Source organism: Burkholderia sp. SIMBA_062 (assembly GCF_046534765.1).
In the GTDB taxonomy this organism is placed as follows: Bacteria; Pseudomonadota; Gammaproteobacteria; order Burkholderiales; family Burkholderiaceae; genus Burkholderia; species Burkholderia ambifaria.
In genome coordinates, this window is sequence record NZ_JAWRYD010000030.1 from 1 (window position 1) to 57671 (window position 57671).

Genomic DNA, 57671 nt, shown 5'->3' on the forward strand with positions numbered 1-57671 from the left:
GCTGGTACCGCTCCCAACGTCTGCGTCCGTTTCATCCCTCGGGGTCGGGCAACGCCCGATGGACAACTTATTCGCAGCGCATTCGCCGAGAGCCGCATGGACAACTTGCCGCACGCTACCGATCCGGACGGGCTCGATCCCGTCGTCGGCCCTTCCAAACCGCGTCTGCTCGGCGTGCTCGGCCCGGGGCTGATCGCGGGCGCCTCGGACGACGATCCAAGCGGCATCGCCACCTATAGCCAGGCGGGGGCCGCATTCGGCTACGGCCTGGCGTGGACCCTGCTCTTCAGCTATCCGCTCATGGTTGCGATCCAGATGATCAGCGCCAGAATCGGCCGCACCACCGGTCACGGCATCGCCGGCGTGTTGCGTTTGCATTATCCGAACTGGCTGCTGCAATGGGTGGTCGTGCTGCTGCTGATCGCCAATATCATCAATCTGGGCGCGGACCTCGGCGCGATGGCCGACGCAACGGCGCTATTGCTGCCGGGCCCGAAGTGGCTGTATGTGCTGTTCTTTTCCGCGGTGTGCATTTGCATGCAGCTATTGCTGCAGTACACGCGCTACGTCGCCGTGCTGAAATGGTTCACGCTGTCGCTGTTTGCGTATTTCGCGGTGCTGGCCGTGGCGCACGTGAACTGGAGCCAGCTCGCCAGCCACCTCTTCGTTCCGCGCATCAGCTGGACGTCCAGCTATTTGACCGCGGTGGTCGCGGTATTCGGCACGACGATCAGCCCGTATCTGTTCTTCTGGCAATCCGAAGAAGAAGTCGAGGATATGCGCGCGCATCCGCGCCAGCAGGATCTGATCGCAGCGCCCGAGCAAGGGCCCGCCGCCTTGCATCGCATCGAGATCGATACGGTGACCGGCATGGGGCTCTCCAATCTGGCCGCATTGGCGATTCTGGCGACGACCGCCGCCACGCTCAATGCGCACGGCACGCTGGACATTCAAACCTCGTCGCAAGCCGCGCAGGCATTGCGGCCGATCGCCGGCTCGTTCGCCGCGCTCTTTTTCACGACCGGCATCGTCGGCACCGGGCTGCTGTCCGTGCCGGTGCTGGCGGGGTCCGCCGCGTATGCGATCGGCGAAGCGCGCGACTGGCCGGTCGGCTTCACGCGCAAGGTTCAGGAAGCCAAAGCTTTTTATGCAACGATCGCGCTCGCCACGCTGATCGGCATGATCGTCAACTTCGTGTCCATCAATGCGATCAAGGCGCTGTACTGGAGCGCGGTCATCAATGGCGTCGTCGCGGTTCCCGTCATGGCCGTCATGATGCTGATCGTTTCGAGGGCCGACATCATGGGGCGGTCCGCCGCGCGAGGATGGTTGCGCGGGCTCGGCTGGGTCGCCACAGGCGTAATGCTGGCGATTGCGCTGGCCATGCTGGCCACGTCGTTCTAGGTCGTTCGACGCGCGCGTTGCGCCTGCATCGCAGCGGGTGGATCTTCTTCCACCGTCGGCACGTCGCAGCTGATCGACGTGCCTGCCGTGCCGGCAACCAGCCGTTCGATGTCCGCTAACGCACCGATCGCGGCGCGGCGTCCGGTGAGCCGCGCGAATTCACAGGCGGCTTCGACCTTCGGCCCCATCGAGCCGGCGGCAAACCCCATACCTTCAAGCGCCTGCGGACTCGCGCGGCGTATCGTCCTTGCAAGCGGCGTGCCCCAGCCGAGATAGACGCCGCTCACGTCGGTCGCGATCACGAACAGATCGGCGCCGATTTCGCGTGCCAGCAACGCCGCACTGCGGTCCTTGTCGACCACCGCCTCGACGCCGCGATAGCCGCCGCCCTCCGCGGCCACGACGGGAATGCCGCCGCCGCCCGCGCAAATCACAATCGTGTGGTCGGCCAGCAGCGCGCGCACCGGCTGGATCTCCAGAACGCGTAACGGTTTGGGGCTGGGCACGACGCGCCGCCACCCGGCGCCGTCGGGCGCGACCGTCCAGCCGGTCTCGCGCGCGGCTGCCGCCGCATCGCTTTCGGTGAGTACCGAGCCGATCGGTTTGTCCGGGTGCCCGAAAGCCGGATCCGCGGCGCTCACTTCCACCATGGTCAACAGTGTCGCGCAAGCGCGCCCGGCGGGTAGACGGTTGCGCAATTCCAGCTCGATCAGATAGCCGATCATGCCCTCGGTTTCGGCATCCAGCACGTCGAGCGGAAAGCGCGCGGCGCGCGGCGCCTGCTCGCTCTGCACCGCCAGCAGGCCCACCTGCGGCCCGTTGCCGTGCACGATCGCGAGCTCGTGGCCCGCGGCGAGCGCCGCGAGCTGCGCCGCCGCGGTTCGGACGTTGCGCTGTTGCTCGCCCGCACTGACCGCTTCACCGCGTTTAAGCAGTGCGTTCCCGCCGAGAGCGACGACGATGCGCATGAGCCCTCCTTTATGCGGTCAACGTGGCGACCAGGATCGCCTTGATGGTATGCAGCCGGTTTTCGGCCTGGTCGAAAACAATGGACGCTTCGGATTCGAACACTTCGTCCGTGACCTCGACACCGTCGGTCAGCCCGTATTGGTCCGCGATCTGTTTGCCGACGTGGGTCCGTGCATCGTGAAATGCCGGCAGGCAGTGCATGAACCTGACTCTCGGGTTGCCGCTCGCGGCCAGCAGCGCCGCATTGACCTGATACGGCAGCAGTTCGTTGATCCGCTCGCCCCATTTCTCGAACGGCTCGCCCATCGACACCCACACGTCGGTATAGATGAAGTCCGCGCCCTGCACCGCCTCGGCGGGTTTGTCGGTCAGCGTCAGACGCGCGCCGGTGGTCGCCGCGATCGCCCGGCACTGCTCGATCAGTTCGTCGTGCGGCCACAGGCGGCGCGGCGCGCACAAACGCACATCCATGCCGAGTTTCGCGCCGACGATCATCAGCGAATTGCCGGTGTTGTTGTGCGCGTCGCCAATATAGCAATAGCTGATCTCATGCAAAGGCTTGTCGCTGTGTTCGTGCATCGTCAGCACGTCGGCGAGCATCTGGGTCGGATGGAACTCGTCGGTCAGACCGTTGTAGACGGGCACGCCCGCATACCTGGCGAGTTCCTCGACGACCGCCTGGCCATAGCCGCGGTATTCGATCGCGTCGTACATGCGGCCGAGCACGCGGGCCGTATCCTTCATCGATTCCTTATGTCCGATCTGCGAGCCGGTCGGATCGATGTAGGTGACATGAGCGCCCTGATCGTGCGCGGCAACTTCGAACGCGCAGCGCGTGCGCGTCGAGGTTTTCTCGAAGATCAGCGCGATATTCTTGCCGTTCAGACGCGGCGTTTCCGTGCCGGCATATTTCGCCCGTTTCAGATCTCTGGACATATCGAGCAGGTAACGAATCTGGCTCGGCGTGTATTCAATCAGCGTGAGGTAGCTGCGATTATGTACGTTGAACATGAGAATTTCCGTTAGTCGGCAATGGCGCGAACGCCTCAGATGTGGATGGGGTCGCGCTGGATCGGGCAGCTCAGGCAGTGGGCGCCGCCGCGGCCTCTTCCAAGCTCGCCGCCCGGGATTTCGATGACTTCGACGCCCGCCTGGCGCATCTTCCGGTTGGTGTAGGTGTTGCGGTCGTACGCGAGCACGACGCGGCGATCGAGCGCCAGCACGTTGTTGCCGTCATCCCATTGCTCGCGTTCGATTTCATAGCTGTCCCCGCCGGTGGTCAACACCCGCAGCGAACCGACGCCCAGCGCCCTCGCCACGACTTCGAGGAATTTTTCGTCATGACGTTCGTAGCGGATCTGGCCGAGTTCATCCGCGGGATAGAGGCTCGTGCAACGGATGCCGTCCGCGACATCCGGATAGATGCTGACGAAGTCGATGTCGATGAACGAAAACACGGTGTCCAGATGCATCGACGCGCGCGCTTTCGGCAGTTGGCACGCAATCACCCGTTTCGCGCCATGGCCGGCAAACAACGCTCGCGCAACCTGCGTGACCGCTTGCGGGCTCGAGCGCTCGCCCATGCCGATCAGCACGACGCCGCCGCCGATCGGCATCACGTCGCCGCCTTCGAGCGTCTGCACGCCATAACTCTGCTCGGCGCCGCCCCACCATGTCTTGACCTTGCCGGCGAAGCGCGGGTGGAACGCGTACACGGCGGCGAGCAGCAACGTCTCCTTGCGGCGTGCCGGCCAGAACATGGGGTGCAGCGTGACGCCGCCATACACCCACGCGCTAGGATCGCGTTGGAACATCAGATTGACGAGCGGCTGGATCACGAAGTCCGAGCGTTCGAGATAACCGCCGAACAGCCCGCGCGCGTCGAACGGCAACTCGGCCTTCGCCACGCCGCCAATCAGCGCGTCGGCCAATTGCCGCGCGGGCATCTCCTCGAGCCACATCCGCAGTTCGCGCAGCATGCCCGTGCCGACCTCCTCCTCGACAATGCGCCGGTCGAGAATCCAGTCGCGCGCCGCCGTGTTCAGACACGTCTCGGCGAGCAGATGATGGAACTCCAGCACTTCGACGCCCCGTTCGCGCAGCGCCGCGGTGAATGCCTTGTGATCTTCGATGGCACGGTCGACCCAGATCACGTCGTCGAACAGCAAGGTTTCGCAGTTCGCGGGCGTCAAACGCCGCTGCGCGAGGCCGGGACTGCAAACCATGACCGTGCGCAGCTTGCCGGCCTCCGAATGAACGCCTGAATTCATCGTTACCTCTTGAAAATCGATTACTCGATCACGACGTACGTATAAAGCCGTGTGGTGCCGTCGCGTTCCGTCTTACGGTAGATGCCCTGAATCTCATTCTCGAAGCCGGGAAACCGGTTGCCGCCTTCCTCGATCATGCGGAAATAGGCGAGCATCGGCGCGGCACGTTCGTCGTATCGCTCTCCCGGCACGATCACGCCGATGCCGGGCGGATAGACGAGCGCGAGCGTCGCTGCGACCCGGCCGCCGATCTGCTCGATCGGCAGCAGCTCGACGTTGTTGCGCACCAGTTCGTGCATGGCTTCCTGCGGCAGCATCGCGGCCGCGGGAAAGTGCGCGGCGCGAAACTGCTCGCGTTGCAAGCGGCTCACGTCATGTTCGCGATAGAAGCGGTGCATCCGCGCGCACAGATCCCGCAACCCCACGCCCGCGTACCGCTCGCGATGCGCCGCGACAAAAGACGGAATCACGTCGTCGAGCGGCGCATTGTCGTCGTGCAGTTGCTTGAAACGCACCAGCGCGGAGAGCAGCGTGCCCGCCTTCGACGCTTCGAGCCCCGGTGTCAACAAAAACAGAATGCTGTTCAAGTCGTTTTTCTCGGGCACGATCCGCGCTTCGCGCAGAAACGCCGCGAGCACCGCGGCCGGGATGCCGTGCTCCGCGTATTCGCCCGTGCTGCGATCGATGCCGGGCGTGAGCAGCGTCAGCTTGTTGGGGTCGGTCATCGCATAGCCCGCGGCAAGCGCGCCGAAACCATGCCATTTCTGCTCGGGCGCCAGTTCCCAGCATTGCGCGCTGGCGGCAAGGCGCTCCGTGGGCAGGTCTTCCCAGCGCTCGGCACGGCCTTCGAACCGGACCACGTCCGGGACGAACGGATCGAAGAACCATTGCCGCGCCGGATCGGTTTCGTTCGCCTCGTAGTCGCGGCGCAGTGCGCGAATCTTCTTGCGCATCTCGATGCCGAGGCGAATGGTGTCGTCCCACAGCACTTCGCCGGAACGGCCCCGCATCATCTGCGCGCCGACGTCGAGCGACGCGAACAGCGGATAGAACGGCGAAGTCGACGCGTGCTGCATGAACATCTCATTGAAACGCCGGTGGCTCACCTGCCTGCGCTGCCCGTCCAGGTGCGCATCCTTGACGTGGATCTGCGAGGCCTGCGAAAACCCCGCGAGCTGCTTGTGCGTCGATTGCGTCGCGATAATGCCGGGCGCGGACGCATCCAGCCCCTCCAGCCCCATCGCAAAGTGGCCTTTGAACAGCGGGTGGAATTTCATGAAGCCGGCCCACGCTTCGTCGAACAGAATGTATTCGCACAGCGGTCCGATCTTGTCGACGAGCATTTGCGCGTCGTAGATCGTGCCGTCGTACGTGCATTGTTCGATGATCGCCACGCGGAACGGCCGTTCGCGCTGCCAGACCCGCGAATCGCCGATCAGCGGATTGCGCCGGAGGCTGTCGCGAATGCGTGCTTCGTCGAGCGCTTCGAAGTCGATCGGCCCGATCATGCCGTGCGCGTTGCGCGTGGTGGGAAGATAGACCGGAATGCCGCCGCCCAGCAGCAGGGCGCCATGATGCGCCGCTTTGTGATTATTGCGGTCGAACAGCACGAGGTCGCCCGGCGCCACCAGCGCGGTCAAGGCGATCTTGTTCGAGGTCGACGTGCCGTTCAGCACGAAATACGTGCGCTCCGCGCCGAAGATTCGCGCGGCGGCCTTTTGCGCCGCCAGCGCCGGCCCTTCATGCACGAGAAGATCGCCCAGCTCGACAACCGAATTGTCCAGGTCGTTGCGGAATACGGCTTCGCCCAGGTGCTTGACGAATGCGCGGCCGATCGGGCTCTTCTGATAAAACACGCCGCCGTTGTGGCCCGGACACGTCCACATCTGGTTGGCCTGTTCCGCATAGTCCACCATTGCGCCGAAGAACGGCGTCTTGAGCGAATCGGCGTAGCTGCGCAAATGGCTCACCAGGTTGCGCGCGATGAATTCCGGCGTGTCTTCCTCGATGAAGATATAGCCCGTCACCTGCCCGAGCACGGACACGGGAATCTCCTCCAGCAAATGACGCTGCACCAGAATGAAGACCGGCACGTCCAGGCCGCGTTCGCGCACGAATCGCACGAACGCCTCGACCTCGCTCTCCGGTTCGGTCAACGACCATTCGACGACGATGCACCCCACCGACGCGTCGCTGCGAATCGCGGAACTGGCCTCGGCGGGCTCGGCGGTGATCGTGGTGCCGTAGCCGAGCCGGCCCAGCTCATCGACAATGCGCCGCAGCCGCGAAGACGGCAAGGTCGGCGGCAAGGGCATCGCACAGCAAAACAGGAAACCAAACATCTGGTCGTATCGCATGATGATTCCGGGTCGAATTCTGCAAATGGAAGGCGATGACGTTCATGCCGAACGGTTCAACTCAGCTTGACCGTACCGCGCGCGAACAGCACCAGCGCAACAATCGCCACCGCCACCAGAATGACCGCGATAGTGGTTTCGCGACGCGTGAACGGCGGCTCGCCGGCGGCATGCTCGCGCCGTGCCCACCAGAACACCGGAAGGCCGATCGCAAAGAGAATGGTCGACATCAGAATGAACTGCGGCCCGGCTGCGTAGAGTAGCCAGATTGCGTATACCGTTCCGAACACCCCTGTCCAGATCGATTCGCGGGCGGTCTCGCCCGCGCTCGACACGTACTTCGACTGCTTCGCGTAACGCCACAAGAACGCGGTGCTGGCGAGATACGGCGGCAGAATCATCACGCCGGTGATCGAAATCAGCCACGTCCATGCGTCATGGGCGAACAGCACCACGAACACGGCGAGCTGCATGGTCGCGCTCGAAATCCAGAGCGACGGCGCGGCGGCGTGATGACGGTTTTCGCGCGCGAGAAACTTCGGGAATACGCCGTCCTTCGCCCCTTCGTACGGCAACTCGGCCACGAGGATCGTCCACGCCAGCCAGCAGCTCAGCAGCGACAACATCAGCGCGACGGCAATGAACACCGCCCCCCAATCGCCGACCGTCGCTTTCAGCACGTAGGCCGCCGAGGGCGATGCGAGTCCAGCCAACTGTGCCTGATGCATGACGCCGAACGGCAACGCGGACAACAGGAAGTACAGCACCGTGCAGACCAGGAGCCCGAGGAAAGTCGCGACGCCGACCTGCGAAGTCTTGCTCGCGCGATCGGATACGACCACAGCCCCCTCGATGCCGATGAATACCCATAGCGTGACGAGCATCGTGCTTTTTATTTGGCCCAGCATGCTGCCCAGATGCTGTTGCTGTCCCCAGAGGTCGTACGAGAACATGCCACCCTTGATCGCCACGGCCATCGCGCCGAGCGCGACTGCAATGGTGCCGATATTCAGTACGCTCGAAATCACGTTCAGGATCGCCGCACGCTTCACGCCGGACAACACCAGAAAGTTCATCGCCCAGATCAGCACCGACGCGCCGATGATGGACTGCCAGTTGTTGCCGCTCTTGAAGACCGGAAAGAAATAGCCCATGGTCTGCATGAACAGGACCGCGAACGCGACATTGCCGAACGCGGCGGACAGCCAGTAACCCCATGCCATTTCGAAACCGGCCAACGACCCGAAGCCCTCCTTTGCATACGAGTAGATGCCGGCTTTCAGGTCCGGCCGTTTGTCGGCCAGCGTGCGAAACGTGTTCGACAGAAAGAACATGCCGACCAGCGTGATGACCCACGCAATGACGACGGCGGCAAGCCCCGCGCCTTGTGCCATGTTCTGCGGCAAATTGAAGGCGCCGCCGCCGATCATCGAGGCGATCACAACCCCCGTGAGGAGCGGCAGCCCCAGCTTGCGGCTACTGGCTTGCGAGACGTCGGAAGGCTTCGCTCGAGCGGCTGTCAGCGCGCTGTCCGGCTGATTCATTGTTTCTCTCCTTGTGCCGTGCGGGTCGGCCACCGGGCGGCATGGTGAATATTCGGTTCGCGTGGAAGTGATGGCCTGTGAAATGCACCCTCGAGCACCCCAGACCGACGTCGAAGCTGAAGATAGGAGAGTTCGCGGCGATCCCGTTGATCTGTATCAACGGGCATTCGAACCCGGCTACGCGGAGTCGGGCCGGCCGGCGCGCCGGCAAACCCACAGCATTGCCGACGCGACGTTCCTTGCGCGCTTCCGATCGGCACGTCATCACGACAACGCCCGACGCACGCTCCGGCATGCGCGTCAAGCGAGGGGCCGCTCGAAACGTATGCCCGCGCGAGTGACGCAGATCAAGGGGAAACCCGGTAATCGTCGGATATAAGTGAATCCGAAGCGGCGACGCATTGAATGCGGCGCCATCCAGTATTCCGTATTCGACGAGGCACTCCATGCGCGCTGCCGCGCTTCCCGTTCGCTTTCATCCAGCCGTCGTGCGGCACATGCGTGCCATCGCGCTGGCGGCGGGCGTCGCGCTGTTGTCGGGATGCCTGTCGCTTGCGCCACCGGACGAGCGTCCCGCCGCACCGATTCCCGCATCCTTTCCGGATCCGTCGGCCGCCGCGACAACCGCGGCGCCAGTGCCCGAGTGGCAGGCTTACTTCGTCGACGCGCGCCTTCGCGCGCTGATCGGGCAGGCGCTCGCCAACAATCGGGATCTGCGCGCGGCGATTGCGCGCGTCGAGCAGGCGCGTGCGGTTTACGGGATCCGCCGTGCCGATCAATGGCCGACTATCGGTGCGGGCGCGGCCTATGCGCGGTTTCGCGCACCGGGCGGCTTTCTCTCGCCGGCGCCCGTCATTGGCCAGATCTACGAAGTCCAGCTGGCCGAAACGCAGTGGGAGCTCGATTTCTGGGGCCGCGTGCGCAGCATGAAGGAAGCGGCGCTCCAACGCTATCTCGCGAGCGACGCGGCCCGCCAGGCAGTGACGCTGAGCGTCGTCACCGGGGTAGCGGACGCCTATCTGACTCTGTGCGAGTTCGACGAGCGCATCGCGCTGACCCGCGCGACGATCGACACGCGGCGCGAATCGCTGCGGATTTTCCGGCTTCGTCATGCGTCCGGCGCGATCTCGCGACTCGACCTGACGCAATCGGAAATCCTGCTGCAGCAGGCGGAATCCCTCGGCACCCAGTTTCAGCAGGCACGCGCGTCGGCTGCCGATGCACTGGCGTTACTGGTCGGCGCGCCACCGGATCTGCCCGACACGCCGCTTGCGCTCGACGACGACGCCGTGATGCCGTCGCTCGCTCCTGGCCTGCCTTCCTCGCTGCTCGCCCGTCGTCCGGACGTGATTGCCGCGGAGCACGAACTGCAGGCAACGCGCGCGAACATCGGCGCGGCGCGGGCCGCATTCTTTCCCCGCATCGCATTGACGAGCTCGATCGGCTCGGGCAGCAGCGCATTGCGCGATCTGCTGTCGTCGAGCACCGGCGCCTGGTCGCTCATCCCCAACGTGACGCTGCCGCTTGTCGACGGCGGCCGAAATCGCTCGAATCTCGCGCTCGCGCACGCGCAGCGCGACGAGGCGCTGGCGAAGTACGAAAAGACGCTGCAGGGCGCATTCCGCGACGTGTCGGACGCGCTGGCGTCCCGCTACTGGCTGGCTGACCAGGTACGCATCGAGCGCGCCACGCTGGCCTCGCAGGCCGAGCGGGCACGCCTCGCGAAGCTGCGTTACGACAGCGGCGCCACCCGCTTCCTCGAAGTGCTCGATGCGCAACGGGATCTGATGAACGCTGAGCAGCAATGGGTCATGACGCGTCGTGCGCTGTTGTCGAGCCGCGTCGCGTTGTACGGCGCGCTTGGCGGCGGGACGACAGATACCGGCACGACTGCCGCGGCATCCGCCACCCTTTCGACCCATTCGGAACACACACCATGAAAACCATCCCGCGCCCTCTTCTGATCGGTGTCGGCGCAGCCGTGCTCGCGATCGGTTTCGCGTACTACGGATGGACGCGCTGGCGCGACGGCCAGACGGATGCGGGGCTCGTCAGCGGCAACGGGCGCATCGAGGCGACCGAAATCGATGTCGCCACCAAGCTGCCGGGGCGCGTCACCGCGATGCTCGTCGACGAAGGCGACTTCGTGAGCGCCGGCCAGCCGCTCGCGCGCATGGACGTCGTCGTCCTGCAGGCGCAGCTCGACGAAGCGCGGGCGAGAGAGCAACAGGCGGTGAACAACGCGGCGAGCATCGACGCGCAGGTTGCGCAGCGCCGCAGCGACAAGACCGCGGCGGCGGCTGTCGTCGTCCAGCGGGTAAGCGAGCTGGACGCGGCCACGCGGCGGCTCGCGCGGTCCGAGACGCTGTCGCGAGACGGTGCATCGTCGATGCAGGAACTGGACGACGATCGCGCACGTGCCGGCAGCCTGCGCGCAACCGTGAATGCCGCGCGCGCGCAGGTGGAAGCAGCCCAGGCCGCCGTCGACGCGACGCGGGCCCAGCTCGTCGCGGCGCGCTCGGCCGTGACGGCCGCGCAGGCGACCGTGGCGCGCGTGCGGGCCGACATCTCGGATAGCGAATTGACGTCGCCGCGCGACGGGCGCGTCCAGTACCGGATTGCCGAGTCGGGCGAAGTGCTGCCGGCGGGCGGCAAGGTGCTCAATGTCGTCGACCTGTCCGACGTCTACATGACGTTCTTTTTGCCGGAAGCGGTCGTCGGCCGGGTTCCGCTCGGCGCCGACGTGCGGATCGTGCTCGATGCCGCGCCGGAATACGTGATTCCGGCACGCGTGTCGTATGTGTCGAGCACTGCGCAATTCACGCCGAAGACGGTGGAGACGGCCACCGAGCGGCAGAAGCTGATGTTTCGCGTCAAGGCACGCATCGACCGCGATCTGTTGCAGCGCCACTTGAAACTCGTCAAGACCGGCTTGCCGGGCGTCGCGTGGCTGAAGACCGACCCGCATGCCGGCTGGCCGGATCGTCTCGCGATCCGGGTGCCGCAATGAATTCGACGACGGCTGCCGATACGGATGCCGGCTCGATCGACGTTCCGCCGATGCCGGTCGATCCGGACATGGTCGCCCGGCTGTCCGGCGTCACGCTGCGCTACGGCGACAAATACGCGCTCGCCGACGTGACGCTCGATATCCCGGCCGGCCGCATGATCGGGCTGATCGGGCCGGACGGCGTCGGCAAGTCGAGCCTGCTCGCGCTCGTGTCCGGCGCGCGGGCGATCCAGCAGGGCCAGGTGTGGACGCTCGGCTGCGACCTGTCGTTGCGCGGCGATCGCGCGCGCGTCTGCCGGCGCATCGCGTACATGCCGCAAGGCCTTGGCCGGAACCTGTACGCGACACTGTCGGTCGAGGAAAACCTGCAGTTCTTCGCAAGACTGTTCGGCCACGATGCGGCGGAACGGCGCCGCCGGATCGACGCACTCACGCACAGCACCGGTCTTCATCCGTTCCTGACTCGCCCCGCCGGCAAGCTGTCCGGCGGCATGAAGCAGAAGCTCGGCCTGTGCTGCGCGTTGATCCACGATCCCGACCTGCTGATCCTGGACGAGCCCACGACCGGCGTCGATCCGTTGTCGCGCGCGCAGTTCTGGGAACTGATCGGGCGCATTCGCGCCGCGCGCCCGGCAATGAGCGTGCTCGTTGCCACCGCGTACATGGACGAGGCCCGCCGTTTCGACTGGCTGATCGCGATGGACGCCGGCCGGGTGCTGGCAACGGGCCGCACCGGCGACCTGCTCGAGCGCACCGGATGCGACACGCTGGAAGCCGCGTTCATCGCATTGCTGCCGGAAGCTCGGCGGCACGGACACCGGCCGATCCGGATCGCGCCGTTCCAGCCCGATGCGGCCGCCTGCTACGCCATCGAAGCCGACGCGCTGACGATGCGGTTCGGCGATTTCGTCGCGGTCGATCACGTGAGCCTGCAGATCCGCCGCGGGGAAATCTTCGGCTTTCTCGGCTCCAACGGCTGCGGCAAGTCGACGACCATGAAGATGCTCACGGGTCTGCTGCCCGCGTCGGAAGGCACCGCGACGCTGTTCGGCCGGCCGGTCGCCGCGGACGACATCGACACGCGCCGTCGCGTGGGCTACATGTCGCAAGGGTTTTCGCTCTACGGAGAGCTGACCGTCCGGCAGAACCTCGTGCTGCACGCGCGCCTGTTCGGCGTAGCGGAAGCCGACGTACCCGCACGGGTGACCGAAATGGTCGAGCGCTTCGGGCTCGCCGATGCACTCGACTCGCTGCCGGAGCGCCTGCCGCTCGGCATGCGGCAGCGGCTGTCGCTCGGCGTGGCGATGGTGCACAAGCCTGAACTGCTCATTCTCGACGAGCCGACGTCGGGCGTGGATCCCGTTGCACGGGACGAGTTCTGGCGACTGATGATTGAGCTCGCGCGCAACGATCGCGTCACGATTTTCATTTCGACGCATTTCATGAACGAGGCCGCCCGTTGCGATCGCATCTCGCTGATGCACGCGGGCCGTGTGCTCGCGAGCGCCGCGCCCGAGGAACTGGTTCGAGCGCGCGGCGCCGCCACGCTCGAGGAAGCGTTCATCGGGTATCTGACCGACGCGCAACGCGCGGACGGCGCAACGACGGACACGTCCGCCGACGCCGGCTGGTTTGCCGCGCCGCCCGATGCCGGCTCCGGCCGCGGGGCCGAGTGGTTCAGCCCGGCGCGCGCGGGCAGCTATTTGTGGCGCGAAGTGCTGGAACTGCGGCGCGACCCATTGCGCGCGACGCTGGCGCTGTTCGGTTCGCTCGTGCTGATGTGCGTGATCAGCATCGGCATCAGTCTCGACGTGGACAACCTGACATTCTCCGTGCTCGATCAAGATCAGTCGATGTTGAGCCAGGACTACGCGCAGAACCTCGCCGGTTCCCGCTACTTCGTGCCGCGCGCACCGCTCGCGGATGACCGCGACATCGATCACCGCATGCGCAACGGCCAGCTTTCGCTCGCGATCGAAATCCCGCCCGGTTTCGCGCGCGACGTCGCGCGCGGCCGGCACGTGGAGATCGGCGCATGGGTCGACGGCGCGATGCCGATGCGCGCGGAGACGATCCGCGGCTATGTCGCAGGCATGCACGAGAACTGGCTGCGCGATCAGGCGAAGCGCCGGCTCGGCGTGTCGCTCGTCCCGGCGGTCGGTGTTGCGGTTCGTTATCGCTACAACCCTGACGTCAAGAGCCTGCCCGCCATGATTCCCGCGATCATGCCGATGTTGCTGCTGATGCTGCCCGCGATGTTGACGGCGCTCGCCGTCGTGCGGGAACGGGAGCTGGGGTCGATCATCAACTTGTACGTGACACCCGTCACCCGGATCGAATTTCTGCTCGGCAAGCAGGCACCCTATGTCATGCTGGCCATGCTGAACTTCCTGTTGATGGTCGTGCTGGCCGACGTCGTGTTCGGCGTGCGGATCAAGGGGAGCTTCGCGACGCTGGCGGCCGCGGTGCTGATATTCAATGTCGTGGCCACCGGTATCGGGCTGTTCGCATCGACATTTACCCGTAGCCAGATCGCCGCGATCTTCATGACGATCGTCGGCACCCTGATCCCTGTCGTGCAGTTCTCGGGCCTGCTCACGCCACTGTCGTCGCTCGAAGGCAGCGGCAAGTGGATCGGTACGGTCTACCCTGCCACCTACATGCTCGCGATCAGCCGCGGCGTCTACAACAAGGCGCTCGGGCTGTCCGATCTGTCGTCGCAGTTCTGGCCGCTGCTCGCGGCGGTGCCGGTCATCCTGATCATGACCTGCGTCCTGCTCCGCAAACAGGAACGCTGATCATGTCGCGCCTGCTTGCCATTTTCCGGCTCGGCGTCAAGGAGCTCTGGAGCCTCGCCCGCGACCCGACGCTGCTCGCGCTCATTGTCTACACGTTCAGCGCGTCAATCTACGTCGCGGCCACCGCTCGCCCGGAAACGCTGCACAAGGTACCGATCGCGATCGTCGACGAAGATGCGTCGCCGCTGTCGGCGCGGATCGCGGCGGCCTTCTTTCCGCCGCAATTTGCGCCGCCCCCGATCGTCGATGCCGGCGTCGCGGATCGCGGCCTGGACAACGGCGACTACACGTTCTCGCTCGACATTCCGCCGGACTTCCAGCGCGACGTGCTCGCCGGCCGTCACGCGACGATTCAGCTCAACGTCGACGCGACCCGCATGACGCAAGCGTTCACCGGCAGCACGTACGTCCAGCAGATCGTGTCGGGCGAGATCGACGCATTCGTGCGGCGCAATCGCGGCACGGCCTTGCCGCCCGTCGATCTCGCGATGCGGATGCGCTTCAACCCGAATCTCGACGAAGTCCGCTTCGGCGCATTGATGGAGCTGATCAACAACGTGACGATGCTGTCGCTGATCCTCACCGGGGCCGCGCTGATTCGCGAGCGCGAGCACGGCACGATCGAGCATCTGCTCGTCATGCCGGTGAGCGCGGCGGAGATCATGCTCGCGAAGGTGTGGTCGATGGGGCTCGTCGTCGCGGCCGCTGCCGTCGTGTCGCTGAAGTTCGTCGTGGGCGGTGCGCTCCACGTACCGATTCCCGGCTCCGTGCCGCTGTTCGTGGCCGGCATGGCGTTGCACCTGTTCGCGACGACGTCGATGGGAATCTTTCTTGCGACGCTCGTGCGCAGCATGCCGCAGTTCGGCATGTTGCTCGTGCTCGTGCTGCTGCCGCTGCAACTGCTGTCGGGCGGGCTGACGCCGCGCGAGAGCATGCCGCTCGCCGTGCAGGACATCATGCTGATTGCGCCGACCACCCATTTCGTCGAGCTCGCGCAACGGATCCTGTACCGGGGCGCTGGCGTGGACGCGGTCTGGATGCAGTTCGCGGCGCTGTTCGCGATTGGCTGCGTGCTATTCCTGCTGTCACTGAAGCGATTCCGCAAGACGATTGGTCAGATGACGTAATTGCCCCGTCCGGTCACGCGAGGCCGCGGCTTGTGCGTGGATACAGATAGGGCTCGTCGCGACGCAGGGCAAGCGGATCCGGATCGTCGATTCGGAAGGCCGGCGGCAAATCTGATCGCGCCGCGTGGCTCCGTCGAGTAGATTGCGCGAGTTCGCCGTCGACGACGTGCAGATCGGTTCGGCAGACGCCGCACGCATGGACGTCGATCGGGAGTTGACCGGCAGCAGGCGACAAGTCGGGCATGCGCGCTTCGCGCAAACGCGGTGTCGTGCCGTCGAACATCATCGCAAGCATGCTCGCGTCCCCACCGCGCGATCGTGTACTCGTCTCGCATCGCGTCCGCACCGCCCGGTGACGAGCGCTTGATGTGGGTCAACGGCCGCCGAGCGGTTGCTGACACGATGAAGTGGCGTTTCGCCGCCAGCGCGGTGACCTGGAGATGATCGAATGATATCCGTTCCGCCGCTTGTCGCCGGCGCCCCTCCCGACCATCACCTGATGGTCGCTGCCGGCCTACGCGGTGCTGGCTCCGTCCAGCCACAACCCGAACCAGCCGATCGAGACGGCCGGACTGCGCGCCCATTTGTGCCACACGTTCGGGTTGCGCGGCGAACCGCAGTTTCCGTTGCATGTCGGGCGCGAACCGCATGGGTCGCATTCACCGCGTCGCCCGCTCGACGAAGTGGTCTCCGTCTCCTGATCCCGACGAGGAAACCGACATGAGCATCATGCGTTGCGCCGCCTTCTGCGCGATGGCGGCGGCGGCCGGCATGGCGGCCGCGCAGACGGCCTTGCCCGAGCCGACCGAACTCGTCGACGCGCAGCACTGCATGTTCTGCCATACGCCCGACGTGACGTTCCTCGGGCCGTCATTCCACGAGATCGCGGACCGCTACCGCGGCGATCCGAAGGCCGGCGCGCAACTGGAACGCAAGCTGCGCGTCGGCGGTCCTGCGCACTGGGGCGACACGCCGATGCCATCCGCCATCGAGCGCGGCGGGCCGCTGTCTCCCGACGACGCGCATCGGCTCGTGCAATGGGTGTTGAGCCAGTAACCGGCGCCAGCCCCTTCCGTTCATGTCGACCATCGTCAAACGCGTTCCCGCGAGCGTCGCGAAACGCGGCGCACGCGCACCGTACCCGACGCGTCGGCAAACGCCCGAACCGCCCCGCTGTCGCTACCGCACCAACCCGGACAACGGGTCCGATGCAGTTGCACTCGACACGCAGCGACGCGTCGCGCTCGCTCGCGATGCCGGCATGCTTGTGATACTCGACGGACAGATCGGGCGCGAGCGGTACGAAAGCGTGACGGGATCGATCGCCACACTCGCCCGCTTCGCCAAGGCGCTGCCGCTTGCGGTGCTCGAGGCCGCATGACGTTGCGCGTAGCCGCGTCGCCCGCCGGTTCAGACCGTGAAGGTGTTCGATTTCTTCATCTCGATCCACGTCATCCCGGCTCGCAGCGCATCGATCGCGGCTTCGCGCTCGGTTGCATGGATCCTGCTATGTGCGAACGTCCGCTCGCATACGCCATCCGGCGATTTGAGCGTGACGTGGATCCGACAGCGGAAGCCGCCCGTTTCGGCCGCGACCGTCTCGATCGCGACCGACCAGTCCGCATCGTGAAGCTCACCCGACAGTGTCATCTGACTTCCCATGGATCTGGGCGGACCGCACATCCGCCGGCCGCCCGCCTGATTTACTCGACCACCAGGTCGTCGACGACCGCGCGCACGCCTCGCGCCGACCACGCGGCACCGCGCACGGCCTTGCGCTCGGAAAACGAGCCAACCTTGCCGGACAACCGCACGGTGCCGTCGTGCACGTCGATCGCAATGTGCTTCGCTTCGCGCTCCGCGTGACGCATGATCGCGCGCTTGATGTTGCTGCCGATGTCGTCGGCGCCGATCGTCCCCTGTACCGCGATGTGGTCGGTCACGCCGGTGACGCTGCGCATCTGCGAGATCGAGCGCACGGCCAGGTGGCTCTGATACGCCCAGTCGACCTTGCCGGACAGCGTGATCCAGCCGCGTTCGACCTGCACCTTGAGCGCATCGTCATGCAGACCGACCGTCCAGTGCAGCACCGAGCGCACCGCTTTCGCGATGTCCTCGTCGGTACGCACGTCGTCATCCGGCAGATGCACGGTCATGTCGACGACCAGCGCCTTGACACCGGCCACGCGGTTCGCCGCCCGCTCGATCGCCAGCTTCTCCGCATAGCTCGGCGGGTGCCCCGAAAGCGTCACGATGGCGTCGGTCACCTCGACACCGATGCGTGTCGAATCGATCGACGGGTCGGAATCCAGTTCATCCTGAATGTCCTGCTTCAACTGTTTGTCGGTTTTCATCGTCTGCTCTCCTGTGAGCCGCGGCGCGCCTGTTCGCCGCACACAGCCAGAGTTGCACACGCGCGGCCCCCGCTCGCTGATGCAGGTCAACGGATGCATCGCGCCGCACGGCGTGGCCGGTCGATGCGTCGCTTGACGGAGGTCAACCCGATGCGGGCCGGCCGCCTTATCGTCAGATTGCCGATGCGCGCAATCTGACCGGCTATCAGGCCTTCGTCGGCCGCGCGCGATGCGTGTCGGCATCGTCCGCTGCCGGTCACCCGATCAGCCGATCGTGAGCTTCTTCTGGCCTGGTGAGCGTCAAGGGCGGACGCCGATTACGTGCAGAACCGGAAATAGCCGCTGTGAAGCAGGATCGGCCGCCCGCCGACTTCCTCGAGCAGGCAGCGCGCCGCGCGTTCGATGGCGGGACGATGACGCGCAAAGGCGTCGACGAGATCCTGCTCGCGAGGTGACGCCGCACGGAAGTGATCTTCCAGCGCGGCCGCGGTGATCGCACAGTGCACGCGGCGGCCTTCGACGAGTGCCGGAAAGCTCAGCGCGGGGTCGATGCCGCAATACATCGGGTGTTCGGAAGGAAACGAGATCTGCATGATGATCGCCTGGGCAGGTGGCATGGCAGCGACGCTAGGCCGCCGCGACGGCGGCGTGCGCGGCATCGTCGCCGCGCACGAGTAAGACCGGGCAACTCGACGTGCGGATGAAGCGTTCGGCGACACTGCCGAGCACCAGCCGCCGGACACCGCGTCGACCGTGCGTGCCGACCACGGCCATATCGATCGAATGGTCGACGACGTATTGCTGAAGTCGCTCCGCGACGTCCTGACCGAAATCGGTCTCGATGATTTCCGTCTCGCCGTTGACTGACGCGCGCGAGATCGTCCGGTCGGCATCCCGCAGGATTGCCGCGCCATGCCGCCGGATCTCGTCGAGCAAGGCTTCAGGCTCCATGCGGCCGCGGTAAACGAACAGGGTCGATTTGTCGACGACGAAAACGGCGAACAACCGGGCACCGCATAGCCTGGCCATCCTGAGACCTTCGTCGAGCGCCTGTTTCGCGGAAGGACTGCCGTCCGTCGCGACCATGATATTCGTGTACATGCGAGCCTCGCGCAAAGAACGGACGCGCTTGCGGCGTCCGGATTCGTTTCCATCATCGGCACTCGACGCAAGCCCGCGTTGACCGAGGTCAACGGTTTGGAATCGCATCGAAATCGGCCCGCGACCCCACGGGCGGCCATCGCCGCATGCCGCCCGCCAGCCGCCGTTGCGCCGGATCCGGGCAACCGCGACGTGAGAGACCGTATTGTCGAGGGGCGGCGGCGTTCGCCGCTAACCGGGCAGGTTCTCGTACGATTGAAAACCGTTCCCTATCTCGAGGACTTTCCTGGCGCACGCATCGTATTGCCACCCCGGGCCGCCATTGCTGTCGTACATACCCTTGCACATCGCCTTGAGCCGGATCACCGTGCCGCCGTCGCCCGATGCCGTGCGCGACGCCCAGAGATAGACTTCTCCAGCCATATACGGTTGCGCCGTTTCGATTCGGTCGGCACTCGCTCGCGTGATTCGGGTTGACGAATGGGCTTCGACGTAGCGGCGCGTGCGAATCCAGGCGCGATCGCATTCCGAAGGCGTCGAGCATTGCATCGATGCTGCCTGACGCATTGCAAGCAGTTGCATTTCCGTCGTCCTGAATGTTCCGGCCCGGTCTGCCCCCGCACATGCGCCCAGCGCAAGCACCACACCGACCATCAATGCTCGTCGTTTCATCATGAATGCCTCGTCGGCCCGTGAGTTCCGCCCGCAATCGAGCGACATGACCGCGCGCGGCGGCCGCCAGTCCCGCCATGTCGTCGCGCGCGGTCACGCGTTCACGGGTGCTGGAACCGACTGTATGGCCGCTCTCCCGAGCGCGGTTGACTTGCATCAAGCGTCCTCTTGCGCGGCGGAGCTTGACTCGTATCAAGTCGGCACGCGCGCTGCTCGGCTGCAATGGAGTCCGTCGAGTGGTGGCGCGTGGCTTGCCGCACCGATCCAACAAAATCGAGCAGACGAGAACGTGCCGTTCTCGTTCGAATCCAACCTGCGCGGTGCGGCAACGACGACGCGCGCCCCGCCACACCGATCCGTCCATCATGTCCCGAACGCCTCACGTACCGTTCGCGCTGGGCCGCGGAAATGCCCGAAGGAAGGCGATGCAATTCGATCGCGCGTTGAGTCGGCCCGCCACGTATCCGCACCCTGCGGGCCGCATCGAGCGGATCGAAACCCATCTGTCCGTCGTCTATCTGGCGGGGCGCTACGCGTACAAGCGCATCAAGCCGGTGCGTTTCGCCTTCGTCGATCTCGTGCGCCCCGCGCGGCGGCGCCGCTGCGCGCTCGCGGAATGCACGCTCAATCGACCGTTCGCCGGCCCGCTGTACCTGGGCGTCTGGCCCCTCGTCGAACGCGGCCGACGATGCGCGTTCGATGCGCCGGCGCAGACCGGCGGGGGCCGGCAGCGGCAGCAGACGGCATCACCGGGCGAGTACGTGGTGCGCATGCGCCGGTTCGACGCGCGCGCGATGTTGTCGGTCCGCAGCGCGTCGCTCGATGAAGGGCTGGCGGATGCGGACGCCCTCGCCGACATGCTGGCTCGCCATCATCTGCATGCGCCGCGCCGTGCCCCGCGCGGCCATCCCGGCAGTGCGGAGTGCGTCGCGGCCCAGTGCCGGCCTTTGCTCGACACGCTCGACGTCGCCGTGACGGACGAAGCCGCGCTGCGCGCCTGGTACGAAGCCGAGTTGACCCGCATCGCACCGCGGCTTGCCGATCGGCATGCGCACGGATTCGTGCGCGCGTGCCACGGCGATCTGCATCTCGACAATATCGTCCGCTGGCGCAACCGGATCCTGATGTTCGACTGCATCGAATTCGACGACACGCTGCGCTGGATCGACGTGGCGAGCGATCTCGCGTTCGCGTTGATGGATTTCTCCGCACACGGGCGCGAGGATTGCGCTCACCGCCTCCTTTGCGGATGGCTGGCACGCACGGGCGACCATGCGGCACTGGGCGTGCTGCCGTGCTACTTCGTCTATCGGGCACTGGTGCGCGCGCTGACCGCGCGACTACGCGGTGACGAAGCGGCGCGCGTCCGCTATCTGCGCATTGCGTCGGCCATGGCCAATGCACGACGCGATGCGCAACCGATGCTCCTCCTGTGTCACGGGGTGTCCGGCTCCGGCAAATCGCTGGCCAGCCGCGCGCTGGCCGAGCGGCTCGGGGCGATCCGGCTGTCCAGCGACGTCGAGCGCAAGCGGGATGCCGGTGTTCCCGAGGACAACCGTCTGCCGCGCGGCGCCTATTCGGACACGGCGATCCACCGGATCTACGAAAGGCTGCTTTCAGAGGCAGGCGTCGTGCTCGACAGCGGCTACACGGCGATCGTCGACGCGACGTTCCTGCGCGAACGCAACCGCGCGGCGTTCATCTCGCTCGCCGCACGGCTCGGCGTGCGCGTCGCGATTCTCGATTTCACCGCGAGCCAGGCAACGCTCGCCGCGCGTGTCGCGGCGCGGGCGGCATGCGGACGCGATGCCTCCGATGCCGACGCCGCCGTGCTGGCACGACAAATCGAGCGTGCGGACCCGCTGACCGAAGCGGAAGCTGCGATCGCGATTCGTTTCGACACCGATTGCGATGTCGCGGCGTATGGGAGCCACGCATTCTGGGCGCCATTGCGCGCCGCGCTACGTACGTAAGCTCGCGGTGCGAGACCTCGACGGAACAAGTCGGCCCGGCGCCGGCGGCCAAAGCAGTCAGTGTGTGCAATCTGCGAAACCTGCTCGCGATTCCAACCGTCGATGCCCCGGCACTCCTCATGCCAGCGCACCGCCACGCAAACGCGCCGCCATCATGTATAGGGATGAGCGGGCGCTTGTATCGCACTGTATCCATCGCTGCTTCCGAGAAGCGGGCATACACGAAGCCCCTGTCGCGGAAACATGGCCGATACGTTGATGGGTTGTACTGTCGACACGCCGAAGACGCCACGCGGCGCCGCTTTTGAATCCCATCGGATCGACCATGAAAATATTCGTCACCTTCGACAGCGCCGGTATGAAGCTCGCCGGCCACCTCTACCTTCAGCCCGCCGAAGCCGGAATCCTGCGTCCCGCTATCGTCGTGGGCCACCCCGGGGCCGGCGTCAAGGAGCAGGCAGCCGGCTTGTACGCGCAGCATCTGGCGCGGCAAGGGTTCATCGCGCTTGCTTTCGATGCGGCCCATCAGGGCGAAAGCGATGGCGAGCCGCGCGGACTCGAGGATCCAGCCCAGCGCATCGAGGACTTCAAGGCCGCGGTCTCGTTCCTCACGACACGCGAGAACGTCGATCCGGACCGCATCGGTGCGCTGGGCATCTGCGCCTCCGGCGGCTACCTCATTCCGGCCGCCGCCACCGACCCACGCATCAAAGCAGTGGCGACGGTCAGCGCCGCGGACATCAGCCTGCAATTTCGCTTCGGTGCGGACCGCCGGCAGAATCCCGCGATATTCCAAAGCATGCTCGATGCCGCCGCCGCGGCTCGCACAGCCGAGGCAAACGGCGAAGGCGTCGGCGTGTTTCAGATTTTCCCGACCGAAGCGCAGGCACGCGTGAGCGACCGGCACGTGTTCGAAGGCTGGGAATACTACTGCTCCGCGCGCGCGCATCACCCGCGCTCGGCCACGTTCTTCACCTGGAACAGCGTGGATCGCATTGCGCACTTCGACGCCTTCCGGCTCATTGATGCAATCGCGCCACGCCCGCTGCTGATGATTGTCGGCACTGAGGCCGCCACGTCGTGGATGTCGTCGGACGCCTTCGCGAACGCACAGGAACCCAAGGAGCTGTTTTGGGTGGAAGGTGCTACCCACGTCGCGCTGTACGACACAGTGCCGTATGTCGATGCCGCCGTAACGAAGCTCAACGACTTCTTCAGCGAGAAACTTGGTGGGCCTGCCGCGGCATAGTTGATTTGATGATCAGTGCACCTACCGTTCCGGCCAGGGACATCGGATCCCGCCTCGGCTAAACCTGTCCGTCACCGGCGGCGCAACGCGGACTTCAAACAACACTTGGCCGGCGCCCGTCGAAATTTTTCCGCAAAGGGGGTGAAACATGTGGAGGTATTGCCGTATTGGGTTACTAGCGCCCGACGCGTAGCGTCAGCGGGTGGGCCCGGATGGGTGCGCCTCCCTGGACTGGTCTGCCAGCCTATCCAACCTCTTGGCTCGCCATGCCTTCCAGCCATTGCTCGAACGCGGACACCGCGGCATCGTCGGCGCGATCGGCATTCGTCACCAGCGTGTAGTCGTCCGCGCGCCATACGGGCGACGCGATGGGACACACGAGGCGGCCCTCGGCGAGATCGCGCCCGATCAGCGGCAGCGACGCCAGCGCCACGCCCAGCCCCTCGATGGCCGCGCCAAGCTGAAGATTCACGTGATCGAATTCGACATGGCGCGCCGCCCGCAGATCGGCGGCGCCCGCTTCCCGCAACCAGTGCGACCAGGCGGAGCGCGTCGTGGCCGAATGCAGCAGCGTGTGATGGCGCAGGTCGGCCACGCTCTGTATCGGATGCTGGCGCAGCAACGCGGGGTTGCAGGCCGGAACGCGCAGGTCGGGCATCAACGGGCGCGATACGACGCCCGCACCCTGCTCCGGACCGGAGCGAACACCGATATCGAAAGCATCGGCGACATAGCGCAGCTTGCGCGATGTCGTCGACACCCTGACGTCGATATCGGGATACCGCGAATGGAAATCGGCAAGCCGTGGCAGCAGCCAGCAAAACGCGAAGCTCATCGGCACATTCACCCGCACGACGCCCGATATCCGGTGCGTGAAGGTGTTGTGGCGCAGCCGCACCACCGCGGTACCGAGGCGTTCGAACGCGTGGCTGACGTCGTTCAGCAATACGGCCCCTTCGTCGGTCAGCACGACGCCGCGCGGACGACGGTCGAACAACGGCAGGCCGAACCAGTCCTCCAGCAGCCGGATCTGTTTACCTACGGCCCAATGGGTGACATGCAGTTCCGCCGCCGCGCCCGCGAAGCTGCCGTGCCGCGCGACCGCATCGAAAGCGCGCAGCGCATTGAGCGGGGGCAACTCGTCCCGATGCTTCGCAGCACCGTGGCTTTCACCCATGACGTGACTTTTTCTCTCCATTGACGCGATTTTAGCTCAATTGAAATGGCTGATGCGTCCGCCATAGAATTGACGCATCGAGCCGAAAACCAGACCACGAGCGGCGTCCATCAGCCGCTGGTATAGAGAGAACGTCATGCGCTTGCCGGTTTTTTCCCCTCCCGCGATGCGGGACGCTGTGCCATCACGGCCGCGCGTGCTGTGGCTATCCTGCATTGCACACGCAATCCACGATGGCTATACCGACATGATCTACGCGCTGCTGCCCGTATGGCAGTCGGAGTTCGGACTCGACTTCGCGGCGCTGGCTATCCTGCGCGGCCTCTATGCCGGCACGATGGCGGTGCTGCAGTTGCCGGCAGGGCGTCTCGCGCAACGCCTGGGCAGTCGCGCCGTCCTTGCGATAGGCACGCTGCTCGCCGCGCTGGGCTATGCAATCGCCGGCACGTCGGGTGGCCTGCTCGGTCTGTGCGTGGCGCTGGCGATCTCGGGCGGTGGATCCAGCACGCAACATCCGATCGCATCGGGCGCCATCTCCCGCACCTATGGGCGTGATGCGAGAGGCCCACTGAGCCTCTACAACTTTTCCGGCGATCTGGGGAAATCCGCGCTGCCGGCAGCCATTTCGCTGCTCGTGATCATGATGCCGTGGCGTCACGCGCTATGGGTCGTCGCCGGATTGGGTTGCGTGGTTGCCGCGGCCATCGCATTCTGGTTTCCCGCCGTGCCACGTGGCGCCGGAAAAACGGCGGCAAAAGAGCAAGCGTCCGGTCATCGCAGGGGCACCGGGGAGCGCGGATTCACCACGCTGTTTTCCATTGGCGTACTCGATACGGCCGTACGCATGGGACTGCTTACCTTTCTGCCTTTCCTGCTCAACGCAAAAGGCATATCGCCACAACTGTTGGGAACGGCCCTTGCGCTGGTTTTTATTGGCGGGGCGGCCGGCAAATTCTTCTGTGGCAGGCTTGGCGCGCGTATGGGTGTGGTGAGTACGGTGCTGCTCACGGAAGGCGGTACGGCCGCGTGCATCATCGGCGTGATGTATCTCCCGTTGGCGCTTACCATGGTGCTGCTACCGATTCTGGGCATGATGCTCAACGGCACGTCGTCCGTGCTGTACGGAACCGTTCCGGAGATGTCCCCGCCCGAGCGCACGGAGCGCGCATTCGCGATTTTCTACACGGGAACGATCGCATCGGGCGCGATATCGCCTGTCCTCTACGGTTTCCTTGGCGACAGGATCGGTGTGCAGGCCGCCACATATGCCACCGCGTTCACCGCCCTGGCAATTTTTCCGCTCGCGCTCGCACTGCGCCCGCATCTCGAAGATCACTCGACAGGATGAACACCATGACGAAGTCTGACTACCCGACCATCGCCCTTGTCGGTCCGGGCGCAATCGGAACGACCGTCGCCGCGGCCCTTCATGAGGCTGGCCGCACGCCGGTGATCTGCGGCCGCTCGGCGCACGAGCGGCTGACGTTGCGCTTCGATGGCGGCGAGATCGTCGTGCCCGGGCCCGTGCTGACCGATCCGCAAGCGGTCGACGAACGGTTCGATCTCGTGTTCGTTGCGGTCAAGTCGACGCAAGTGGCAAGCGTGGCACCCTGGATCCCGGCGCTATGCGATGCGAGGACGGTTGTCTGCGTGCTGCAAAATGGCGTCGAGCAAACAGCCGCATTCGCGCCATATGCAGCCGGCGCGGCGATCGTGCCATCGGTCGTCTGGTTTCCGGCGCAACGGGAATCGGATGCGTCGGTGTGGCTGCGCGGCAAACCTCGGCTCACGGTGCCCGATACGCCGGCGAGCAACGTGGTGGTCTCCGCGTTACACGGCACGCGATGCCCGGTCGAGGTGGCGGACGATTTCGTCTCGCTCGCGTGGCGAAAGCTTTTGCAGAACGCGGTGGCGGGACTCATGGTGCTGACTGGCCGCCGCGCCGGCATGTTCTCGCGAAGCGACATCACCGAACTGTCGCTCGCCTACCTGCGGGAATGTCTCGAAGTCGCCCGTGCGGAGGGCGCGAAGCTGGGCGATGAAGTGCCGCAGGAGATCCTCGACGGGTTCCATCGCTTCCCGCCCGATTTGGGGACGTCTATTCTTGCCGACCGGCAGGGTAACCGGCCCCTGGAATGGGACTGCCGGAACGGCGTTGTGCAGCGATGCGGACGATCTCGCGGAATTCCGACGCCGATCAGCGATCTGGTCGTGCCGCTTCTCGCGGCCGCCAGCGATGGTCCCGGCTAGTCGCAAAGAATCCGGTATCCAACCCGACTTGCGTGAGCCGTCATCGGAAACGACTCCGGTGAGTCTGGTTGTCACTTCAACTGATCCGGTTTGGCTTGCGCCAATGCGGCCATCTCGACCACCTGTCGCATGACTTGGAAGCCGGCAATGACGGCTAGAAACATCGCGGCCCGCTGCGAGGTTTCTTCGCCGGGCAGCAGCTCGGATAACGGTCGGGCAAAGTGCGTTTCAAACTTCCTGCGCAGAATGGCTGTGGCTTGCCCATTGTTGGCCGATCGCAGCATGATGAGAAACCCGTCCATCGACGTGATGTCCGGTGCCGTCTTCGCCACAAGCGCGACGCGTGCCGCTCAGGCTGGCAGCACGAGCAGCGTGTTGCCGGCCTGCTCGTTCCAGTTGTCGAGCGCTTGCAGATAATCGCCCGCCGGATTCATCTTGAACGCGAGCTTCGCGGACGCCACCGTCACCACGCCCGCCTCCGACAGATTGAAGCCCCACTCGACGCCGCCCAGATAGGCGCTGTGCTGCACATCCACCGCGATCGTCACGAGCCGCACCTGCACCAGTTCGCCGACCCGCGCCGCCATGTGCCGGGGCGTATCGATGATCCACGCGCGCTGGTAGCCCTTGCCGCGCCGGGAGCCCGCGCCCGACAACGTCTGGACGCCGCTCTGCTTGATCCAGTCACGCAACTGCGGCGTGATGTGCGGCGTCAGATCGCTTGGCCGGGGCACGCCCAGATCATTGGTGCCGTACCAGGGCGACACGCTGTTGGAATCGAGTGACCAGCCGTTCGCCGCGCGCTCCCGTTCGCGATCGTTGATCCACTGTCCCTGCGGCCGGATCAGCTGGACCAGCCGCACGTTGTCGCTGTCCCGGTCGGCGCGGAACCAGAGTGCCGTATCGACGCCCACATTGATGCGCCCGCCCACGGGTTCGTCCGGGCTCGAGTTGTAAGGGGCATACACGGCGAACTCGAATTCGCCGCCCGAGGTGGAAATTGTCGTCATCGATTTCTCCTGGATGAATTGAGCCTGCCCTGAGTTGGACGTAAGCGCGCCGCGCGCGTGAATGGCGTGGTTGGATAAATTTGGTGGGACACGGGGACGTTTGCGCGCAACCGACGCTCTGGCGGCGCTGTCAACAATTCGGGTTCTGGTGAGTCGTCGGGCTGCGCTTCACGGTTGCCGCCCTTCCCTTGCGTTCGTGGTCCTGCGACGAAACGGGCGAGGACCGGCGACACGTCAAGAAAGCAGCGCGGTGCGGGATGGAGCCGGAGGGATCGCGCATGCGCTGCGCGACATCCTGCCCGTGCCGCCGCTTTCCGACGATATCGACGCGGACGAAATCGTGATTCGCGCGCCCACGCCCACGCCGTGACAACAACAAGCCGGCGGAACGGCGAACCGTTCCGCCGGACGACTACTCACCGGCCGTACTCGGCAAGATGCCCGTCACCGATCGTATTCGAGCGATTCGGAGAAGAGCATGTCGCCCGTATCCGACCAGCTCAGGTTCACGAACGAGAAGTCGGTGCTCCCCGTCCAGCCGGCCACCGACGGAAACGCCGCGCCCTGATCACCCGGCACGTCGAGCTTGATCGCGGCGCCCGGCTGCACCGGCAACGCGCGCGCGGAGCCGTTGACGAACATCGGCGACGTCTGTCCTGCCGCGGTTGCGCGAATCTGCACGTTGCCTCGCTTGACGAACGGCAGCCCCGCTTTCGACGTCCAGCTCAACGGGAACGTCGCGCCGCCCGCAAAGGTGCCGGCGCTGCCCGGCGTCAGCGCGTCGCGGGTCGACTGCGCCACGTCGTGCCATGCGTACTGGCGCAACGCATCGGGCAACGGCGACGGCGTGCGCAGCCGGACCGTATAGTGCAATTTCGGCGTCGCGGTGTCGCCGTTCTGGTAAACGTCGATCGTGTACGCGCTGAATGGTTTGATGTCGGCGAGCTCGGCGGCGCTCAGTTGCGGCTTCGCCCATGCGGTATTGTTGCGCGGCGCATCGCCCGGCCACGAAAGCAGACCCTGGTTGGCCGGGTCCTGTGCGACGCCCGCCAGGCGGTAATTATTGCGGCACTGGGGCGACTTCAACAGCGCGGCAAGCTGAGCCGGTGTCTGCCCGCTTGCAATCTGCGCGCGGATGTTCAGCGTATCGCAGGTGCCGCTCGACGGCTGCAGGAACACGCCATGGCGCAACCCGGGGCCGTTGACGATCGCGAAGTCCACCGGTGCGCCCGCCGCATCGACGGTTCCTACCTGCAGGTTCAGCGAATCGATGAACGCGTTGGTGCCGGTCATCGGGTTGGCCGGATTCAGCCAGTCCCACTTCTGCGCGTTCGCGTTCACCTTGCTTAGCACCGCGCGCTGATTGCCGACGACGCGCCAGCCCGTATCGCCGCTCGCGAGACTGGCCGCCCGGACGGCGAGCTGCACATGCTGCTGCATGCCGTCGCGAATGCCGTCGGTGCGCGTCCACGCGAGCTTCACCCACATCGTATCGCCGGCGACGACGCGGATCACTTCCGGCAGGCTGAAGCTTGCGTTGTTCATCGCATCGTCGGCGACGAGGCCCGGCGTGCCGCCGCCGGCCGGAGCGCCGAACTCCTGGTCGACCGACATTCCGTTGTTGAGATAGGCAGTGGGCACACCGGTGTTCAACGCGCCCGACGCGACGTCATCGACGAAGATCAGCCCGCACGCCGGCACCTTGCCGTCCGCGCGCGCAGCGCCGGTCGAGCCGGCGAAGCACTGGTTGAGCGCGCTCTGCAATCCAGCCAGATCGCTGGCGCTCGGCAGATTCGACACCGCCACGCCACCGATCGTCGCGGCGGCCGGCAGGCTCGCCTTGTCGCTGGCCTGCGGCGCGACGCCGGGAGCGAGCTCGAGCTGCACGGGCGTATCGCTGGACGCGCCCGCGACCGAACTGATCTGCACGCCGCCGTTCGGCAATACGTTGATCTTCACCTGGTCGAGCAGTCGGTCGAGTCCCGGTGCACCCGCGGTCAACGGCCCGGAAATCAGGTCGACGCCCGTGTTGCCGGTCGCGGCCAGCACGTCGGCCAGCACCGCCGAATAGGCCTGCACCGTGCCGGCGACGGCCTGAGCGGTGACCTTGCTTTGCAGCAGCCCGCTGTCCCCCAGCAACTTCGTCGGGTTGTCGCCGACGATCGTCGCGGCGATCGCGTTCGTGATCGGCGTGATGTTGATCGTCTGCGTGCCGCCGGTCGCACTGAGCGCGATCAGGGTCGCTTGCGAATCGGCGACGTTGCCGTACGCGGACAACGCGAAGGGCGCGGTCAAGCCGGTCACGGTGCAGTGAAACGCGCCGGTCGCGGCATCGGCCGGACAGTCCACCGATTTGCCGGTCGCGTCGATCAGTTTCACGGTCGCGCCCTGCATCGCCGCGCCGGCCGCCGCGACACCGCTGACCGTCTGTGCGGCAGGCTCGGGAGGCGACGAGGACGAACTGCCTCCGCCTCCGCAAGCTGACAGCACAAGCGCTGCAATACCGGACACGACAGGTTTGAGTTTCATTGCTTTTCCCCGAGAGTCTTCTGGTTGTCAGGTGCGCTACGCACCGCGCATGCACGCTGGTCGACGGGGATTCTCGCAAAGGCGTTTTTTGTGTTCATCATTCAGGTGAATGAAAATCGCGAAACAATGCGACCCTGAATGCAATTCAGCTGTGTTAGCCTGAAAAAAATTCGGTATTCGAACGGATATCGTCATACAAAAGCACCCTATACGAAGACCAAGATCGCGATCCGCCGGGGGTACGCATGCAACGGGACCAACTTATCGGCGACCTCTATGAGGCCGCGCTGCATCCAGACGGTTTTCTCGAGATATTCCATCAGGTATCCGAATCACTCGGCGCAAACGTTTTTCACATGTTCGGCTGGGATACCGCCCGCAACGCGCCGAAGTTCTCGATCTATTCGCCGCGCGCCGAGCTGGACGGCATCGTCGCACTCTACGACCAGTACTATGGCGCGCTCGACCCGCGCCGCGGTTTTGTCGAAAATGCGCGGCTCGGCGAATTCGTGTGCTGCCAGGATCATCTGAGCGAGCGCGATGTCGAACGCAGCGAGTTCTTTCAGGACTACCAGATTCCGTCGGGCATTCGCTATCTGATGGGGGTGCGCCTCGCGCGTCCGGGCAGCGACGACATTCTGCTCGGCTTGCTGCGCGCCCACGGCCGATCGCCCTATTCGTCCGAGGAGCGCGCGACGCTGGCGGGCATGGCGGGACATCTGCAACGCTCGATCAACCTGTGGCAGGACGCGCGCATACTGCATCGCGACGCCATGCTCGGTGGCGAACTGATGGAGGAACTGGGCTTGTCCGTCTTCGCGCTCGACAGGCATTCGCACGTGGTATTCGTCAATCGCGCGGCCGAATCGATGCTGCGCGCGACGACCTGCCTCAAGCTCGAGCACGGGTGCCTGAGCGCCGCGGGAGCGCCGCAGAACGATGCGCTGAAGGCAGCGCTGGGCCGCGTCGCGAAGACGCGCAAGAGCGAGAGCCTTGCGCTGTCCAGCACCCTGAGCGATGCGCATGAAATCTTTCTCGGCATCGCGCCATTGTCGGGGCAGGCGCTACAGGCGACCTTCGGCGACGCGACGATGCTGATCACGGTCAGGCAACGCAGCGCGGCGCCGCTCGTCGTCGCGCAACAGTTGCGACAGGCGTTCGGCTTGTCGAGCGCCGAAGCGGCCGTTGCGGAAGCGCTGCTCTGCGGCAAGACGCCGGACGAATGCGCGGCGAACACCGGCGTGGCGCTCACGACCATTCGCACCCAGTTGCGCGCGATCTACGAGAAGACCCATTCGCGCAACCAGGCCGAGGCCGTTGGACGCATGCTCTGGGTGCTCCCGCAGCGCAAGCGCGAAGGCTGACCCGCCGATGCTGAGGGCCGGCCTTCGCCGCACTGTACTCACCCGACGATGACCTGCTGCCCCGGCGCGATCTCGCCCGGATTGCCCGCCAGGTTCCGGTTGAGCTGCAGGATCTCGTTGAGCGCGACGTTGATCCGCTGACCGTCGGACATCCGCTGCTGTTCGTCGGCCGGCACATGGGCGGCGGCAAGCAGCGATCCTTCGTGACGTTCGGCGATCGTCCACAACGAATCGCCGGCCACCACGCTCACCGTCAGCGGTGTTGGCGTCGGGCTCGGCGAGTTCGTCGGGGCCTGCGCCGGCTGCGATGGCGCAGTCGACGGCTGCGCGCCGGCCGTTGAAGTCGCCGAGGCCGAGACCGACGGCGTCGCGGACGCAGTCGGCTGCGCCGGCGCGGTCGTCGCGCCGGGCGACGGCGCGAACGATGCGCCCGGCGCCGGCGTTCCCGCATTCGAGCCCGACGGTTGCGGCGCCGAACCCGGCGGCTTGTGCTGGTTGTGCTGGTCGTCCGGCGCGGTCGCCGACGTGTACAGGCTGATCCCCTGCATGATCCCGAAGATCGCGACCGGCGCCAGCGCGATGCCGGTCGGCAAGCGCTCCATCCACGGCGTTGCATTCGGGAAATGCGAATGCAGCCGCCCGGCACCGAGCAGCGCGCCGGACGTCGCGATCAGCGAGCCGGTCATCGGATCCCCGGTCAGCGCGGTATGGGCCCCGGTTGCGATACCGACCGCCGACGTCAGGTAGTCGCCGGTCGCGCTCGCGATCCGTGCCAGTTGACTGCGGTTCTCGGCGTTCACGCCGCGCAGGCTGCCCTTGTAAACGATGCCGGTGTAGACGGCGCTGAACGCGCCGCCGATCGCCTGTCCGCCGGCCAGCAGGTCGCCGTGCGCGATCGCCCGGCTCGCATTCATCGTGATCGAGCCGCCGTAGCCGCCCAGCGCCAGCACGCGGCCGATCCGCCCAATCGAATGCCGCGGGCTGCCGTGGTGCAGCAGTTTCAGCGACGTCCCGCCGACCACGCCCTGCATCTGCGCGAGCATGTCGGCGGCGATCGCCTTCGTATGCGCGACGGTGTCGTCGAACGACAGCATCCCGTCGTTGTTCAGCGCGCGAAGCTGCGCGGCCATCGCCTTGCCTTCGTGCGCGATCTGCTCCAACTGCGTGCCGCGCGCGGTCACGTCGAAGCCGTTCGCCTTCAGTTGCGCCTGCAGCCCGCGCACGAGCCGGTCGACGACGCGGTCGAACACGCGCGGATCACCATTCTTCAGGCTGGCCACCGCGCCGTGATGCAGCGCCTGGAACACCCGGCCGACCCGCAGCCCCGCATACAGCGAATTCGTCGCGGTACGCACCGATTCGCGGCCGACCGCGACGAGCACGCCCGCGCCGGCGCCGCCGGTCAACGTGGCCGCGGTGATGTCGCCGGCGATCCGCCGCTTCGAAGGCGGCGGCGTGTTCTCGCCGATCGGTTCGTCGTGCACCCGCAGCGCATGCAGTTCCGCCTGCGCGCGTTTCTCATCGGGAATGTCGATCTTCGCGAGCTGGGCCGCTTCGCGGCGGCTCGCACCGATCGGCTTGGTGCCGTCGTTGATCAGCACCGGATCATGCACGACCGCGTTCCAATGTTCGCGCGGGTCGGCGGCGGACGGCCGCTTGCCGGTCGTCACGCGGTCGGGCACGTTGCCGCCGTAGTCGGCCAGCCAGCGCCCGCCGAACGTGCGGGCGCCCTTGTCCGTCCTGGTGCGCGGCGCGTTGCCGTCGGCATCCCACAGCGTCGTCGCATGCTCGATCGTCGCCTTGCGCGCCTGGTTCAGCCACACGGTCGTGTTGCCTTCATAGAGCTTCTGGCGCAGCGCGGCCACCTCGGCGGGCGTCATCCCGTCCGCGATGCCGATCCGCTCGACCTCCGCGAACAGCAGCTGATGCTGGTTCGCGAGCGTCTGCCGGTCGACGCGCTCGAACACGCGCGTCAGCGCGTCGGCGCCATGCAGGCGATCGATGATGTCGGGCCGGTTGCGGTTTTCGACGATCAGCTTCGCGAGCGCGCCGGTGAGATCCTGGTTGCCGACGAAGTCGGCGCCGTGCGTGCCGTACGACAGCCCCATGTGCACCCATTCGAGCCCCTGGCGCTCGAGCACCGCGCGCAGCAGCTTCTCGTGGCCGCCGCCCGGCACCGATTCGGGCACCGCGTCCCAGCCGTGGAACGTGAGCATCACGTTCGGCGCCGTGGTATCGGGATGCGCGTTCGACCAGCTTTCGAGCGCGCTCATGACCCGCACGTAGTCGTGATACGTGTCGTTGGTGCCCGACTGGAACCGGTAGTCGGCGCCGGACACGAGCGCGCGCGACGGCGCGGTCTCGAGCCGGATCGCGAAGCCGGTCCGCGCGGCCTCGTCGAGCCAGCGATGCAGATGCGCGAGATCGTCGAGCGCGAGCGCCGTGCCGTCCGAGTCGGGCGCGGGATGGATCATCCCGTTCTCGCCGTCGAACACCGCGTTCTTCTGGTCGCCGAGCGCACGCACCGCGCGCAGGAAGTCGGGATCGTGCGCCTTGCCGAGCACCGCGGCGAGCGAATGCGGATCGATCACGAGCGTGACGACCGGCATCACGCCGCCGTACCGCTCGACGAGCGCACCCATCAGCGCCGGATCGTCGCTCAGCGAGAACGAGCGCGCCATCGGCACCATGCGGTCCTGCAACGCCTCGTTCGAGCGCGTGAAGATCTGCCGGATCCGCTTGTCGGCGACGGTCGCCGCGCCCAGATTGCGCGTGTGCGCGCGCAGCTTGCCCGGCACCGGCAGGAAGCGCGACGCCGACGTCGACACGTCGCGCGCGACATACAGCTTGTTGAGCAGCGTCCGCCACATGCCCACGTCGACCATCACGGCCTGCGGCTCGCCCTTCAGCACGAGGTTCACGTTGCCCGTCCGCTGCGCCTGCTTGTTGTACGCCTCGATCTGCTCGTGCGTCGCGAAATACTGCTCGGGCTTCGCCGCGCCGTTGCGCAGGCCGAACTGAACCACGGTGGCCGCCGACAAGCCCGGTTGATACGGTTCGATCGACAGCGGCGCGGGCGCGGCGCCGTTGCGTCGCAAGCGCCGCAGGTCACCGAGCACCTCGTTGTAGCCATGCCGCGTGCGGGCCGCGAGCGCGCGGAACGGCGCGGAATTCAGGCTGCGTGCTTCGGCATCCTTCCATTGATCGTGCAGCGCCTTCGCGCGCGCTTCGAGCGCGGCGACGCGGGTCGGCCGCGCGCTGTTCAGGAAATCGCGCGGCGACAGTTGCGTGAGCAGGAAATGCACGTCCGTCCCGAAGCGATCGTTGCCGATCGGCATTTCGTCGAGCGGCACGCCCGGATGGTGCAGGTTGTTGGCCTGCGGGATCTTGTCGAACCAGCGCATCTCGCCGTTGCGCTCGGCGATCAGGCCGAGCGGGTCGCCGAGCGCCTCGGCCACCGCTCCGTCGGTCCTGAACACGTAGATCACGTGGCGGCCGCCGTCGAGCGCGCCGTTGCGGATCGCGCTCAGCAGGTGCGACACGCTGTTGCCGCTGAAGTCGACCGCGTTGAGCGCGGACTTGTCCGACGGCAACAGATGCGGATCGACCGGCGGCGGCGGCCCGGCGTTCGCGTCGTCACCCTCTTCCGCCCGCGCGAGCGGCCGGCGCACCGGCACGATCGACTGGAACAGGTCGCCGGCCGAGCGGAACGGCTTCTTCTCGACGGCCGGCGTCTCCTTCGCCGGCCGGAAGCCGCCGATCCGCTCGACGGTCGCGGGCGTCACGTCGCTGACGACGAAGCGGATGCCGCGGCGCGGCGACCGGCCGACCGGAATGCCGCCCCGGCGGCGACGGCGGAACACCGTGCGCAGATCCTGCTCGGGAATCTCGGTATCGCCGAGCGACGCCTTCTCGAAGTACTTCCACTCGTGGTTCGTGTTGCGTTCCGCATGGCCGAGCACCTTGCCCGTCTCGTCGTCGACCACGTGGATCCAGCGTTGCTCGCCGGACACCGCGCGCACCGCCTGGCGCGGCCGCTTGAAAACGGGCGCGTCCTGCAGCTTCGACACATCGGCGGCGAGCGTCTGCTCGACCGGGTGGCCCGACGTCGTCACCGGCCACGACGTCTTGCCGTCCGGCGTCTCGATCTTCGACGGGCCGCCGAACCGCACGAGTTCGTCGTGCGCGACCGGCGATACGAAGAAATCGTACTTGCCGCGTGCACGTCGGCCGCCGCTGCCGGCGTACTCCAGCGCCTTGGTCAGCGCGTGCGGCACGCGCTTGCCGTCCAGCATCCGCACCGGGCCGAGCGCGCCGTTCGCGTCGGTCTCGAGCACGGCGACGAATGTCGGTGCCGGATGTTCGTCGCTCCCGGCGGGCGGCTCGGCATGAGACGTGATCAGCACATGCGCGTTGGGGCCGAGCTGGCGCGCGAGCCCGTCCAGCGTCGGCGCATGCCGGCCGTCGATTCGCGTGAGCGTGCGGCGGCCGAGCGTATCGAGCCATGACGCGGCACGCGCCTGTTGCGCGTCGGCCACGGCGGTACTTTCTGGCGTGGCAGGCCCGGCCGAACGACCGGGCACGGCGGCAGGCGTCGTCGAGCCCGACGGGTCGCCCGACGCGCTCGCGAGACGGCCGGCCGGCCCGGCCGGTCCGATCATCGGCCACGTCGGGCTGCCGTCGACCGCGCCCACCGCACGCGTTCCGCCGGCATGCACGGCCGTATACCCTTCCGGCAAGCCCGAACGATCGACGCCGGCGAGCCGGTACGACACGTCGCCGGTCGCCGGATCGCGGGTTCGCACGACATACATGTCGACGCCGGCCGGCTTGTACAGCTCGCCGCCGTCGGGCGTGGTGATGCGCAGCGCGCTCGCCGGATCGTGGCCGAGCGTCGACAGCAGCACGACGTCGCTCGGTGCGGCCGCGTCGACGGCAGCCAGGTGCGCGGTGGCGCTCGCCGCGACGCGCTCCTGCGGCGTCAGCTCGCCCTGTGCGAACGCGGTGGCGTCCGGCAACGCTTCGGTCGGCACGTATGCGTGATTGCGCGGCCCGGTTTGCGCGGCATCGAGTGCGTGCGCGAGTTCGTCGTGCGCGACCGTCCGCGCGCCTTCCGGCAACGCGAGCGGGGCATCGGCACCCGCGCGTCCCGGCGCGTGCGTGGCGGCCGCCGCCGGTGTGTCGGGCACCTTCCCGCTGAACCGGAACCAGCCCGCCTCGGGATCGAGCGCGCCGAAATCGGTACCGCTGCCGAGTTCGACGCTGCCGTCGCGCGTCACGAATTCGACGCGCAGGTCGGTCAGCCCGGCCGCGTCGAACGCCTGCATCACGTCGTCGATCACGCGGGTCGGTTCGGCGCCGTCGAGGAAATAGCTCGGCCAGTGCTGGCTCACGGTGCCGCCGGGTTGCGTGACGCGCGCGGCGTCGTCGATCACGCCCGGCCGGTCGGTCAGCGCGGTGCGGAACGGATGGTCGAGCGTGACCGATTCGAACGTGTCGTCCGGAATCGCGGTGAAGTCGTAGTCGGGATCGGCAAACGTCGGATCGGCCACGCGCGGCACCGTGGGACGCGGCGGCGGATCCGCGATCGGACGCGACGCGGTGCGGGTGGTCGTCGGCGCCGGTTCCGCGTGCGGCCCTGCCGGGAGCGCCGGGCGGCCCGCGCGCGCCGGGTCGCCGCGGAAGCTTTGCATCGGCAGACGATCCTTGTCGACCTGCCCCGTCAGTCGCGTTCCGCGCACGGTGGCCGAACCGTCGGGTTCCACGAGCAGGATGTCCGGCGGCGCCCAGACCGATATCGGCCGTCCGGTGATCTCGGACAGACGCTGGGCGAGCGCCGCCGCGAACGTCGTGCTCGCGGCCCGCACCCGGCCCGGCGCCACGCGCAGCGGATCGTGCTTGTTCGACCCGCCGAAGCACGAATACAGCGTGACGTCCTGCCCCGGCTCGAGATGCGGCGCGACGCGCTCGGCCACCTCGTCCGGCGTGAGCGGCCGGCCTTCCGGGCCGAGCATCGCGTCGGCCGACATCCCGTGTCCGAACACCACATGATGACCGGGCGGCGACATCAGCCCGCGCGTGCCGATCGGATGCAGCGGATCGTCGGGCGGCATCAGCAGCGTGTCGGCCGGACGCAGGAATTCGGGATGCTGCGTCGCGTCGACGCCGGTCACGTCGTCGAACCCGGGCTGCAGCACCGAGTCGCCGTGGATCGTCGTCGTGACCACGCCACCGTTGGCGATCTTGCGGTCCGTATAGACGCGGCTGGTCTTTGGATAGATTTTCTGCGTTTTCCCCGACAGGGCGTCGTCGGCCTCGGCTTCGGCGACCTGCTCGACGCGTGCGGCCCACTCGTCCGCCGTGAAGATCTGCCCCGGCCCGACCTCCACGAGCGGGGCCGGCTCGTACACGGGCGGTTCGCCCGCGTCCGGCTCGGGCGCGAGCCGCGGATGCGCGGGCTCGCCGGGCGTCACGCCGTGCCGGCCGGCATCGCCCGGCGCAGCGCCGGCGCCGCGCCGCCCGCTGTCCGCGTCCGGATCGATCTGCGCTTCGATCGGACGCACCGGTTCGACCGGCGCATCGTCATGCGCGAGCGGGCGCAGCGGCGGTCCGCCGCGCTGCGCGAACACCATCGGCGGGTCGCTGGCATCGGGCGCCTCGGGCACATGTAGATAGAGCCGCGTCGCGACGTCGGGATCGTGCGCCGGCACGCCGATATCGTCGTCGAGCGGATAGATTTCCAGCGCACCGGTGCCGCGCACCGAGTTGGACGACATCGACGCGATCACCGGCACCTGCAGCTCATACGCGAGCTCCTGCGCAAACGAATAACCGCCGGAGGCGAGATAGCAGCCCGTCAGCAGTACGCCGTTGCCTTCCGTATAGGCGGGATCCTCCAGCAGCCTGCGCGCGAACTCCTTCGGCGCGATCGTCTTGCCATTCATGATGGCGATCGAGCTGTCCCAGCTGACGTCGCTCGGCTTCGTGCCATGCGATTCGACGATATCGAAACCCGACACCTTCAGGAACTGCCGCGCGGTCGCGTGGCCGAGCAGGTTCACGACACTCGACCCCGGCACGGGCCGCAGTTCCAGCGGATTGACGCGAACCGGCTGCGCGCGGCCCGGCGAGAACTTGCCGTTCACGTCGGGTTCGATCTGGAAGCGCGCGAGCCGGCGGTTCGGATTGGGCAGCGCGCGCCACCAACCGGCCGCATCGTCGTCGCCCAGCCGGCCGAATACCGGCGCCTGGATCAAGTCCGCGAACTCCTGCAGCAACTCGGGATTGGCGCCGCTGCGCGGCCCATCCAGCGCGATCGGCGTGCCCGGCGTGTAGCCCTTCCACGCCAGATCCTCCAGCGCGTGCGTCATCTCGAGCGCGCTGGCGGCGCGGCCGCTGCGCGGATTGATGATCGACCCGCGTTTGGTCAACATGCGCCACACGTACACGCCGAGCGGCACCCGCACGTCGCCCGCCGTCGCGCTGCCGCCCCACTGATTCGACACCGGGCGCGGCGCGACGCCGCTCCAGTTGACCGGATGCGCGCCCTGGTCGATGACCGCCAGCGCCGGCGAGAACCGGTAGGTACGCGGTCCGCTGCTGACCGAATGGTCCGGCACGCCGTCCCGATCGGGCGCACCGGGCTCGATCAGGATGCCGCTCGTATAACCGGAATCGGGACTGCCGTCGCTGCGATAGCGCGGCGAACGCCATGCGACGAAGCCGCTTGCGCCGTACACGTCGACGCCCAGCACGTTTGCGAGCAATTGCGCGAGCGGACTCACGCGCGAGCCGGCGCCGCACGCATAGAGGATCACCGGCGATTTGCCGTCCCAGCCGCTCTGACGCACCATCTCGGCCATGTCTTCCGCGCTCATCGCCTTGCCGGTCGCGCTCGCGAATGCATCGGCCCACGCGTGCGCGTACACGGCGAAGTAACCGGGCGGCACCGGCATCAACGGCCGCTCGCCCGGCGGCAGCCGGTTCTCCGGCTGGCCCGCGTGGTTCGAATAGATCGCGAGGTCGGCCTCGCGGCGCGGATAGGCGGCCCACTGCGTTTCGCTCATGCCGAACGGCGCGTTGATCACGTCGACGCGCCGGCCGTCCTCGCTGCGAATCAGCGGCTTCTGCGGATCGAAGCCGCGCGGGTACACCACGCGCAGCGTGCGGTCGTACGCATCGTTCATCGACAGCATGAACGCATCGCCGGCGTCGGTCAGCCCGACATGGCCGACGACCGCTTCGGGCGGCACCGTGCCGTCCGCGGCGAGCGCTCGCTGATCGACCAGCGCGATCCGGTAGCGGCCCCCCGCGACGCCGTCGGCGCCGACCATCAGCGCGTCGTGGTACGTCGTGTAGCGTGTCACGCCGATCGTGCCGTCCTCATCCGGCGCGGCGGCCACGCGCGCCGGCGCATCGTCGGCCGCCTGCGCGCGCCGCTCGTCCGCCTTCGCCGCGTTCATGTCGTCGAGCAGGTTGCCCTTTTCGGTCGCGGGCAGCCCGTCCTCCTCGGGGTTGCGCACGTTGCCTTCGGCGTCCTCCAGCGCATACACGTAGTACTCGACGTCCTCGAGCCGATTGCCGCTCTGGAGGATCCGCCCGACTACTTCGCTCAGCATCGCGCGATCGGCCGCGATGCGCGCGGGAATCTCCCACGACGCGGGGTGCGCGCCGTTGGCCGGCACGCCGGCTTTGGCCGGCGGCGACGCACCCTCGCCCGCCAGTGCGTCGGCGACGGCCGGCGTCGCCGCGCCGTCGATCGGTTCACCGTCGGGCGCGAGCCGCAACGCGATCGCGTCGTCGTCCGGCGTGCCCTGCATTCGGCGCGCGCGCAGCCAATCGGAGAAGCGCGCCCGCAGCCCCTTGTCGGCCGGCGCGACCGTGCCGCCGTCGTCAGCCGGCTCGCCGAAACTGTGCGCCTGGTCCTCCGCGTGCTGCCACGGGTTGCCGATCTCGCCGACCGCGAGACGCTGGTTCGCCAGCCCGTTGGCGAACATCGCGTTCGCGACGTCGAACGCGACCGGCCGCGGGATCGTCGGCGGCGCGGGCGTCTTCGTGATCGCGCGGATCGGCCGCTCCATCAGCGTGTGCGAGCCGAGCCCCATCTGCGCGACGCCGATGCCGAGGTTCAGCAACTGCTGCGCGCGGTCGGATTCGGACAATGCGTCCCAGTTCTTCACCAGCGACGCACCCTGGTCGAGCATCTGGTAGCCGCCGACCACGCCGCCCGACACATTGAGCACGCCGGACGTGCGGCCCGTCGTCTGCGCGAGCGACTGGAACGCGTCGGCTTCCTGCGTGAAACGGCCGAGACCGGCCATGTCGGCGGCGACGCCGTCGCCGCGCGAAGCTACCGTGAGCAGGTCCGACACCTGCCCCGTCGTACGCAGCAGCGACGAGGCCTCCGCGAGCGACTTCGCCGCCACGCCGAGACCGCCGCCCGCGATGCCCGCGCCGCTGCCGATCAGGCTGATCCAGTCGCCGCGCGCCTGTGCGTTGCCGAAGCCGGTCGACTGGCCGTGATCGCTCAGGTTCTTCAGGTCGGCGATTGCAGCCGGCACGCCGACGGCCATGCCCGCGCCGACCGCCGTCCACGCGGCGCCGAGCAGCAGGCCGCCGACCGGCGCGCCGATGCCGCTCGCGACCAGCACGGCGCCACCAGCCGCCGCGAGAATGCCGGTGCCCATCTCGACGTAGTGTTCGACGTGCTGATACCACTCCGTCTTGTGCGCGTCGATCGATTCGTACTGCGAGAAATCGCCGGTCGCCGAATCGGTCGTCAGGCTCTTCGGCACGTACAGCTTGCCGTCGTCGGACAGCGCGTTGTTGTGCTGGTAGTCGTCGACGGTGTCGTACTTCCAGCCGCGATCGTCGATCAGCTTGTACTGGTCCGGATGGCCCTCGACCTGCACCTTGAACAGTGCGCTCGGCGCGGTACCCGTTCCCTTCGACACGTAGTAGATGGGCACCAGCGACACCACGGCATGATCGCCGCCGACCTTGCGGATCTGGTCGACGACGGCCTGGATCATCTGCGTCGCGGCCGAGTTCTGCGCGTACAGCGAGCGGCTGTTGACGGCCGTACCGTTCGGGAGCTGACCGCTGCTCACGATCAGTTGCTCGAGCTGCGCCATCGACGGCACGTCGTTCCGGTCGGTCGGCACGGCGCCGGGGTCGTCCGGCTGAAGCCCGAGCCCCGCGCCGACGAAGTTCGTCATCTGGTCGGAGCCGGTCGTGAACGTGTAGGACTTGTCGCCGAAGTTCTTCTGGAAGTCGTCGAAATACGCCTTCAGCTGCTTGTCAGGATCGGCCTGGAACAGTTTGTAGCTGGCGTTGGCGGTTTCCTTCTGCTGCTTGTTCTGGGCATTCTTGATGCCCTGGTCGTAACGCAGCTGGAAGTCGTTCGCGAAACCCGAGCGGAACCGGTCGTCGTTCTGCATCTTCGACAGCAGCGACTTCGACAACGCCGGATCGACGCCCGACGACAGCGCCTGACGCACGCCGTCGAACCCGTAGCCGGTGTCGCTGCCGCGCAGCGTGTAGATCAGCGTCTTCGCGTTGCCCTTGTCGTCGAGCAGCCAGTTCGCGACGTCGTCCTCGCGCTGCACGGGCACGCCGCTCTCGGTCGGCTGCTGGTCGGCGAGCCCGACCGCGGTGCTGAGCCCCTTGTAGAACTCGATGCCGTCGCCGTAGGGCTGCGGCGTGCCCGTGTTCGACTGCGTCCACTTGTTGCCGAAATCCTTCTCGACGGTATCGAGCACGACGCCCGCGAATTCGGGCGGCGCATTGGCGAGGATGTCCTGCATCCACTTGCCGGCCTTGTCGGCATTCATCCTGCCGTCGGCACGCGCCTGCATGCTCGCCTGATCCGTCGCCTGCGAATCGGGCTTCTGCATCAGCGGATCGATCTGCGAATGGATGAAGCTCGCGTTGAAATGCGGCTGCCCCGCCTGCGTCCAGAGCGCCTGGCGCTCGTCCAGCGAGAACGACGCGTCCATGTTGGTCTTGAGCACCTGGAGCGCCGCGCCGGGATTGCTGTCCGGGCCCTGCATCAGTTGCGAGACCTGTTGCTTCGTGTACTGGAGCCGCACCTCGGGGGCCGCCGCGAGCAACGTCTGGACCTGCTGATAACCGGGATTGTTCTTCTGCACCTGAGCCTGCGCCATCGCATACGCGAACACGCCGCCCGCCTGGTCGATCTTCGCGTTCAGCGCCTTCGCGTCCGCATCGCTCAGCCCGTCCGGGTTGACCTTGATACCCGTCATCTTGACGAACGCTTCCGCGAGCGGATTCTGCTGCGCGAGCGCCTTCTCCTGCGTCGACAGCTTCGGGTCGTTCGGATCGACGCTCACACCGGTGTCCTGCAGCAGCGCAAACGTGACCGGATCGGATTGCGCGAGCTGCTTCATCTGCGGCGACAGCGACGGATCGTCGGGATTGATCGTCGCGATCGTGCGCTTGAGCTGGCTCTGCTCGCCCAGCGCATCGACGAGGCCGGTGTACCACATGCCGTCGTGATTCTGCTTCACCGACGCGACGACCTGCTTCTGCTCGTCGGCCGTCACGTAGGTCAGCGCGGTGTCGTCGCCGCCCGTCACGACCTTGTCGTACTGGCTTTGCGCCTGCGACAGCTCCCGCGTGATGTCGGCCTCGTCGGCGCGGCGCAGCCCGCCCGGCTCCTTCTGCCACGCCGCGTAATCGGCCTTCGCGTTGTTCAGTCGCAGTGTCGCGGCCGACGTGCTGTATTCGTGGCGCAACGCGGTGGTGAGCGCGGTGTACGCGTTGTTGGCATTCGTGTCGGCGGTGCCGGCGGCATCGCGCAGTTGCGCGCCGATGTCGGGATCCGCGCGCCGGACGCCGCCCGGCAACGCGTCGTACCGCTGCACGTCGGCGTTCGCGTCCTGGTCCTTCTGCCACGCCATCGCGAACTGGAACGCCTTCACGTTGGTCGCCCGCTCGGGCGCCGATTCGGCCGACACCGCCTTCTGCGCATCGTCGAGCACCGAGCCGAGCACCGGATCCTTCGGCGACGCATTGCGCAGATCCGAGGCCACGCCGGCGATCGCCTTGTTCGTGTCGCCGCCGCCGTCGGCCGCGACGCGCATCTGGTTCTCGACGGCTGCCTGCACCGCGCCCCATGCGGTTTCGGCCTTCTTCACCTGGTTGTCGAGGTCGGCTTGCGACGCGCCCTGGTCGTGCAGGCGCTTGAGCGTCGCCATCTCGGCCTGGGCGAGTTGGAGCAGCCGCTGCGTCTCGGCCTGCGCGGCCGCGAGGGCCTGCTGTTCCGGCGTCTGGGCCGGCGGGGCGCCGCCGGTCCCGTTCTTCGGCGCCGGATCGTCGTCATTCTGCGGCTGCGGCACGCTGACCGGCCCGCCCCCGCCCACTGCCATCAACACCATGTCCGTTCTCCCGCGGCATGCGTGACGGGCCGGCACAGCGGCAGGCGAGCCACGCGCAATGGTCCATTGTGCCGAACGCTCGCGGGTGAAAAAGTCGCGCATTACGTAGTCGCCGGGCCGGTTGCGGCGGCGCGGGGAGACTCCCGCTACGAACGCGCCGCCGTTCGGCCGCCGCTTGGTCGATGATTGCCGTCAGCGGAAAAATTTGCCGGTTGTGCCGGCGTGCGTCATAAATACATCCTGCGTTCCTCCGGCAACCCATGATCCGCGCGATGCCGCGACGCGATCGTTTGCGTGCGCAACCCGCTTGCGTCGCTGCCGCGCGTGGCCGTCCGGCTGCGGCCGGCGCTTTCCGCGGGCGCGCTCGAAGCGCGGTTCGTGCCGCGTATCGGCGCGGCGGCGCCGAACCGCGCTGCCGCTTGCCCGTCGCCAACACGCACACACATCCGCGCATGTATCCCGTGCGCGGGCCGCACTCCGGCTGCGCTGTGAGGCTGCGATTCCCTGCGATTTCGCAGAGGACCTTTCCTGTGCAGCGCCTTAATAGACAGTCGCACGATCTCCAATAATGGCCGCTCGATCCGTCGGCCAGGCGCCGGCGCGACCCACCGGCGATCGGGCCGGAGACCAACGATAAAAAATCCTATGTATTCCTACAAAATCAGCCAGCCTGCCCGCGCGCGCGCTCCCGCGGCGTATGCCGTCCGGCGCGGCCACCGCACCGTCGCACTCCCCGCGACCGCGATTGCCGCCTGCGTGGCCGCCTTGATTCCGTGCGTCGCGCACGCGCAGAGCAGCGTGACGCTGTACGGCCTGATCGACACGTCGATCACCTATGCCACCCATCAGCGTACGCAAGGCGCCGGTTCGCCGGGCAGCGGCAGCGTCGCGCTGACGAGCGGCGCATTGAACGCATCGCGCTGGGGGCTGCGCGGCCGCGAGGATCTCGGTGGCGGGACGGCGGCGGTCTTCGCGCTCGAAAACGGCTTCTCGGGCACGAACGGCAAGCTGTCGCAGAAAGGCGTCGACATGTTCGGCCGTCAGGCATGGGTCGGCGTGAGCTCGCGCACGGCCGGCACGCTCACGTTCGGCCGCCAGTACGACTCGATCCTCGATTTCGTGACGCCGCTCGGCGCGTCGGGCCCCGGCTGGGGCGGCAACCTCGCGGTGCACCCGTACGACAACGACGACTCCAACCGCAACCTGCGCATCAATCACGCGGTGAAGTACACGAGCGCGACGTATCGCGGGCTGACGTTCGGCGCGCTGTACGGGTTCTCGAACACGGCCGGCGCGTTCTCGAACAACGCGGTATGGAGCGCGGGGCTCGGCTATGCGAACGGACCGCTGAAGCTCGGCGCCGGTTACCTGAAGATCAGCCGCGACCGCAACGCGCCGAACCCGGACGGCGCGCTGAGCACGGTCGACGGCTCCGCGACGATCACCGGCGGCAACCAGCAGATCTGGGCCATGGCCGGCCGCTATGCGTTCGGCCTGCATTCGGTCGGCGCCGCGTGGTCGCACTCGGCCACCGACGGCGTGAGCGGCGTGCTCCAGGGCGGCGGCATCACGCCGTTGAAGGGCGAATCGCTGGTCTTCGACAATTTCACGGTGGACGGCCGCTTCTTCGTCACGCCGGCGTTCAGCCTGTCCGCCGCGTACACCTACACGATGGGCCGATTCGACATGCGCACCGGCCAGACGCGCCCGAAATGGAACCACGTGGTCACGCAGGCCGGCTATGCGTTCTCGCCCCGCACGGACGCGTATCTCGAAGCCGTCTATCAAAGCGTGAGCGGCGGCAACGGCAATCCCGCGTTCAACGCGACCGTCTGGACGATGACGCCGTCCGCCAGCAGCAACCAGCTGGTGGTCGCGCTCGGGTTGCGGCACAAGTTCTGAAGACCCGGCCAGGCTCGATGCGCGCGCACCGAAATCGCGCATCACGCTGGCGGATCCTGCGGCACTCGCGCAAGCAAGAATGCGTCCTGCGTCGTTGTTGCGTGAAATAGACGAAGAAACTGGTCACGCTGTGACATTTTTCCTAATCTAGTTGCAGCGGCGCCGTGAATTCGGCGTTCCGTCCGAAACGATCTTTCATACGACACATCGCCGGCTGACGAAAGCGCATCGCATGGCGCACGGAAGCCGGCACTTTTCGTGCCGTCTCGGCCGGATTCGTGACGTTGCCGGTGGGCACGCACGACGCTTTCCTCGCAGTCAACCGCAGGAGACGCACAATGAACAAAACGAACCGGTTTGCGGTCCTGACAGCTTTCGCCCTGCTGGCGGGTTGTCACCACGCGGCGAAAACGCCCGAGAATGCCGGCATGGCGCCGACACCCTCGAGCGAAGCGGTCGCGACGGTGACGACCGACGATCTGAACAATCCGAACAGCCCGCTCGCCAAGCGCAGCGTCTATTTCGATTTCGACCAGTACTCGGTGAAGCCGGAATTCCAGTCGCTGCTGCAGTCGCACGCCGACTACCTGCGCAACCACCCGTCGCGCCGCGTGCTGATCCAGGGCAACACCGACGAGCGCGGCACGTCCGAATACAACCTCGCGCTCGGCCAGCGCCGGTCGCAAGCTGTGATGAGCGCGCTCGAAACGCTGGGCGTTCAGGCGACGCAACTCGAAGCGGTCAGCCTCGGCAAGGAAAAGCCGGTCGCGCTCGGTCACGATGAAGATTCGTGGGCGCAGAACCGCCGCGCCGATCTCGTCTATCGTTGACCGGATGCCGCCGCGACGGCGGCGTAGCGGCCACGCATCACCCCTGGCCTTTCATGCGGCGAGTCGCCGGGGGCACCTCGCGCCCCGGCTGCGCGTTGCCGTATGACGTCGGTTCGTCCGTTCGTGCGCGCCATCGTCCCGGCCGTCACCAGTCGAACGCACGGCGCCCACTGGCGCGCCGCTTCAACTCGAGTGCGCGCGTTCGAGCCTTCGATGCAGCCAGTGCGACATCACGGCCGATGTCACGATCGAATCGAGTATCGCGATCCCGTTGATCCCGCCGATTTCGCCGTTGTTCAGCAGATAGGACTGCAGCAGCACGTAGCCGACCATCAGACCGGTGCCGACGATCGTGCCCAGCAGCACGAACCAGCGCCGCCGGATGCGCGTGCCGATCGCGCCCATGATGCCGCCCGCGAGCGTCGCCGGCAGGAAATAGCCCAGGAAGAACGACGCGCCCAGGATCAACAGCACCATGCCCGCGCAGAGTGTGAGCGTCTCCCACTTCGGGCCGTTGATCACGGACCATGCAACCAGCATCACGCTTGGCCACACGAGCGCCGCGACCAGCGGCGCGCCGAAGGTAAATGACAGACAGCCGAACACGACCGGATTGGACGGGCTCGACGATTGGCGCGGCGGATGCTCGCGAGTGGCGCTCATGGTTTTTGTCGTGGGAATCGGAATGGCGGCGAGCCGGAGTGTACCAAGCCGCCGTGCCGGGCAGCCGATCCGGCACCGGCAGGCGACGCACACGGATCCGCGCCGATCCGCAAAAAGCATGGAATAAACCGCGCGCCGGAAACGTTTCGTCTTCGCGCGGCGCCGGTTCATGCGAACCGCGCGGCCGCGCGGCCTGCGCGGTGCAAGGAGAGCGAAATGAAATCGGCAAGACTGGCCGCGGCACTGCTCGCGGCGCTGATGCTGGTGCTGTCGGCGGGATGTACGTCGTCGGGCGGCGGCGTATCGCAAGGAGCCGGCATGAGCCGGTATGGCGGCGCGGGCGGCAGCGGAGGCGGCGGAAGTGGTGGTGGCGGAGGGGGCGGCGGCTACTGAAGCGTCGCCGGAAAGATGCGGACGGGGCGTCGTGCGCGAGCGCAACCGGAAACCGGCCGCCTCGCGCACGCGCCCCGCTGCGCCGCACGACTTACTGACGCATGGCCTTCACGTCGGCCGGCGTGACGTTCGCGGGCTGGCCGCCCCACGTCGCACGCAGGTAGTTCGCAAGCTGCGCGAGTTCGTCGTCGCTCAGCGTCTGCGCGAAACCGGGCATCGGCTGCAGGTTTTCGAAGCCGGCGAACTTCTGCTCGTCGATGCCGTCGAGCATCGCGACCAGCAGGTTGCGCGAGTCGCGCTGACGCAGCGTCGAATTGCCGTTCATCGGCACCGCCACGTGCGGCTTGCCTTCGCCGTTCAAGCCGTGGCAACCCGCGCACACCGCGAGATACACCGAGCGGCCGGCCGCGAGCTGCGCGGCGTAGAAATCGTCCGCACTCCAGTTGCCGATCCCGTGATCCTTGTCGGGCGTGATGTTCGAGCCGTAGAACGTGCCGAACGGCGATTCGAGCGGCGCACCGCCGGCGAACGGCGCGCCGTCCTTCGCGGTGTGGCACGCCGCGCAGTCCGCGGCCTTGACGAGATAGCGGCCGCGCGCGACCGGGTCGGCGCCGGGCGCGTCGGAGGCCGCGCTCAAGACCGGCGCGTCATGGCCGCCACAGGCGGCAAGCAGCAGCGCGCAGACGGCCGTGAATGCGGGCAAGCCTGCGGCCCGCACGGCACGCAAGGCACCCGCAAGCGTGGTTTACGACTAGCCGCCAACGGCCGCCGCACGGCACGCGCGGCCGATATTTCATGGTAATGTCGTGCGCATCCGGCTCGCCGGTCATCCCATCACGTGCCGTGCGGGGCTGTCGGCGATGAATCGCATCGTGTCGAGGTCAAAAGAGCCATGGCAGTCAAGGCGCGCCTCCTGAACGCCGTTCTCGCCACTCCTCCCTGCGGCAATCACCGCGTGACGGCCGCACTGCGTCCGTCGATGCTCGTCACGCTGTTCGAGGACCTGCGCCCGATGGCGCTGTCCGGCGTCGCCAGCGCGTTCGTTGCGGCGATCGCGCTGATCCGTCTGCAGCAACTCTGGTGTTTCGCATGGCTCGTCGTCGACGTCGGCCTGCTCGCCGCGCGACTCGCGATCGCACGCGCGTATGCGGTACGCCGTGCCGCCGGCGACGATCGCGCCGAATACTGGGCGCGGCACTATGCCCCCGTGTCGCTCGCCGCGTGCTTGTTGCTCGGGCTCGGCGTGATGGGCTGCGTGGATGCGTCCGATGCCGAGCTCGGCACGCTGTCGGTGATGGTCGCCGGCGGCGTGTTCGGCGGGATCGCGTCGCGCAATTCGGCGCTGCCGCGGCTCGCGATGACGCAGTTCACGCTCGGCGTGCTGCCGATCGGCGTCGGCGCGCTGCTGGCCCGCCGGCCCGACGCGTGGCTGCTGCTGCCGCCGCTCGTGATCTATCTCGCGGCGATGCGCACGGTCGTCCAGCGCCATTACCGCGTGCTGGTCGCGCTGATCGCCGCGCGCCAGCGCAACGCCGAGCTCGTCGCGCGCTTCGATGCCGCACTGACCTACATGCCGCACGGCCTGTGCATGATCGACGGCGAGAGCCGCGTGATCGTTGCGAACCGGCGCACCGCGCAGCTGTTCGGCTCGCCGCGCGAGATCATGCTGGACACCCCGCTGCCCGACGTGATCGTGGCGCTCGGCGCGAACGCGGTGATCGAGCCCGGCCAGGCGGGCCTCGCCGCGCAGTGCGCGGTGTGGCTGGACCGCGACGAACCCGCACCGCTCGACATCGCGCTCGCCGACGGTCGCCAGCTCGAACTGACGCGCCATCGCGTACCGGACGGCAACGCGGTGGTCATCGTCGAGGACGTCACCACGCGCCGCCGCGCCGAGCAGCACATCCGACATCTCGCGCGGCACGACGCGCTGACCGGCTTGCCGAACCGCCACGAACTGCATGCACAACTCAGGCGGATGCTCGCGCACCGGCCGCGCATGCCGAGCCCCGCGCTCGCCGTCATGTATCTCGACCTCGACGGCTTCAAGGCGATCAACGACCGGTTCGGCCACCAGGCCGGCGACGAAGTGCTCACGCAGGTCGCCCAGCGGCTCGGCAAGACGCTGCCGCCCGGCGAGCTGGCGGCTCGCATCGGCGGCGACGAGTTCGTCGTCGCGATCGACGACACGACGATGCAGGCGTGCTCGATCCTCGCCGCGCGCATCATCCGGCAGATTTCGGCGCCGTACACGCTGTCGATCGGCGCGACCGTGAGCCTCGGGATCAGCATCGGCATCGCGCTCGACGATGGACACGGCTCGCCCGACGAACTGATCCGGCAGGCCGACAGCGCGCTGTACGACGCAAAGTCGGGCGGCAAGGGAATCTACCGCTTCTATTCGGCGGGAAGCCGCCGCGTGGCGCCCGCGACCGCGAGCTGAACGCACGCGCCGCGCGTCACCGCCTCTCCGTTCGTTCCCGCGATTCATTTCCGAAACGGGTTGCATGGCCGGCGCAGGTGCGCAGGTGTTTCGCCACGCGCGGCCATGTCACGTGACGTGTTCCGTAACATCGGCCCGCGCCCCGCGCCCCGTTCGCCGCAGAAGCCCGCACGATCGCGGCGGTGCGCGGTATTGCTTCGCTGGCACTCTTATTGCTCCTTGACTGGGAAACACGACGTCGGGGAGCCCAACATGAATACCGTCGAAGTCCTCAGCCGCGCGGAAACGATCGATCAACTGGACGTGATCGACGGCGCCGCGCTGATCCGGCGGCTCGTCGCCGAGCACCGCCCGCCTGCCGCCCGTGAAGCCGCATGCGTCGACAGCCCGCCGCTGACGCTGTACGGGGCATTTCGCCAGGGCATCGCCGATCACGCGGCGCGGCGCGCGAATCCGTATCGTGCCGGCAGCCGTTTCTGGGCGCTGTGGGAAGAAGGCCGTATCGAAGCTGAAACGTCGGGGCGCTGACGCGATCCCGCGCGCCGGCCCTGTCGTGGCAAGGGACTGACGCGCAACCCGGCGTGCGCAGGCCACCGGCTCGCGCGCCGGCATGCGTTTCAGCGCTGCAACATCGCGCGCGGCCGTTCCGGTTGCGCATGTCGCGCCTTCGCGCACCGGCCCGTTGACGGTGTCGGGCATCGCCTGCACCGCGCGCGCCGCGCGACGGTCGTTTCCCGATAAGATGGCAGACTCCCGTTCTTCGAACGATGTCGCCATGACCGCCTCCTCCTCTTCCTCACACCGAAATCCCATCCACTGCGAAATCGATCTCGATGCGCAAGGCAAGCATGCGGGCTACCTGCGCCTGCCGCATTCCGTGCATCGCTCCGCGTACGGCTGGCTGCCGATTCCGATCGCGTCGATCCGCAACGGCGACGGCCCGGTCGCGCTCGTGATGGCCGGCAATCACGGCGACGAATACGAAGGCCAGATCATCGTGTCGCAGCTGATGCGCGAGATCGCCCCGGAGATGGTCAGCGGACAGCTGATCCTGCTGCCGATGGCGAATTTCCCCGCGGCCGACGCGGGCCTGCGCGTGTCGCCGCTCGACGCGGGCAACCTGAACCGCAGCTTCCCCGGCGACCCCACCGGCACGCCGACGCAGATGATCGCCCACTACATCGAGCATGCGCTGCTGTCGCGCGCGCAGTATCTGGTCGATCTGCACTCGGGCGGCAGCTCGTTGCTGTACCAGGGCGGCAACATGCTCGCGATCGACCCGCTCGACGACGACGAGGCAGAGAAGCTCAACGGGCTGCTCGTCGCGTTCGGGTTGCCGAACGCGCTGCTGCACGCGCCGAACCCGGTGCATTCGGCATCGGCCGCGCGCCGGCAGGGCGCGATCTCGATCGTCACCGAACTCGGCGGTGCGGGCATGGCCGATCCGTCGCTGATCCGGCTCGGCCGTCACGGGCTGCTGCACTACCTCGGACATATCGGCCTGCTGCGCGGCGCGCTCGTGCCCGACGCGCCGCCGACCGTCACGCGCTTCCTGCGCGTCGACGGCGATCGCCACTTCGTCTATGCGTACGAACGCGGGCTGTATGAACCGCTCGTCGAACTCGGCAACCAGGTGAAGGCCGGACAGCCGGCCGCGTGGGTGCACTTCCCCGACACGCCGCTGCGCGAGCCGGTGCTGCACCGCTTCAAGGGCGACGGCGAGGTGGTGTGCAAGCGCGTGCCGGCGCAGGTGCAGCGCGGCGATTGCCTGTTTCAGCTGGCGGAGGCGTCGACGCCGCCGCGTGTCATCGGCCGATAGGCCAAATCCGGATTCATCTCTTTCCTGTGCTGTCTGCCGTTAATGGCGGACGGCACGCGTGCGCCATTAACCAACTTGACAAATTAACCCTTTTGGTTATGATCGCAGATGGAAAAGAGAACGCCTCACTGCAAGCTGTCCCGGGTCAAGACACTCGTCGAGACCGGCAACGTTCGGATGACGACGAGTGCGGTATTCGGCGCCCGGCAACTGGGTTTCACGGAAGCGGAGGCAATCGGTATCGTGATGTCGCTGGACACTGCGGATTTCTACAAGAGCATGACGACGTACGCCGACCACACGATCTGGCAGGACGTCTATCTGCGTCGCACCGTGAATGGCGACGTGTATCTGAAACTGACCGTCATCGACGATGTGCTGATCGTGTCTTTCAAGGAGCGATGAAAATGAAGTGTCCTGCCTGCGGCGCCGCGAAGCTGATCCGTGATACACGCGACATTCCGTACACGTACAAGGGTCGCTCGACCGTCGTTCGCGATATAACCGGCGACTTCTGTCCGGCCTGCGGCGAGTCGGTGCTCGATATCGACGAGGCAACCCGGCTCGGCGAAGCGATAGGCGCGTTCAACAAGCAAGTGAATTCGACCATCGTCGACCCGAGGTTCATTGCGAAGGTGCGCAAGAAGCTGATGCTGGATCAACGCGAGGCGGCCGAGATCTTCGGTGGCGGCGTCAATGCCTTCTCGCGCTACGAAACAGGCAAGACGAACCCGCCGCTTGCCCTGGTGAAGCTGCTCAAGATTCTGGATCGTCACCCGGATCTGCTCGCGGAAGTGCGCGCAGCCTAGCGCCTTCCGGCATTGCGCATGCGCGGAACGTGAAATTCGACGCGTGCGCCATCCACCCTCCTCCCCAGCCCACTTCCCCTGCAAGCCTTCTGACCTCCGCCGCGAAATCCTTATCGCAATTGCTTCGTTCGCCTTTGCCGGCCGCGCCGCTAACGTGTTCCAAACGGCGGCGGCACGCCGGATGTCTCGCAGGATACCGAGCGGCCGCCGTCATCACGACAACCGCGTCGCGATAACGGAACCGACCGGACGGGCCGTGTGCCCCGCCCCCGCCAGGAATGTCCGCATCGCGCGCCCTTCGCGATGCCCATGGCCACGAACGACCGCATCATCGACACGACACCGCTCGACGTCCGCGCCCAGCCGCTGATCGACGCGCTGATCGACGAATACGCGACGCGCTACGACGCGTACCGCCCCGACAGCCGCGCGTCCGCCCGCGACGAGCTCGCGCGCTACCCGGCCGAGCAGTTCGCGCCGCCCGAAGGCGCGTTCGTGCTGCTGCTGCGCGACGGCGAAACGATCGGCGGCGGCGCGTTCAAGCGCTACGACGCGCAGACGGCCGAACTCAAGCGCATCTGGACCCGCGCGGACCTGCGCCGCCAGGGGCTCGCGCGCCTGATCGTCGACGCCCTTGAGCGGCGCGCCGCGCAGCAGGGCTATCGACGCATATACCTCACCACCGGCTTTCGCCAGCCCGAAGCGTGGGCGCTGTACGACCGCACCGGCTATACGCGCCTGTTCGATTCGTCGATCGACCCCGAAGCGTATTTCCACCTGCGCTTCGGCAAGGATCTCGCAGACCCGTCGCGCACGTCGACGCTCGCCGATCTGTGGGCGCCGCTCCCCGAACCGGTGCTGCCGCGCTGAACCGCCGCTTCTTCCGACTCCGACTCCGTTTCCCACGACACACAACGACACGACAACGACAGGACGCATCCATGCAACGAGCCGTACCCATCACGCCGCGCGTGCTGCGCACGCTGGCCGCCGCACTCGCCGCCGCACTGATCGGCGCGACCGCGATCGCCGCGGCCGCCGCGACCTTCGACCTGAGCCCCGAGCAGCGCGGCCGTCCGCGCGGCACCGCCGATGCGGCCGTCGAACGCGCGGTGCCCGCGTCGTTCAAGTTCGCCGAAGCCGGCACGCTGACGATCGGCGTCGCGCCGAGCCTGCCGCCGATCAGTTCGTATGCGACCGACGCGCGCACGGTGATCGGCTTCGACGCGGACGTCGGCCAGCTGGTGTCCGACAGCCTCGGCCGCAAGCTGAAGATCGTCCCGCTCGCGTGGGCCGACTGGCCGCTCGCACTCGAATCGGGGAAGGTCGACGCGGTGATCTCGAACGTCACCGTCACCGAGGAGCGCAAGCAGAAGTTCGATTTCTCGACCTACCGCAAGGACCAGGTCGGCTTCTATGTGCGCAACGACAGCAAGATCCAGTCGATCCGCGAGCCGAAGGACGTCGCGGGGCTGCGCATCGTGACCGACGCCGGCACCAACCAGGAAAAGATCCTGCTCGCGTGGGACCGCGAGAACGTCGCGCACGGCCTGAAGCCCGTGCAGGTCCAGTATTACGACGACCAGGCGATGCGGATCGTCGCCGTGCAGTCGGGCCGCGCGGATGCCGTGTTCAGCGTGAACTCGGTGCTCGCATACCAGAGCGCGCAGCAAGGCAAGACGCGGCTCGTCGGCGCGATCAGCGGCGGCTGGCCGCGCACGGCCGACATCGCGATCGCGACGCGCCGCGGCAGCGGGCTCGCCGATCCGCTGACGGTCGCGCTGAACGGGCTGATCAAGAACGGCCGCTACCAGCAGATCCTCGAGCGCTGGAACCTCGCATCGGAAGCGATCGACCAGTCGCGCACGAATCCGCCGGGCCTGCCGAAGAGCTGAGCGCCCCCTTCCACGCGTTGCGCAGGAGCGCCGAACACCATGTCTTATTCGCTTTCATTGCTGGATAAAAGCCCGATCGCCGACGGCACGACCGCCGCCGACGCGCTGCGCTTCACGACGACCCTCGCGCAACGCGCGGAACAGCTCGGCTACGAGCGCTTCTGGGTGGCCGAGCATCACGGCGCGCCGGGCTTCGCGAGTTCCGCGCCCGAGATCGTGGTCGCGCATCTGCTCGCGCACACGTCGCGCATTCGCGTCGGCTCGGGCGGCGTGATGCTGCAGCACTACAGCCCGTTCAAGGTCGCCGAGTCGTTCAGGCTGCTCGCCGCGCTCGGGCCGGGCCGCGTCGATCTCGGCATCGGCAAGGCGCCCGGCGGGCTGCCGCTCACCACGCGCGCGCTGCAGTGGTTTCACGACAAGGCGAACAAGCCCGACTTCGCGGGCCAGCTCGCGGCGCTCGACGCGTTCCTCGGCTGGGGCGTCGCCGAAGACCATCCGCTCGCCGGCGCGGTCGCGCTGCCGGTGCCGCCGCACGCGCCCGAGCGCATCCTGCTCGGCGGCTCGCCCGACAGCGGCGCGCTCGCCGCGCGCCACGGCTGGCGCTTCTGCTACGCGGGGCACTTCAACGGCGACGACGCGAACCTCGAGCGCTCGCTCACCGCGTATCGCGACGCGGGCGGCACGCGCGCGCTCGTCGCGCTGTACGCGGTCGCCGCGCCGACCCGCGACGAGGCCGAGCAGCTGATCGGGCCGCTGAAGATCTTCCGGCTGCAGTTCGCCGGCGGCCAGAGCTTCAACCTGGCGAGCGCGCAGGCCGCAGCGGAATTCGCGCGGCAAAGCGGCGCGTCCGACTACCGGATCGACGAGCTGCGCCCGACCGTGCTGGCCGATACGCCCGAGCGCGTGCACCGCGCGCTCGACGCGCTGAGCCGGCGGCTCGACGTCGACGCGTTCGTGATCGACTCGCCGGTGACCGATTACGCGGCGCGGCTCGCGTCGGCCGAATGGCTCGGCGGCGCGCAGTCGATCACGCCCGTGCGCGCGGCCCTTTCGGCCGACCGTTCCCTTTACCCCGACCAGAACGCGTGACGCCCCCATGACGACCCGACGATCGATTCCCTTCGGCCTGATGCTGCAAGGCGCAGGCAGCCACATGAACGCATGGCGGCACCCGAGCAACCCGCCGGACGCGAGCATCAACCTCGACTTCGCGATCGGCATCGCGCGCAAGGCGGAAGCCGCCGGCATCGCGTTCGCGTTCGTCGCGGACGGCCTCTACATCAACGAGAAGTCGATCCCGCACTTCCTGAACCGCTTCGAGCCGCTGACCGTGCTGTCGGCGCTCGCGGTCGCGACGAGCAAGATCGGGCTCGCGGGCACGATCTCGACGTCGTACAGCGAGCCGTTCACGGTCGCGCGCCAGCTCGCGTCGCTCGATGCGATCAGCGGCGGGCGCGCGGGCTGGAACGTCGTGACGACGCCGCTCGAAGGCACGGCGAAGAATTTCGGCAAGGCGCATCCCGAGCACGCATTGCGCTACGAGATCGCCGACGAATACCTCGAAGTCGTGCAGGGGCTGTGGGACAGCTGGGACGACGACGCGTTCGTGCGCGATCGCGCGACCGGGCGCTTCTTCGATCGCGACAAGCTCCACACACTCGACCATCACGGCCGCTTCTTCCAGGTCGCGGGCCCGCTGAACATCCAGCGCTCGCCGCAGGGGCAGCCGGTGATCTTCCAGGCCGGCTCGTCCGACACGGGCATCGGGCTCGCGGGCAAGTATGCGGATGCCGTGTTCACGCATTCGCCGTCGCTCGACGAAACGGCCGCGTTCACGCAGCGCGTGAAGCAGAGCGCGGTCGAGCACGGGCGGCAGCCCGGCGACGTGAAGATTTTCCCCGGCGTCGGCCCGATCGTCGGCCGCACGGCCGCCGAAGCGGAAGACAAATACCAGGCGATCCGCGACCTGCTGACGATCGAAGAGGCGCTCGCCTATCTCGGCCGCTATTTCGATCACCACGATTTCACGCAGTACGCGCTCGACGCGCCGTTCCCCGAACTCGGCGACATCGGCCGCAACAGCTTTCGCTCGACCACCGACCGCATCAAGGCCGACGCGAAACGCCAGCACCTCACGCTGCGCGAGACGGCGCTCGCCGTCGCGACGCCGCGCCCGAACTTCATCGGCACGGCGGAGCATGTCGCCGACGAGCTGATCCGCTGGCACGACGCCGGCGCCGGCGACGGCTTCATCCTCGGCTTCCCCGTGCAGGCGCAGGGCGTCGACGACTTCGTCGACCTCGTGATTCCGGTACTCGAGGCACGCGGCCGCTACAGCCGCGACCTGCCGGGCAGCACGCTGCGCGACCACCTCGGCCTGCCGCGCAAGGCGAGCCGCCATGCGGCGCCCGGCGCGGTGCAAAAACAGGACGACGCGGCCGAAGCGCACGCGTGACGCCGACGCGCCGCCATGCGCGGCGCTTCCGACCGACCCGATCGAGGACCTTCACCGACATGAGCGACACGACCCATCTCGGCGGCGCACTGCCGCCGCTTCCTTCGTCCCGCGTCCGCGACGCCGGCACGCGCCTGCGCATCGTGCCGGCCCGCCACCGCTCGCGCACGGCCGGCACCGTGCTCGCGCTCGTGCTGATCGCGCTCGCGCTGCATTCGATCCTGGGCAACCCGCAATGGGGCTGGCCGGTATTCGCCGAATGGTTTCTGTCGCCGCCGGTGCTGTCCGGGCTCGCGCGCACGCTGCTGCTGACGCTGCTCGGCGCGGTATTCGGCTTCGCGCTCGGCGCGTTCGTCGCGCTGGCGCGGCTGTCGCGTTCGCGCGTGCTCGCCGCGAGCGCGTGGACCTTCGTGTGGCTGTTCCGGTCGATTCCGCTGATCGTGCTGCTGCTGATCCTCAACAACCTCGGCTACCTGTACGAACACGTGCGGCTCGGCGTGCCGTTCACCGACATCGTGTGGTTCGACACGCCGACCACCGACCTGATCAGCCCGTTCCTCGCGGCCGTGCTCGGCCTCACGCTGAACCATGCGGCGTTTTCCGCCGAGGTGATCCGCGGCGGCATTCTCGCGGTCGACCAGGGGCAGCTCGAGGCCGCCGCGGCGCTCGGCCTGCCGCGCGGCCGCCAGACCACGCGGATCGTGCTGCCGCAGGCGATGCGTGCCATCCTGCCGACCGCGTTCAACGATCTCATCTCGCTCGCGAAAGGCACATCGATGGTGTACGTGCTCGCGATGCCCGAGTTGTTCTATACGGTGCAGGTGATCTATCGCCGCAATCTCGAAGTGATTCCGCTACTGATGGTCGCGACCGTCTGGTACCTGATCATCCTGACCGTGCTGTCGG

The 57671-nt window shown here is 67.2% G+C and carries 43 protein-coding genes and 1 pseudogene (1 of these 44 running past the window's edge); 25 read left to right on the forward strand and 19 right to left on the reverse strand.

The window, feature by feature from the left end; genetic code table 11:
- The first annotated feature begins 96 nt into the window (after nt 1-96).
- Nucleotides 97-1404 carry an NRAMP family divalent metal transporter gene (locus tag SB786_RS26930; RefSeq protein ID WP_410730200.1) on the forward strand — a complete coding sequence of 436 codons (1308 nt, stop codon included), beginning with the start codon at nt 97-99 and terminating at the stop codon, nt 1402-1404.
- Here SB786_RS26930 and SB786_RS26935 read toward each other — a convergent pair.
- From SB786_RS26935 to SB786_RS26955, 5 genes are read right to left on the reverse strand one after another with little or no spacing between them, the layout of a single operon-like run.
- Complete coding sequence (locus tag SB786_RS26935) at nt 1401-2372, reverse strand: carbamate kinase (protein ID WP_410730139.1); 972 nt, start codon at nt 2370-2372, stop codon at nt 1401-1403. The two genes, SB786_RS26930 and SB786_RS26935, sit on opposite strands and share 4 nt — an antisense overlap.
- A 10-nt stretch (nt 2373-2382) precedes the next feature.
- Nucleotides 2383-3384, reverse strand: coding sequence for an ornithine carbamoyltransferase (locus SB786_RS26940; RefSeq protein ID WP_410730140.1), 1002 nt, complete (start codon nt 3382-3384; stop codon nt 2383-2385).
- 35 nt (nt 3385-3419) lie between these two features.
- Nucleotides 3420-4643 carry an arginine deiminase gene (locus tag SB786_RS26945; protein WP_410730141.1) on the reverse strand — a complete coding sequence of 408 codons (1224 nt, stop codon included), beginning with the start codon at nt 4641-4643 and terminating at the stop codon, nt 3420-3422.
- A 20-nt stretch (nt 4644-4663) separates the two neighbouring features.
- Nucleotides 4664-7000: an ornithine decarboxylase gene (speC, locus tag SB786_RS26950; protein WP_410730142.1), complete on the reverse strand. Its 2337-nt coding sequence runs from the start codon at nt 6998-7000 to the stop codon at nt 4664-4666.
- A gap of 56 nt (nt 7001-7056) precedes the next feature.
- Nucleotides 7057-8577, reverse strand: coding sequence for a basic amino acid/polyamine antiporter (locus SB786_RS26955; RefSeq protein WP_410730143.1), 1521 nt, complete (start codon nt 8575-8577; stop codon nt 7057-7059).
- A gap of 413 nt (nt 8578-8990) precedes the next feature.
- On the opposite strand from SB786_RS26955, the gene SB786_RS26960 reads away from it, so the two are divergent.
- From SB786_RS26960 to SB786_RS26975, 4 genes are read left to right on the forward strand one after another with little or no spacing between them, the layout of a single operon-like run.
- On the forward strand, nt 8991-10484 hold the full coding sequence (locus SB786_RS26960; RefSeq protein WP_410730144.1) for an efflux transporter outer membrane subunit: 1494 nt from the start codon (nt 8991-8993) through the stop codon (nt 10482-10484).
- Nucleotides 10481-11554, forward strand: a complete 1074-nt coding sequence (locus tag SB786_RS26965) for an HlyD family secretion protein (protein WP_410730145.1) — start codon at nt 10481-10483, stop codon at nt 11552-11554. Before SB786_RS26960 ends, SB786_RS26965 begins: the two co-directional genes overlap by 4 nt.
- On the forward strand, nt 11551-14352 hold the full coding sequence (gene rbbA, locus SB786_RS26970; protein ID WP_410730146.1) for a ribosome-associated ATPase/putative transporter RbbA: 2802 nt from the start codon (nt 11551-11553) through the stop codon (nt 14350-14352). Before SB786_RS26965 ends, rbbA begins: the two co-directional genes overlap by 4 nt.
- 2 nt (nt 14353-14354) lie before the next feature.
- Nucleotides 14355-15479: an ABC transporter permease gene (locus SB786_RS26975; protein ID WP_410730147.1), complete on the forward strand. Its 1125-nt coding sequence runs from the start codon at nt 14355-14357 to the stop codon at nt 15477-15479.
- A 133-nt stretch (nt 15480-15612) separates the two neighbouring features.
- Here the strand turns inward: SB786_RS26975 and SB786_RS26980 are convergent.
- Nucleotides 15613-15774 (reverse strand): annotated as a pseudogene (locus tag SB786_RS26980) (alcohol dehydrogenase); the annotation flags it as partial.
- A gap of 425 nt (nt 15775-16199) precedes the next feature.
- Here SB786_RS26980 and SB786_RS26985 point away from each other — a divergent pair.
- Both SB786_RS26985 and SB786_RS26990 read left to right on the forward strand, forming a co-directional pair.
- A complete protein-coding gene (locus tag SB786_RS26985) occupies nt 16200-16535 on the forward strand; it encodes a c-type cytochrome (RefSeq protein ID WP_410730148.1) in 336 nt (111 codons plus the stop codon).
- A 22-nt stretch (nt 16536-16557) separates the two neighbouring features.
- Nucleotides 16558-16860, forward strand: a complete 303-nt coding sequence (locus SB786_RS26990; protein WP_410730149.1) for a hypothetical protein — start codon at nt 16558-16560, stop codon at nt 16858-16860.
- 29 nt (nt 16861-16889) lie between these two features.
- On the opposite strand, the gene SB786_RS26995 is transcribed toward SB786_RS26990, so the two are convergent.
- The 5 genes from SB786_RS26995 to SB786_RS27015 form a co-directional block, all read right to left on the reverse strand.
- Nucleotides 16890-17129: a hypothetical protein gene (locus SB786_RS26995; protein ID WP_012372513.1), complete on the reverse strand. Its 240-nt coding sequence runs from the start codon at nt 17127-17129 to the stop codon at nt 16890-16892.
- Between the two features lie 53 nt (nt 17130-17182).
- Nucleotides 17183-17833, reverse strand: coding sequence for a BON domain-containing protein (locus tag SB786_RS27000; RefSeq protein ID WP_410730150.1), 651 nt, complete (start codon nt 17831-17833; stop codon nt 17183-17185).
- Nucleotides 17834-18150: 317 nt separating this feature from the next.
- Nucleotides 18151-18426 carry a DUF1488 domain-containing protein gene (locus tag SB786_RS27005; RefSeq protein ID WP_041490313.1) on the reverse strand — a complete coding sequence of 92 codons (276 nt, stop codon included), beginning with the start codon at nt 18424-18426 and terminating at the stop codon, nt 18151-18153.
- A gap of 34 nt (nt 18427-18460) precedes the next feature.
- On the reverse strand, nt 18461-18934 hold the full coding sequence (locus SB786_RS27010) for a universal stress protein (RefSeq protein WP_410730201.1): 474 nt from the start codon (nt 18932-18934) through the stop codon (nt 18461-18463).
- Between the two features lie 231 nt (nt 18935-19165).
- Nucleotides 19166-19609, reverse strand: coding sequence for a hypothetical protein (locus SB786_RS27015; RefSeq protein ID WP_410730151.1), 444 nt, complete (start codon nt 19607-19609; stop codon nt 19166-19168).
- A 362-nt stretch (nt 19610-19971) separates the two neighbouring features.
- On the opposite strand from SB786_RS27015, the gene SB786_RS27020 reads away from it, so the two are divergent.
- Together SB786_RS27020 and SB786_RS27025 are read left to right on the forward strand one after the other, a co-directional pair.
- The gene (locus SB786_RS27020) at nt 19972-21579 is read left to right on the forward strand and encodes an AAA family ATPase (RefSeq protein WP_410730152.1); all 1608 of its coding nucleotides are present in this window, start codon (nt 19972-19974) and stop codon (nt 21577-21579) included.
- A gap of 325 nt (nt 21580-21904) precedes the next feature.
- The gene (locus SB786_RS27025) at nt 21905-22828 is read left to right on the forward strand and encodes an alpha/beta hydrolase (protein WP_410730153.1); all 924 of its coding nucleotides are present in this window, start codon (nt 21905-21907) and stop codon (nt 22826-22828) included.
- A 244-nt stretch (nt 22829-23072) separates the two neighbouring features.
- Here SB786_RS27025 and gcvA read toward each other — a convergent pair whose 3' ends face one another.
- Together gcvA and SB786_RS27035 are read right to left on the reverse strand one after the other, a co-directional pair.
- On the reverse strand, nt 23073-24005 hold the full coding sequence (gcvA, locus tag SB786_RS27030) for a transcriptional regulator GcvA (RefSeq protein ID WP_410730154.1): 933 nt from the start codon (nt 24003-24005) through the stop codon (nt 23073-23075).
- Nucleotides 24006-24041: 36 nt separating this feature from the next.
- On the reverse strand, nt 24042-24221 hold the full coding sequence (locus tag SB786_RS27035; RefSeq protein ID WP_410730202.1) for a hypothetical protein: 180 nt from the start codon (nt 24219-24221) through the stop codon (nt 24042-24044).
- On the opposite strand from SB786_RS27035, the gene SB786_RS27040 reads away from it, so the two are divergent.
- Nucleotides 24142-25353: an MFS transporter gene (locus SB786_RS27040; RefSeq protein WP_410730155.1), complete on the forward strand. Its 1212-nt coding sequence runs from the start codon at nt 24142-24144 to the stop codon at nt 25351-25353. The two genes, SB786_RS27035 and SB786_RS27040, sit on opposite strands and share 80 nt — an antisense overlap.
- Nucleotides 25354-25358: 5 nt before the next feature.
- Nucleotides 25359-26255 carry an oxidoreductase gene (locus SB786_RS27045; RefSeq protein ID WP_410730156.1) on the forward strand — a complete coding sequence of 299 codons (897 nt, stop codon included), beginning with the start codon at nt 25359-25361 and terminating at the stop codon, nt 26253-26255.
- Between the two features lie 71 nt (nt 26256-26326).
- Here the strand turns inward: SB786_RS27045 and SB786_RS27050 are convergent, their stop codons facing one another.
- From SB786_RS27050 to SB786_RS27060, 3 genes are all read right to left on the reverse strand, one after another.
- Nucleotides 26327-26557: a hypothetical protein gene (locus tag SB786_RS27050; protein WP_410730157.1), complete on the reverse strand. Its 231-nt coding sequence runs from the start codon at nt 26555-26557 to the stop codon at nt 26327-26329.
- A gap of 48 nt (nt 26558-26605) precedes the next feature.
- A complete protein-coding gene (locus SB786_RS27055; RefSeq protein WP_410730158.1) occupies nt 26606-27265 on the reverse strand; it encodes a hypothetical protein in 660 nt (219 codons plus the stop codon).
- A gap of 444 nt (nt 27266-27709) precedes the next feature.
- A complete protein-coding gene (locus tag SB786_RS27060) occupies nt 27710-29794 on the reverse strand; it encodes a hypothetical protein (protein ID WP_410730159.1) in 2085 nt (694 codons plus the stop codon).
- Nucleotides 29795-30039: 245 nt separating this feature from the next.
- On the opposite strand from SB786_RS27060, the gene SB786_RS27065 reads away from it, so the two are divergent.
- Nucleotides 30040-31158: a helix-turn-helix transcriptional regulator gene (locus SB786_RS27065; protein WP_410730160.1), complete on the forward strand. Its 1119-nt coding sequence runs from the start codon at nt 30040-30042 to the stop codon at nt 31156-31158.
- 38 nt (nt 31159-31196) lie between these two features.
- Here SB786_RS27065 and SB786_RS27070 read toward each other — a convergent pair whose 3' ends face one another.
- Nucleotides 31197-43556, reverse strand: coding sequence for an LWXIA domain-containing protein (locus tag SB786_RS27070; RefSeq protein WP_410730161.1), 12360 nt, complete (start codon nt 43554-43556; stop codon nt 31197-31199).
- 645 nt (nt 43557-44201) lie between these two features.
- On the opposite strand from SB786_RS27070, the gene SB786_RS27075 reads away from it, so the two are divergent.
- Both SB786_RS27075 and pal read left to right on the forward strand, forming a co-directional pair.
- On the forward strand, nt 44202-45458 hold the full coding sequence (locus tag SB786_RS27075) for a porin (RefSeq protein ID WP_410730162.1): 1257 nt from the start codon (nt 44202-44204) through the stop codon (nt 45456-45458).
- A gap of 338 nt (nt 45459-45796) precedes the next feature.
- Nucleotides 45797-46288 (forward strand): peptidoglycan-associated lipoprotein Pal, encoded by a 492-nt coding sequence (gene pal, locus SB786_RS27080; RefSeq protein WP_410730163.1) that lies wholly within the window; start codon nt 45797-45799, stop codon nt 46286-46288.
- A 183-nt stretch (nt 46289-46471) separates the two neighbouring features.
- Here the strand turns inward: pal and SB786_RS27085 are convergent, their stop codons facing one another.
- Complete coding sequence (locus tag SB786_RS27085; RefSeq protein WP_006759869.1) at nt 46472-46951, reverse strand: hypothetical protein; 480 nt, start codon at nt 46949-46951, stop codon at nt 46472-46474.
- Between the two features lie 216 nt (nt 46952-47167).
- Between SB786_RS27085 and SB786_RS27090 the strand changes: the two genes are divergently transcribed.
- Nucleotides 47168-47344, forward strand: coding sequence for a hypothetical protein (locus SB786_RS27090; protein WP_269018446.1), 177 nt, complete (start codon nt 47168-47170; stop codon nt 47342-47344).
- A gap of 91 nt (nt 47345-47435) precedes the next feature.
- On the opposite strand, the gene SB786_RS27095 is transcribed toward SB786_RS27090, so the two are convergent.
- The gene (locus tag SB786_RS27095) at nt 47436-48071 is read right to left on the reverse strand and encodes a c-type cytochrome (protein WP_410730164.1); all 636 of its coding nucleotides are present in this window, start codon (nt 48069-48071) and stop codon (nt 47436-47438) included.
- A gap of 165 nt (nt 48072-48236) precedes the next feature.
- Here SB786_RS27095 and SB786_RS27100 point away from each other — a divergent pair, with 165 nt between their 5' ends.
- The 10 genes from SB786_RS27100 to SB786_RS27145 form a co-directional block, all read left to right on the forward strand.
- Nucleotides 48237-49787, forward strand: a complete 1551-nt coding sequence (locus SB786_RS27100) for a diguanylate cyclase domain-containing protein (protein ID WP_410730165.1) — start codon at nt 48237-48239, stop codon at nt 49785-49787.
- Between the two features lie 252 nt (nt 49788-50039).
- Entirely contained in the window at nt 50040-50315 is a 276-nt protein-coding gene (locus SB786_RS27105; RefSeq protein WP_410730166.1) for a hypothetical protein, read from the forward strand.
- Nucleotides 50316-50562: 247 nt separating this feature from the next.
- Complete coding sequence (locus tag SB786_RS27110; protein ID WP_410730167.1) at nt 50563-51606, forward strand: succinylglutamate desuccinylase/aspartoacylase family protein; 1044 nt, start codon at nt 50563-50565, stop codon at nt 51604-51606.
- Nucleotides 51607-51714: 108 nt separating this feature from the next.
- The gene (locus SB786_RS27115; protein ID WP_410730168.1) at nt 51715-52011 is read left to right on the forward strand and encodes a type II toxin-antitoxin system MqsR family toxin; all 297 of its coding nucleotides are present in this window, start codon (nt 51715-51717) and stop codon (nt 52009-52011) included.
- A 2-nt stretch (nt 52012-52013) separates the two neighbouring features.
- On the forward strand, nt 52014-52415 hold the full coding sequence (locus SB786_RS27120) for a type II toxin-antitoxin system MqsA family antitoxin (protein WP_410730169.1): 402 nt from the start codon (nt 52014-52016) through the stop codon (nt 52413-52415).
- 309 nt (nt 52416-52724) lie between these two features.
- Complete coding sequence (locus tag SB786_RS27125) at nt 52725-53285, forward strand: GNAT family N-acetyltransferase (RefSeq protein ID WP_410730170.1); 561 nt, start codon at nt 52725-52727, stop codon at nt 53283-53285.
- A 71-nt stretch (nt 53286-53356) separates the two neighbouring features.
- Nucleotides 53357-54310, forward strand: coding sequence for an ABC transporter substrate-binding protein (locus tag SB786_RS27130; protein WP_410730171.1), 954 nt, complete (start codon nt 53357-53359; stop codon nt 54308-54310).
- Nucleotides 54311-54349: 39 nt separating this feature from the next.
- Complete coding sequence (locus SB786_RS27135; RefSeq protein ID WP_410730172.1) at nt 54350-55399, forward strand: LLM class flavin-dependent oxidoreductase; 1050 nt, start codon at nt 54350-54352, stop codon at nt 55397-55399.
- A 7-nt stretch (nt 55400-55406) separates the two neighbouring features.
- Nucleotides 55407-56765, forward strand: a complete 1359-nt coding sequence (locus SB786_RS27140; RefSeq protein ID WP_410730173.1) for an LLM class flavin-dependent oxidoreductase — start codon at nt 55407-55409, stop codon at nt 56763-56765.
- 59 nt (nt 56766-56824) lie between these two features.
- Nucleotides 56825-57671, forward strand: partial view of an amino acid ABC transporter permease/ATP-binding protein gene (locus SB786_RS27145; RefSeq protein WP_410730174.1) — the 5' end (the start) only. Its footprint extends 938 nt past the window's final position; 847 of the gene's 1785 nt are visible here — the first part of the coding sequence; it begins with the start codon at nt 56825-56827; its stop codon lies off the right edge, out of view.

Bases quoted from the DNA above. Each gene is read 5' to 3' on its own strand.
- SB786_RS27140 (WP_410730173.1), top strand. From the start codon at position 55,407: ATGACGACCCGACGATCGATTCCCTTCGGCCTGATGCTGCAAGGCGCA.
- SB786_RS27065 (WP_410730160.1), top strand. From the start codon at position 30,040: ATGCAACGGGACCAACTTATCGGCGACCTCTATGAGGCCGCGCTGCAT.
- SB786_RS26945 (WP_410730141.1), bottom strand. From the start codon at position 4,643: ATGAATTCAGGCGTTCATTCGGAGGCCGGCAAGCTGCGCACGGTCATG.
- SB786_RS26935 (WP_410730139.1), bottom strand. From the start codon at position 2,372: ATGCGCATCGTCGTCGCTCTCGGCGGGAACGCACTGCTTAAACGCGGT.
- SB786_RS27045 (WP_410730156.1), top strand. From the start codon at position 25,359: ATGACGAAGTCTGACTACCCGACCATCGCCCTTGTCGGTCCGGGCGCA.
- SB786_RS27010 (WP_410730201.1), bottom strand. From the start codon at position 18,934: ATGTACACGAATATCATGGTCGCGACGGACGGCAGTCCTTCCGCGAAA.
- SB786_RS27060 (WP_410730159.1), bottom strand. From the start codon at position 29,794: ATGAAACTCAAACCTGTCGTGTCCGGTATTGCAGCGCTTGTGCTGTCA.
- gcvA (WP_410730154.1), bottom strand. From the start codon at position 24,005: ATGGGTGAAAGCCACGGTGCTGCGAAGCATCGGGACGAGTTGCCCCCG.
- SB786_RS27035 (WP_410730202.1), bottom strand. From the start codon at position 24,221: ATGCAGGATAGCCACAGCACGCGCGGCCGTGATGGCACAGCGTCCCGC.
- SB786_RS26990 (WP_410730149.1), top strand. From the start codon at position 16,558: ATGTCGACCATCGTCAAACGCGTTCCCGCGAGCGTCGCGAAACGCGGC.
- SB786_RS27115 (WP_410730168.1), top strand. From the start codon at position 51,715: ATGGAAAAGAGAACGCCTCACTGCAAGCTGTCCCGGGTCAAGACACTC.
- SB786_RS27075 (WP_410730162.1), top strand. From the start codon at position 44,202: ATGTATTCCTACAAAATCAGCCAGCCTGCCCGCGCGCGCGCTCCCGCG.
- SB786_RS27025 (WP_410730153.1), top strand. From the start codon at position 21,905: ATGAAAATATTCGTCACCTTCGACAGCGCCGGTATGAAGCTCGCCGGC.
- SB786_RS26975 (WP_410730147.1), top strand. From the start codon at position 14,355: ATGTCGCGCCTGCTTGCCATTTTCCGGCTCGGCGTCAAGGAGCTCTGG.
- SB786_RS27135 (WP_410730172.1), top strand. From the start codon at position 54,350: ATGTCTTATTCGCTTTCATTGCTGGATAAAAGCCCGATCGCCGACGGC.
- SB786_RS27120 (WP_410730169.1), top strand. From the start codon at position 52,014: ATGAAGTGTCCTGCCTGCGGCGCCGCGAAGCTGATCCGTGATACACGC.
- SB786_RS27055 (WP_410730158.1), bottom strand. From the start codon at position 27,265: ATGACGACAATTTCCACCTCGGGCGGCGAATTCGAGTTCGCCGTGTAT.
- SB786_RS26995 (WP_012372513.1), bottom strand. From the start codon at position 17,129: ATGACACTGTCGGGTGAGCTTCACGATGCGGACTGGTCGGTCGCGATC.
- SB786_RS27125 (WP_410730170.1), top strand. From the start codon at position 52,725: ATGGCCACGAACGACCGCATCATCGACACGACACCGCTCGACGTCCGC.
- SB786_RS27050 (WP_410730157.1), bottom strand. From the start codon at position 26,557: ATGGACGGGTTTCTCATCATGCTGCGATCGGCCAACAATGGGCAAGCC.
- SB786_RS27085 (WP_006759869.1), bottom strand. From the start codon at position 46,951: ATGAGCGCCACTCGCGAGCATCCGCCGCGCCAATCGTCGAGCCCGTCC.
- SB786_RS27130 (WP_410730171.1), top strand. From the start codon at position 53,357: ATGCAACGAGCCGTACCCATCACGCCGCGCGTGCTGCGCACGCTGGCC.
- SB786_RS27100 (WP_410730165.1), top strand. From the start codon at position 48,237: ATGGCAGTCAAGGCGCGCCTCCTGAACGCCGTTCTCGCCACTCCTCCC.
- pal (WP_410730163.1), top strand. From the start codon at position 45,797: ATGAACAAAACGAACCGGTTTGCGGTCCTGACAGCTTTCGCCCTGCTG.
- rbbA (WP_410730146.1), top strand. From the start codon at position 11,551: ATGAATTCGACGACGGCTGCCGATACGGATGCCGGCTCGATCGACGTT.
- SB786_RS27110 (WP_410730167.1), top strand. From the start codon at position 50,563: ATGACCGCCTCCTCCTCTTCCTCACACCGAAATCCCATCCACTGCGAA.
- SB786_RS27090 (WP_269018446.1), top strand. From the start codon at position 47,168: ATGAAATCGGCAAGACTGGCCGCGGCACTGCTCGCGGCGCTGATGCTG.
- SB786_RS26940 (WP_410730140.1), bottom strand. From the start codon at position 3,384: ATGTTCAACGTACATAATCGCAGCTACCTCACGCTGATTGAATACACG.
- SB786_RS26930 (WP_410730200.1), top strand. From the start codon at position 97: ATGGACAACTTGCCGCACGCTACCGATCCGGACGGGCTCGATCCCGTC.
- SB786_RS27005 (WP_041490313.1), bottom strand. From the start codon at position 18,426: ATGCAGATCTCGTTTCCTTCCGAACACCCGATGTATTGCGGCATCGAC.
- speC (WP_410730142.1), bottom strand. From the start codon at position 7,000: ATGCGATACGACCAGATGTTTGGTTTCCTGTTTTGCTGTGCGATGCCC.
- SB786_RS27040 (WP_410730155.1), top strand. From the start codon at position 24,142: ATGCGCTTGCCGGTTTTTTCCCCTCCCGCGATGCGGGACGCTGTGCCA.
- SB786_RS27015 (WP_410730151.1), bottom strand. From the start codon at position 19,609: ATGATGAAACGACGAGCATTGATGGTCGGTGTGGTGCTTGCGCTGGGC.
- SB786_RS27020 (WP_410730152.1), top strand. From the start codon at position 19,972: ATGTCCCGAACGCCTCACGTACCGTTCGCGCTGGGCCGCGGAAATGCC.
- SB786_RS27070 (WP_410730161.1), bottom strand. From the start codon at position 43,556: ATGGTGTTGATGGCAGTGGGCGGGGGCGGGCCGGTCAGCGTGCCGCAG.
- SB786_RS26985 (WP_410730148.1), top strand. From the start codon at position 16,200: ATGAGCATCATGCGTTGCGCCGCCTTCTGCGCGATGGCGGCGGCGGCC.
- SB786_RS27000 (WP_410730150.1), bottom strand. From the start codon at position 17,833: ATGAAAACCGACAAACAGTTGAAGCAGGACATTCAGGATGAACTGGAT.
- SB786_RS27105 (WP_410730166.1), top strand. From the start codon at position 50,040: ATGAATACCGTCGAAGTCCTCAGCCGCGCGGAAACGATCGATCAACTG.
- SB786_RS26965 (WP_410730145.1), top strand. From the start codon at position 10,481: ATGAAAACCATCCCGCGCCCTCTTCTGATCGGTGTCGGCGCAGCCGTG.
- SB786_RS26960 (WP_410730144.1), top strand. From the start codon at position 8,991: ATGCGCGCTGCCGCGCTTCCCGTTCGCTTTCATCCAGCCGTCGTGCGG.